This window comes from Methylobacterium sp. Leaf125 (genome assembly GCF_001423085.1).
Taxonomy (GTDB): Bacteria; Pseudomonadota; Alphaproteobacteria; order Rhizobiales; family Beijerinckiaceae; genus Methylobacterium.
On sequence record NZ_LMNU01000046.1, the window covers coordinates 1 to 53,143 of the forward strand.

General features: G+C 69.5%; 62 protein-coding genes and 1 tRNA gene (1 of these 63 cut by a window edge). 32 read left to right on the plus strand and 31 right to left on the minus strand.

What is annotated here, in order from left to right:
• The first annotated feature begins 172 nt into the window (after nucleotides 1-172).
• The gene (locus tag ASF58_RS25395) at nucleotides 173-382 is read left to right on the plus strand and encodes a hypothetical protein (RefSeq protein ID WP_082513221.1); all 210 of its coding nucleotides are present in this window, start codon (nucleotides 173-175) and stop codon (nucleotides 380-382) included.
• Nucleotides 383-487: 105 nt separating this feature from the next.
• Here ASF58_RS25395 and ASF58_RS21105 read toward each other — a convergent pair.
• Together ASF58_RS21105 and ASF58_RS21110 are read right to left on the minus strand one after the other, a co-directional pair.
• Nucleotides 488-563: transfer RNA gene (locus tag ASF58_RS21105), tRNA-Lys, on the minus strand.
• Nucleotides 564-666: 103 nt separating this feature from the next.
• Nucleotides 667-2,244, minus strand: a complete 1,578-nt coding sequence (locus ASF58_RS21110; protein ID WP_055957183.1) for a 2-isopropylmalate synthase — start codon at nucleotides 2,242-2,244, stop codon at nucleotides 667-669.
• A gap of 569 nt (nucleotides 2,245-2,813) precedes the next feature.
• Between ASF58_RS21110 and ASF58_RS21115 the strand changes: the two genes are divergently transcribed.
• Together ASF58_RS21115 and ASF58_RS21120 are read left to right on the plus strand one after the other, a co-directional pair.
• The gene (locus ASF58_RS21115; RefSeq protein WP_244477447.1) at nucleotides 2,814-3,290 is read left to right on the plus strand and encodes an SRPBCC family protein; all 477 of its coding nucleotides are present in this window, start codon (nucleotides 2,814-2,816) and stop codon (nucleotides 3,288-3,290) included.
• 176 nt (nucleotides 3,291-3,466) lie between these two features.
• Nucleotides 3,467-3,796, plus strand: coding sequence for a hypothetical protein (locus tag ASF58_RS21120; RefSeq protein WP_055957187.1), 330 nt, complete (start codon nucleotides 3,467-3,469; stop codon nucleotides 3,794-3,796).
• Here the strand turns inward: ASF58_RS21120 and ASF58_RS21125 are convergent.
• The 3 genes from ASF58_RS21125 to pdxY are packed head-to-tail and all read right to left on the minus strand — an operon-like array spanning nucleotide 3,793 to nucleotide 6,289.
• Nucleotides 3,793-4,503 carry a hypothetical protein gene (locus tag ASF58_RS21125; RefSeq protein WP_055957189.1) on the minus strand — a complete coding sequence of 237 codons (711 nt, stop codon included), beginning with the start codon at nucleotides 4,501-4,503 and terminating at the stop codon, nucleotides 3,793-3,795. The genes ASF58_RS21120 and ASF58_RS21125 overlap by 4 nt on opposite strands.
• Nucleotides 4,496-5,392 (minus strand): PhzF family phenazine biosynthesis protein, encoded by an 897-nt coding sequence (locus tag ASF58_RS21130; protein ID WP_055957191.1) that lies wholly within the window; start codon nucleotides 5,390-5,392, stop codon nucleotides 4,496-4,498. The genes ASF58_RS21125 and ASF58_RS21130 overlap by 8 nt, the downstream gene beginning before the upstream one ends.
• 48 nt (nucleotides 5,393-5,440) lie before the next feature.
• A complete protein-coding gene (gene pdxY, locus ASF58_RS21135) occupies nucleotides 5,441-6,289 on the minus strand; it encodes a pyridoxal kinase PdxY (protein ID WP_055957193.1) in 849 nt (282 codons plus the stop codon).
• Nucleotides 6,290-6,439: 150 nt separating this feature from the next.
• Here pdxY and ASF58_RS21140 point away from each other — a divergent pair, with 150 nt between their 5' ends.
• Nucleotides 6,440-6,961: a DedA family protein gene (locus ASF58_RS21140; RefSeq protein ID WP_055957194.1), complete on the plus strand. Its 522-nt coding sequence runs from the start codon at nucleotides 6,440-6,442 to the stop codon at nucleotides 6,959-6,961.
• A 6-nt stretch (nucleotides 6,962-6,967) separates the two neighbouring features.
• Nucleotides 6,968-7,753 (plus strand): cobalamin-binding protein, encoded by a 786-nt coding sequence (locus tag ASF58_RS21145; protein WP_055957196.1) that lies wholly within the window; start codon nucleotides 6,968-6,970, stop codon nucleotides 7,751-7,753.
• A 31-nt stretch (nucleotides 7,754-7,784) separates the two neighbouring features.
• Here ASF58_RS21145 and ASF58_RS21150 read toward each other — a convergent pair whose 3' ends face one another.
• Nucleotides 7,785-8,171 carry a hypothetical protein gene (locus ASF58_RS21150; protein ID WP_244477434.1) on the minus strand — a complete coding sequence of 129 codons (387 nt, stop codon included), beginning with the start codon at nucleotides 8,169-8,171 and terminating at the stop codon, nucleotides 7,785-7,787.
• A 199-nt stretch (nucleotides 8,172-8,370) separates the two neighbouring features.
• On the opposite strand from ASF58_RS21150, the gene ASF58_RS21155 reads away from it, so the two are divergent.
• Nucleotides 8,371-8,856, plus strand: a complete 486-nt coding sequence (locus ASF58_RS21155) for an MmcB family DNA repair protein (RefSeq protein WP_055957198.1) — start codon at nucleotides 8,371-8,373, stop codon at nucleotides 8,854-8,856.
• Nucleotides 8,857-8,934: 78 nt separating this feature from the next.
• On the plus strand, nucleotides 8,935-10,269 hold the full coding sequence (locus tag ASF58_RS21160) for an adenylate/guanylate cyclase domain-containing protein (protein WP_055957200.1): 1,335 nt from the start codon (nucleotides 8,935-8,937) through the stop codon (nucleotides 10,267-10,269).
• A gap of 10 nt (nucleotides 10,270-10,279) precedes the next feature.
• Here ASF58_RS21160 and ASF58_RS21165 read toward each other — a convergent pair whose 3' ends face one another.
• From ASF58_RS21165 to ASF58_RS21185, 5 genes are all read right to left on the minus strand, one after another.
• Entirely contained in the window at nucleotides 10,280-10,468 is a 189-nt protein-coding gene (locus ASF58_RS21165; protein WP_055957201.1) for a hypothetical protein, read from the minus strand.
• A gap of 116 nt (nucleotides 10,469-10,584) precedes the next feature.
• Entirely contained in the window at nucleotides 10,585-10,842 is a 258-nt protein-coding gene (locus ASF58_RS21170; RefSeq protein ID WP_162242090.1) for a hypothetical protein, read from the minus strand.
• Nucleotides 10,843-10,911: 69 nt separating this feature from the next.
• Nucleotides 10,912-12,390: a protein adenylyltransferase SelO gene (locus tag ASF58_RS21175; protein WP_055957204.1), complete on the minus strand. Its 1,479-nt coding sequence runs from the start codon at nucleotides 12,388-12,390 to the stop codon at nucleotides 10,912-10,914.
• Between the two features lie 139 nt (nucleotides 12,391-12,529).
• On the minus strand, nucleotides 12,530-12,958 hold the full coding sequence (locus ASF58_RS27310; protein ID WP_055957206.1) for a hypothetical protein: 429 nt from the start codon (nucleotides 12,956-12,958) through the stop codon (nucleotides 12,530-12,532).
• A gap of 54 nt (nucleotides 12,959-13,012) precedes the next feature.
• Entirely contained in the window at nucleotides 13,013-14,134 is a 1,122-nt protein-coding gene (locus ASF58_RS21185) for a phosphatase PAP2 family protein (protein ID WP_244477435.1), read from the minus strand.
• Nucleotides 14,135-14,270: 136 nt separating this feature from the next.
• Here ASF58_RS21185 and ASF58_RS21190 point away from each other — a divergent pair, with 136 nt between their 5' ends.
• The 3 genes from ASF58_RS21190 (at nucleotide 14,271) to ASF58_RS21200 (ending at nucleotide 16,798) form a co-directional block, all read left to right on the plus strand.
• Nucleotides 14,271-14,852 carry a transcriptional regulator gene (locus ASF58_RS21190; RefSeq protein ID WP_244477436.1) on the plus strand — a complete coding sequence of 194 codons (582 nt, stop codon included), beginning with the start codon at nucleotides 14,271-14,273 and terminating at the stop codon, nucleotides 14,850-14,852.
• Nucleotides 14,853-15,516: 664 nt separating this feature from the next.
• The gene (locus ASF58_RS21195) at nucleotides 15,517-15,915 is read left to right on the plus strand and encodes a hypothetical protein (RefSeq protein WP_055957211.1); all 399 of its coding nucleotides are present in this window, start codon (nucleotides 15,517-15,519) and stop codon (nucleotides 15,913-15,915) included.
• The gene (locus tag ASF58_RS21200; protein ID WP_055957213.1) at nucleotides 15,899-16,798 is read left to right on the plus strand and encodes a sigma-70 family RNA polymerase sigma factor; all 900 of its coding nucleotides are present in this window, start codon (nucleotides 15,899-15,901) and stop codon (nucleotides 16,796-16,798) included. Before ASF58_RS21195 ends, ASF58_RS21200 begins: the two co-directional genes overlap by 17 nt.
• 3 nt (nucleotides 16,799-16,801) lie before the next feature.
• Here the strand turns inward: ASF58_RS21200 and ASF58_RS21205 are convergent, their stop codons facing one another.
• Entirely contained in the window at nucleotides 16,802-17,242 is a 441-nt protein-coding gene (locus ASF58_RS21205; RefSeq protein WP_055957216.1) for a hypothetical protein, read from the minus strand.
• Nucleotides 17,243-17,254: 12 nt separating this feature from the next.
• Entirely contained in the window at nucleotides 17,255-18,013 is a 759-nt protein-coding gene (locus ASF58_RS21210; protein ID WP_055957218.1) for an SDR family oxidoreductase, read from the minus strand.
• A gap of 267 nt (nucleotides 18,014-18,280) precedes the next feature.
• Between ASF58_RS21210 and ASF58_RS21215 the strand changes: the two genes are divergently transcribed.
• A complete protein-coding gene (locus tag ASF58_RS21215; protein ID WP_244477437.1) occupies nucleotides 18,281-20,653 on the plus strand; it encodes an ATP-binding protein in 2,373 nt (790 codons plus the stop codon).
• Between the two features lie 233 nt (nucleotides 20,654-20,886).
• Here ASF58_RS21215 and ASF58_RS21220 read toward each other — a convergent pair whose 3' ends face one another.
• The 3 genes from ASF58_RS21220 to hmpA form a co-directional block, all read right to left on the minus strand.
• Complete coding sequence (locus ASF58_RS21220; protein ID WP_055957219.1) at nucleotides 20,887-21,813, minus strand: MBL fold metallo-hydrolase; 927 nt, start codon at nucleotides 21,811-21,813, stop codon at nucleotides 20,887-20,889.
• 250 nt (nucleotides 21,814-22,063) lie between these two features.
• Entirely contained in the window at nucleotides 22,064-22,486 is a 423-nt protein-coding gene (locus ASF58_RS26295) for a YbfB/YjiJ family MFS transporter (RefSeq protein WP_156375833.1), read from the minus strand.
• Nucleotides 22,487-22,575: 89 nt separating this feature from the next.
• Nucleotides 22,576-23,817: an NO-inducible flavohemoprotein gene (gene hmpA / locus ASF58_RS21225; RefSeq protein ID WP_055957654.1), complete on the minus strand. Its 1,242-nt coding sequence runs from the start codon at nucleotides 23,815-23,817 to the stop codon at nucleotides 22,576-22,578.
• Nucleotides 23,818-23,913: 96 nt separating this feature from the next.
• Here hmpA and ASF58_RS21230 point away from each other — a divergent pair, with 96 nt between their 5' ends.
• On the plus strand, nucleotides 23,914-24,396 hold the full coding sequence (locus ASF58_RS21230; protein ID WP_055957221.1) for an Rrf2 family transcriptional regulator: 483 nt from the start codon (nucleotides 23,914-23,916) through the stop codon (nucleotides 24,394-24,396).
• Between the two features lie 652 nt (nucleotides 24,397-25,048).
• Here ASF58_RS21230 and ASF58_RS21235 read toward each other — a convergent pair.
• From ASF58_RS21235 to ASF58_RS21245, 3 genes are read right to left on the minus strand one after another with little or no spacing between them, the layout of a single operon-like run.
• On the minus strand, nucleotides 25,049-27,517 hold the full coding sequence (locus ASF58_RS21235; protein ID WP_055957223.1) for a branched-chain amino acid ABC transporter ATP-binding protein/permease: 2,469 nt from the start codon (nucleotides 27,515-27,517) through the stop codon (nucleotides 25,049-25,051).
• Between the two features lie 5 nt (nucleotides 27,518-27,522).
• Nucleotides 27,523-28,392 (minus strand): branched-chain amino acid ABC transporter permease, encoded by an 870-nt coding sequence (locus ASF58_RS21240; RefSeq protein ID WP_055957225.1) that lies wholly within the window; start codon nucleotides 28,390-28,392, stop codon nucleotides 27,523-27,525.
• Between the two features lie 13 nt (nucleotides 28,393-28,405).
• Nucleotides 28,406-29,590 carry an ABC transporter substrate-binding protein gene (locus ASF58_RS21245; RefSeq protein ID WP_055957226.1) on the minus strand — a complete coding sequence of 395 codons (1,185 nt, stop codon included), beginning with the start codon at nucleotides 29,588-29,590 and terminating at the stop codon, nucleotides 28,406-28,408.
• Nucleotides 29,591-29,780: 190 nt separating this feature from the next.
• Here ASF58_RS21245 and ASF58_RS21250 point away from each other — a divergent pair, with 190 nt between their 5' ends.
• Together ASF58_RS21250 and ASF58_RS26300 are read left to right on the plus strand one after the other, a co-directional pair.
• On the plus strand, nucleotides 29,781-30,182 hold the full coding sequence (locus ASF58_RS21250; protein ID WP_055957228.1) for a nuclear transport factor 2 family protein: 402 nt from the start codon (nucleotides 29,781-29,783) through the stop codon (nucleotides 30,180-30,182).
• Nucleotides 30,183-30,278: 96 nt separating this feature from the next.
• A complete protein-coding gene (locus ASF58_RS26300) occupies nucleotides 30,279-30,422 on the plus strand; it encodes a hypothetical protein (RefSeq protein WP_156375834.1) in 144 nt (47 codons plus the stop codon).
• A gap of 886 nt (nucleotides 30,423-31,308) precedes the next feature.
• On the opposite strand, the gene ASF58_RS21260 is transcribed toward ASF58_RS26300, so the two are convergent.
• Together ASF58_RS21260 and ASF58_RS21265 are read right to left on the minus strand one after the other, a co-directional pair.
• Nucleotides 31,309-32,022 (minus strand): GntR family transcriptional regulator, encoded by a 714-nt coding sequence (locus tag ASF58_RS21260; RefSeq protein ID WP_055957232.1) that lies wholly within the window; start codon nucleotides 32,020-32,022, stop codon nucleotides 31,309-31,311.
• A 152-nt stretch (nucleotides 32,023-32,174) separates the two neighbouring features.
• A complete protein-coding gene (locus ASF58_RS21265) occupies nucleotides 32,175-33,113 on the minus strand; it encodes a DMT family transporter (protein ID WP_055957234.1) in 939 nt (312 codons plus the stop codon).
• A 143-nt stretch (nucleotides 33,114-33,256) separates the two neighbouring features.
• Between ASF58_RS21265 and ASF58_RS21270 the strand changes: the two genes are divergently transcribed.
• The 6 genes from ASF58_RS21270 (at nucleotide 33,257) to ASF58_RS21295 (ending at nucleotide 35,621) form a co-directional block, all read left to right on the plus strand.
• Nucleotides 33,257-33,745: an Lrp/AsnC family transcriptional regulator gene (locus ASF58_RS21270; RefSeq protein ID WP_055957238.1), complete on the plus strand. Its 489-nt coding sequence runs from the start codon at nucleotides 33,257-33,259 to the stop codon at nucleotides 33,743-33,745.
• Between the two features lie 455 nt (nucleotides 33,746-34,200).
• On the plus strand, nucleotides 34,201-34,530 hold the full coding sequence (locus ASF58_RS21275) for a hypothetical protein (protein ID WP_055957240.1): 330 nt from the start codon (nucleotides 34,201-34,203) through the stop codon (nucleotides 34,528-34,530).
• Between the two features lie 37 nt (nucleotides 34,531-34,567).
• The gene (locus ASF58_RS21280; protein WP_055957242.1) at nucleotides 34,568-34,747 is read left to right on the plus strand and encodes a hypothetical protein; all 180 of its coding nucleotides are present in this window, start codon (nucleotides 34,568-34,570) and stop codon (nucleotides 34,745-34,747) included.
• A gap of 92 nt (nucleotides 34,748-34,839) precedes the next feature.
• The gene (locus ASF58_RS21285) at nucleotides 34,840-35,025 is read left to right on the plus strand and encodes a hypothetical protein (RefSeq protein WP_055957244.1); all 186 of its coding nucleotides are present in this window, start codon (nucleotides 34,840-34,842) and stop codon (nucleotides 35,023-35,025) included.
• A gap of 16 nt (nucleotides 35,026-35,041) precedes the next feature.
• Nucleotides 35,042-35,260 (plus strand): hypothetical protein, encoded by a 219-nt coding sequence (locus ASF58_RS21290; RefSeq protein WP_055957247.1) that lies wholly within the window; start codon nucleotides 35,042-35,044, stop codon nucleotides 35,258-35,260.
• A gap of 40 nt (nucleotides 35,261-35,300) precedes the next feature.
• The gene (locus ASF58_RS21295) at nucleotides 35,301-35,621 is read left to right on the plus strand and encodes a hypothetical protein (protein ID WP_055957250.1); all 321 of its coding nucleotides are present in this window, start codon (nucleotides 35,301-35,303) and stop codon (nucleotides 35,619-35,621) included.
• A 219-nt stretch (nucleotides 35,622-35,840) separates the two neighbouring features.
• On the opposite strand, the gene ASF58_RS21300 is transcribed toward ASF58_RS21295, so the two are convergent.
• Nucleotides 35,841-36,023 carry a hypothetical protein gene (locus ASF58_RS21300; RefSeq protein WP_055957253.1) on the minus strand — a complete coding sequence of 61 codons (183 nt, stop codon included), beginning with the start codon at nucleotides 36,021-36,023 and terminating at the stop codon, nucleotides 35,841-35,843.
• A gap of 223 nt (nucleotides 36,024-36,246) precedes the next feature.
• On the opposite strand from ASF58_RS21300, the gene ASF58_RS21305 reads away from it, so the two are divergent.
• Both ASF58_RS21305 and ASF58_RS21310 read left to right on the plus strand, forming a co-directional pair.
• A complete protein-coding gene (locus tag ASF58_RS21305; protein WP_055957255.1) occupies nucleotides 36,247-36,531 on the plus strand; it encodes a hypothetical protein in 285 nt (94 codons plus the stop codon).
• 153 nt (nucleotides 36,532-36,684) lie between these two features.
• Nucleotides 36,685-37,044 (plus strand): hypothetical protein, encoded by a 360-nt coding sequence (locus ASF58_RS21310; RefSeq protein ID WP_055957258.1) that lies wholly within the window; start codon nucleotides 36,685-36,687, stop codon nucleotides 37,042-37,044.
• Nucleotides 37,045-37,057: 13 nt separating this feature from the next.
• Here ASF58_RS21310 and ASF58_RS21315 read toward each other — a convergent pair whose 3' ends face one another.
• Nucleotides 37,058-37,927, minus strand: coding sequence for an NAD(P)-dependent oxidoreductase (locus ASF58_RS21315; protein WP_055957261.1), 870 nt, complete (start codon nucleotides 37,925-37,927; stop codon nucleotides 37,058-37,060).
• Nucleotides 37,928-37,969: 42 nt separating this feature from the next.
• The gene (locus ASF58_RS21320; protein WP_055957264.1) at nucleotides 37,970-39,001 is read right to left on the minus strand and encodes an alpha/beta fold hydrolase; all 1,032 of its coding nucleotides are present in this window, start codon (nucleotides 38,999-39,001) and stop codon (nucleotides 37,970-37,972) included.
• A 300-nt stretch (nucleotides 39,002-39,301) separates the two neighbouring features.
• Here ASF58_RS21320 and ASF58_RS21325 point away from each other — a divergent pair, with 300 nt between their 5' ends.
• The 3 genes from ASF58_RS21325 (at nucleotide 39,302) to ASF58_RS21335 (ending at nucleotide 42,649) form a co-directional block, all read left to right on the plus strand.
• Entirely contained in the window at nucleotides 39,302-40,630 is a 1,329-nt protein-coding gene (locus tag ASF58_RS21325; RefSeq protein ID WP_055957657.1) for an MFS transporter, read from the plus strand.
• Nucleotides 40,631-40,703: 73 nt separating this feature from the next.
• A complete protein-coding gene (locus ASF58_RS21330; protein WP_055957266.1) occupies nucleotides 40,704-41,516 on the plus strand; it encodes an SDR family oxidoreductase in 813 nt (270 codons plus the stop codon).
• A 92-nt stretch (nucleotides 41,517-41,608) separates the two neighbouring features.
• Nucleotides 41,609-42,649, plus strand: coding sequence for a matrixin family metalloprotease (locus ASF58_RS21335; protein ID WP_055957269.1), 1,041 nt, complete (start codon nucleotides 41,609-41,611; stop codon nucleotides 42,647-42,649).
• Between the two features lie 57 nt (nucleotides 42,650-42,706).
• Here the strand turns inward: ASF58_RS21335 and phoB are convergent, their stop codons facing one another.
• From phoB to pstS, 6 genes are all read right to left on the minus strand, one after another.
• Nucleotides 42,707-43,411 carry a phosphate regulon transcriptional regulator PhoB gene (gene phoB / locus ASF58_RS21340; RefSeq protein ID WP_055957273.1) on the minus strand — a complete coding sequence of 235 codons (705 nt, stop codon included), beginning with the start codon at nucleotides 43,409-43,411 and terminating at the stop codon, nucleotides 42,707-42,709.
• A gap of 29 nt (nucleotides 43,412-43,440) precedes the next feature.
• Nucleotides 43,441-44,166, minus strand: coding sequence for a phosphate signaling complex protein PhoU (gene phoU, locus ASF58_RS21345; RefSeq protein ID WP_055957276.1), 726 nt, complete (start codon nucleotides 44,164-44,166; stop codon nucleotides 43,441-43,443).
• A gap of 86 nt (nucleotides 44,167-44,252) precedes the next feature.
• Nucleotides 44,253-45,071, minus strand: coding sequence for a phosphate ABC transporter ATP-binding protein PstB (gene pstB / locus ASF58_RS21350; protein ID WP_055957279.1), 819 nt, complete (start codon nucleotides 45,069-45,071; stop codon nucleotides 44,253-44,255).
• 52 nt (nucleotides 45,072-45,123) lie between these two features.
• Nucleotides 45,124-46,017, minus strand: coding sequence for a phosphate ABC transporter permease PstA (gene pstA / locus ASF58_RS21355; RefSeq protein ID WP_055957282.1), 894 nt, complete (start codon nucleotides 46,015-46,017; stop codon nucleotides 45,124-45,126).
• Nucleotides 46,018-46,050: 33 nt separating this feature from the next.
• Nucleotides 46,051-47,025: a phosphate ABC transporter permease subunit PstC gene (gene pstC, locus ASF58_RS21360; RefSeq protein ID WP_055957283.1), complete on the minus strand. Its 975-nt coding sequence runs from the start codon at nucleotides 47,023-47,025 to the stop codon at nucleotides 46,051-46,053.
• A gap of 281 nt (nucleotides 47,026-47,306) precedes the next feature.
• Nucleotides 47,307-48,344: a phosphate ABC transporter substrate-binding protein PstS gene (pstS, locus tag ASF58_RS21365; RefSeq protein WP_055957287.1), complete on the minus strand. Its 1,038-nt coding sequence runs from the start codon at nucleotides 48,342-48,344 to the stop codon at nucleotides 47,307-47,309.
• 338 nt (nucleotides 48,345-48,682) lie between these two features.
• Between pstS and ASF58_RS26305 the strand changes: the two genes are divergently transcribed.
• Nucleotides 48,683-49,570 (plus strand): CoA ester lyase, encoded by an 888-nt coding sequence (locus ASF58_RS26305; RefSeq protein WP_055957289.1) that lies wholly within the window; start codon nucleotides 48,683-48,685, stop codon nucleotides 49,568-49,570.
• A complete protein-coding gene (gene dut / locus ASF58_RS26310; RefSeq protein ID WP_055957293.1) occupies nucleotides 49,567-50,058 on the plus strand; it encodes a dUTP diphosphatase in 492 nt (163 codons plus the stop codon). Before ASF58_RS26305 ends, dut begins: the two co-directional genes overlap by 4 nt.
• 10 nt (nucleotides 50,059-50,068) lie before the next feature.
• On the opposite strand, the gene ASF58_RS21380 is transcribed toward dut, so the two are convergent.
• The gene (locus ASF58_RS21380) at nucleotides 50,069-50,275 is read right to left on the minus strand and encodes a DUF3606 domain-containing protein (RefSeq protein ID WP_055957296.1); all 207 of its coding nucleotides are present in this window, start codon (nucleotides 50,273-50,275) and stop codon (nucleotides 50,069-50,071) included.
• 150 nt (nucleotides 50,276-50,425) lie between these two features.
• On the opposite strand from ASF58_RS21380, the gene motA reads away from it, so the two are divergent.
• The 5 genes from motA to ASF58_RS21405 all read left to right on the plus strand — a co-directional run.
• Nucleotides 50,426-51,298, plus strand: a complete 873-nt coding sequence (gene motA / locus ASF58_RS21385; RefSeq protein ID WP_055957299.1) for a flagellar motor stator protein MotA — start codon at nucleotides 50,426-50,428, stop codon at nucleotides 51,296-51,298.
• A 2-nt stretch (nucleotides 51,299-51,300) separates the two neighbouring features.
• On the plus strand, nucleotides 51,301-52,233 hold the full coding sequence (locus ASF58_RS21390) for a FliM/FliN family flagellar motor switch protein (protein ID WP_055957301.1): 933 nt from the start codon (nucleotides 51,301-51,303) through the stop codon (nucleotides 52,231-52,233).
• Nucleotides 52,217-52,516 (plus strand): hypothetical protein, encoded by a 300-nt coding sequence (locus ASF58_RS21395; protein WP_055957304.1) that lies wholly within the window; start codon nucleotides 52,217-52,219, stop codon nucleotides 52,514-52,516. The genes ASF58_RS21390 and ASF58_RS21395 overlap by 17 nt, the downstream gene beginning before the upstream one ends.
• 107 nt (nucleotides 52,517-52,623) lie before the next feature.
• Nucleotides 52,624-53,025: a flagellar motor switch protein FliN gene (gene fliN / locus ASF58_RS21400; protein ID WP_055957308.1), complete on the plus strand. Its 402-nt coding sequence runs from the start codon at nucleotides 52,624-52,626 to the stop codon at nucleotides 53,023-53,025.
• 10 nt (nucleotides 53,026-53,035) lie between these two features.
• Nucleotides 53,036-53,143, plus strand: the beginning of a protein-coding gene (locus ASF58_RS21405) for a flagellar motor switch protein FliG (RefSeq protein ID WP_055957659.1). It continues 930 nt past the right edge of the window; only the first 108 of its 1,038 coding nucleotides appear in the window; its start codon is at nucleotides 53,036-53,038; its stop codon lies off the right edge, out of view.

The following is a 53,143-nucleotide window of genomic DNA, read 5'->3' on the forward strand; positions in this document are numbered from 1 at the left end:
CGCTTGCGCCATCACGCGCAGGCTGCCTAACCTCTCACCCCAGATGGACCAGAGCCTCCGCTCCTGAACACCGCTGAATGTCCCAAATCATCTGACGACGGACAATGGCTAGCATTTTTTATGGCGACATCCTGATCCAGGGCGACGTCGATGCAAAGCGGCCCAGCTGAGCATGAGCAACGTATTTCAATTCCCACCAAGCCGTCAGGCACCAGCTCGGCAGATCCCGCGCGAAGAGTTCGAGCGCTTGGCGGAGCTCGCGTTAGACGTCGTCGACCGAATTGTGGCGATGCTTGATGAGCCGGGCTGCAATGCTGGTGCAGAGGTCGAAAGCCGGGTCGTTCGGCTGAACCGAAACGGCCAGGACCTCGACCGCGGCTAGAACGAAGATCGAGTGACAGGTACACTCGCGCTTCCCATGCGCTTCCCGATACTGTTCGCCGGGAAGCGGCTTATCCGAGATCTGCTGCTAAGTGTCTGAAGTGATTGGTGGGTGCACAAGGGTTCGAACCTTGGACCCGCTGATTAAGAGTCAGCTGCTCTACCAACTGAGCTATGCACCCAACGCCTTGCGGCGATCACTGCGGCCCACCAAGCCCGCTGCGATGAGGGGGCTGATAGCAAACGCCCCGGAGGGTGTCCACCCCCGGGGCGTTATTTTCTCGGCTAAACCGCGGCCGGGCTCTGCGCATGCAGGCGCTCCGCCCAGGCTTCGAGCTTGTTGAGGGCCGAGAGGTAGGCACGCGCCGAGGCGACCAGGGTGTCAGGGTCGGCGCCGCGGGCGGTGACACTGCGCTCGCCGCTCTTCAGACGCACCGAGACCTCGGCCTGGGCGTCCGTGCCCTCGGTGACCGCGTGAACCTGATAGAGCTCGAGGTCGGCCTCGTGGGGCACCAGGGCCTGGATCGCGTTGAACACCGCGTCGACCGGGCCGTTGCCGTCGGCCTCCTCGGTGACGACACGGCCCGCGATGTCGAGCTTCAGAGTCGCCCGCTGTGGGCCGCGGGTGCCTGCGATCACCGACAGCGAGACGAGACGGATTCGATCATGCGCCGTGGCAAGGTTCTCGTCGACCAGCGCCTCGATATCCTCGTCATAGACGTGCTTCTTGCGGTCGGCCAATGCCTTGAAGCGCTCGAACACGTCCTGCATCTGGTTGTCGCTCAGGACGAGGCCGAGCTCGTCCAGTTTAGACCGGAAGGCGGCTCGGCCCGAATGCTTTCCCATGACGAGCGAGGTCTTGGCAACACCGACCGAGGCCGGAGTCATGATCTCGTAGGTCTCTGTGTGCTTGAGCATCCCATCCTGATGAATGCCGCTCTCGTGCGCGAAGGCGTTCCGGCCGACGATCGCCTTGTTGTACTGCACGGGGAAGTTCGTCGCGTGGCTGACGAGCTTCGAGGCGCGGGTGAGCATCGTGGTCTCGATGCCGGTCTCATAGGGCATGACGTCGCCGCGGGTGCGGATCGCCATGACGATCTCCTCGAGAGCGGCGTTGCCAGCGCGCTCACCGATGCCATTGATGGTACACTCGACCTGACGGGCGCCGCCCTCAATACCAGCCAGGGAATTGGCGATGGCGAGGCCGAGATCGTCGTGGCAATGCACCGAGAAGATTGCCCGATCGGCGTTCGGTACCCGGTTCCGGACGTCCTGGAACATCCGGCGGTACTCGTCCGGTGTGGCGTAACCCACGGTATCGGGCAGGTTGATGGTGGTCGCGCCCGAGTGGATCGCCGCTTCGACGCAGCGGCAGAGATAGTCGATCGGCGTGCGGGTGGCGTCCATGGCCGACCATTCCACGTCCTCGACGAGGTCGCGGGCCTGGGACACCGTCTTCAGGATGATCTCCACCACCTCATCCTCGGACTTGCGCATCTGGTGCACGAGATGGATTGGCGACGTCGACACGAAGGTATGGATACGGCCGCGCCTGGCTTGGCGCACCGCCTCACCGGCCCGGACAATGTCCGCCGGAATCGCGCGGGCGAGACCCGCGACGGTGGCGCGCTTGACGCGTCGGGCGATCTCGGAAACCGCCTCGAAATCGCCGTTCGACGCGATAGGGAAGCCCGCCTCGATGATGTCGACGCCCATAGTGTCGAGGAGTTCGGCGACCGCGAGCTTCTCATCGAGGGTCATGGTGGCGCCGGGGCACTGCTCACCGTCGCGCAGGGTGGTGTCGAAGATGAGAACGCGGTCCTTCGCGCGGGCTTCGGGTGCCGGTGTCGAGGAGGTCGTCATGTTGGATGTCCTGTCGGGGCGCGGTCAAGAATCGAGGACGCGGCGCCGAGAAATCGAGGGAGGCCGGGCAAGCGCCAGAGTGCCGGTGCCGACCTTCGCGAACTGCGCTCCCCTGAGAGCCCAGGCGCACGCGCCCTGACGGCCCTCAGGGGCGGATAAGAAGGAGCAGGGCGGTGAGAGACGCGCGCGACCGGGCGACCGCGAAGGCGGCGTTGGTCGTGCTGCACGTGGAGCCGGCGCTGGCCAAGGCTCGTCTCTCCCGAGGGGCAAGGGCGTGCCGTGGCGGCTCGCGAACCTTTGTGAAGGTGGTTTACCTAGCCGCTGGCGGCTGGCTTGACAAGGTTTGGCGCCCTACGCGCAGCGGATCTCCCGTCGAGGGCTATCCCGGCCGATGGGAACGCCGCACAGATTCTCCACACCCAGTTGTTCGAATTCGCAGGTGTTTGCGTCGGACGCATTGTCCTGAGCTCCACCCCGCCTAGCTTCGAAGGCGGATCGAATACGATCCGGCGGCAGAATCAGTCCGTCCACGCAAGAATAAATCTGGAAGGAAACCCACCATGTCACGGATGCTGTCGCGCACCCTGGGCCTGCCCGCTCTAGCCCTACTCGCCGGAACGGCGCCGGTGCTGGCGCTCGATGCCGCCAAAACCATCGACGTCGCCGCGCCACCGGCCAAGGTCTGGACGACGATCGGCGATTTTTGCGGCATCGGTCAGTGGCATCCTGCCATCGAGAAGTGCGTGCTGTCGCAGGACGGGGGCAAGACTCTGCGGACCCTGAGTCTGAAGGGCGGCGGCACCATCGTCGAGTCGCAGACCAAGCGCGACGACAAGGCCATGAGTTACACCTACGCCATCGTTTCCGGGCCCCTGCCGGTGAGCGACTATTCTTCGACCCTCTCGGTGATGCCGAAGGGTTCGGGCTCGACCGTGAATTGGACCGGCAGCTTCAAGGCGAAGGGCGCTCCGGATGCGGTGGCGATCGATGCGGTCTCCGGCATCTACGATTCCGGCCTGAAGGCCATCGCCGACAAGTCCAAGTGAGCGGCTCCAGGTGAGCGGCTGGTAGAAAAGTCCAACCCGAGGGCGGCTCACCGGGGTCGCCCTCTCATTCCGGGTTGTCCGGCCCCGGACCCGATTGACCGGCCGGAGCGCACGGCGCAAAACCGCCCCGGATCAAGCTGTGCCGTGTCCCGGCATGGTTACTGTCAGGAGCCGCCGTGTCCCGGGTCAGCCTCGCCGTCGCCGTCCTTCTCTCCGCCGCCCTGCTCGGCGCCTGTAAGCCGACCACCTCCATGTCGCCTGCGGCCGCCGTCGCCCCGGCCCCCGTGGTCGCAGCGCCCCTGCCCCAAGGCACTGGCTGCAGCCCGTCCATCGCCCGCACCCAGGCGGTGGTCGACAGCGACGTCGCGACCGGCAACCTCAATCCACCCGTGGGCGAGCGCTTCAGCGCCGACCTGCGCCACGCCGCCGATGCTTGCGCAGGCGGACGCGAACGCGAAGCCCTCAACCTTCTCGGGGCCGCCAAGGCGCGCTACGGCTACCGCTAGTCCGCCGCGAAGGCACGCGCCAGATAAGCCCGCACGAAGCCGGGCATCCGGGCAGCATCGAGATCATCCGGCCCGCGCGCGATGGCGAAGCCGGCGAGTTCCGGCGCGGCCTCGCTTCGCCGATGGCCTTCCATCCGGCCATGCAGCGCCTTGGCTGTCTCGGCGAAGCGTACGGGGCGCAGGAACGCACGCTGGCTTTGGCCCGAGACCAGGACCCATTCCTCCGGCGCGTCGGCCGGTAGGACGAGGCCTGTCTCCTCCAGGAACTCCCGCCCAGCGCTTCCGGCGAGGTCGACGCGGCTGCCATCACGGATGTCCGTGTGATCCGGGGTCCCGCAGGCAAAATAGATCTGACCGGCATTGGCGGTGTGTCCGCCCATGATGCCGAGGAGGGCCGCACCGTCAGAACTCCACGGCACCACCGCTGCGAAGGCATTGGTCACCGCCGGATCCGGGGAGCCCGCGTGGCGGAAGGCGAGGAACTGGGAATACGCGACCTCGAACAGGTCGATCACGCAGACCGATCCGTCGATGCGGCAGTCGCGGGCAAGGAGCACCCGTCCGTCGAACAGATCCGGTCGCTCGGCGCGCCGCCGGGCCCAGGTCTCGGCGATCGTCTCGGCATGGTCGCGGGCCCAGGCCCACTCGGAGGGTACCAACCGGGCCTCGATGTGCCTGAGCGGCGTCAGCGTGAAACCGTCAGACAAGCAGGGTGCCCTCGCTCACGAGGACTGCCGCCCCGCTGATCTCTACGGAGCGCAGGGCACCGGCGTCGATAACGAGTTGGACCCCGATCGTGCTCGGCCGGCCCATGGCGACGCCCTGGCGTAGGACGATGTCGTGCTCACCGTCGCCCAGAGGCTCGAACTGCATCATCACTCCGGCGAAAGCCGCCGCAGCCGAGCCGGTGGCTGGATCTTCCGGCACGCCGATATGGGGCGCGAACATTCGGGCCTGATAGCGGTGGCCGACCTCCTCGGCGTCGAGGGTATAGCAGTAAAGCGCGGCCGGGGGCCCGAGGTCACCGAGGGCGGCCGCCACCATCCTGGCCCGGTCGAGAGCCGCTTGGCTGGCGAGCGGCACGAACAGGAACGCAGGGCCGGCCCGGTGCCGGCTCGGGACATGGCGGGCGAAGCCGATCTCGCCCGGCTCCAGGCCCAGGGCGGCGGCGACCAGGCTCGTCTCGGGCCCCTCCCCCAGATACTCCGGAAGGACCGGCATCTTGAAGCGCCCGGTGCCGCGCCCGTCCCCGGGTTCAACCACGCAGGCCAGGGTTCCGAGGGAAGCCTCGAGACCGAAGGCCATCGCATCGGCAAGCCCCGCTCGCTGGTCGCGCAAGGCGAGAAGGATGGCGGTGCCGAGGGTGGGATGCCCGGCGAAGGGCAATTCGGACGTGGGCGTGAAGATGCGCATCCGGGCGCGGTGCCGGGACGCCTCGGGCGGAAGCACGAACACCGTCTCGGACAGGTTGAACTCGGCGGCCAGGGCCTGCATGGCAGCCGTGTCGAGGCCTTCGGCATCGAGGACGACGGCGAGGGGATTTCCCGTCAGCGCCGTGTCGGTGAACACGTCGAGGGTCACGAAGCGGCGTGGCATGGTTGGTTCTCCGGACTCTGCGAAGGATGAGCTTGAAGAGCGTTCACCTTAGACGGTGTCCACTGGGAACGTCTCGGTCGGCGTGACGAACTCGTCCTGCGCCGCCACCGTGAGGATCTCGCGGGAGCCAGCTTCAGCCGTGCGGCGCAGGAGGCCGTAAACCGAGGCCCCGGCCATGCCCAGGGCCAGCGCGGCCGAGCGCGTCCGGGCATAGTGCACCAGGAACAGGGCCGCGATGGCGTCGCCCGCACCGTTCACGTCGAGGTGCAGGCGCGGCGTGCGCAGGCGCCAGAAGTGACCGCCCTCCCCCGCCAGGAGATCTATGGCGTCGTCCGGCGTGTCGTCGGTGATCAGCGAGGTGACGAGGACGACCCGGGGCCCCAGCGCATGAACCGAGGCCAACGCGCGCTTGGCCTCCGCGAGGGTGCCGGTCGGCAGACCCGAGAGGTGGTTCAGTTCGAACTGGTTCGGCGTGACGATGTCGGCCGCCGGCACCGCTTGCACACGCATGAATTCGGGGATGCCGGGGCGCACGTAGATGCCGCGGTCGGTGTCGCCCATCACGGGGTCGCAGGCGTAGAGCGCCTGCGGGTTCAGCGCCTGCACCGAGGCCACGGCCCGCACGATGGCGGTACCGATGTCGGCCGAGCCCATGTAGCCCGAGAGCACCCCATCGCAGGTCCCGAGCACGCCGCGCTCGGCAATGCCGGCGACGAGATCCTCGATCGCCGGGCCGTCGAACACCCGGCCGCGCCAGGCGCCATAGCCGGTGTGGTTGGAGAACTGCACCGTATGGATCGGCCAGACCTCGACGCCGAGGCGCTGCATCGGAAACACCGCCGAGGCGTTGCCCACGTGGCCGAACGCGACGTGGGACTGAATCGAGAGGATGTTCATTCCGGAATCTCCCGAAATCCCGCGGCCGAGGAGTTGTGGGGCCAGCCCTTAACCTGGTTTTCCCTCTCGACGCACCCCCGCCGGCGCCCCCGCGCTTGCCCCGATCCGCGCCCTCGGTCACAGGAAAGCGCCGAACCTCAAGCGAGCCCCATGGACTTCGATTCAATCCGCACCAGCACCCTCGCCTTCGTGGAGGCAAACCAGGGTTGGACGCCGCTGATCGTCGGCGTGCTCGCGTTTTGCGAGTCCCTGGCCTTCCTGTCGCTGCTGGTGCCCGCCACCTTTCTGCTCCTCGGCATCGGGGCTCTGATGGGCTCGGTCGGCATCCCGTTCTGGCCGGTGATGCTCGCGGGCGCCCTCGGGGCGGCGCTCGGCGATTGGGCCTCCTATGAGTTCGGGCACTACTACAAGGAGGGAGCCAAGCAGATGTGGCCGATGCGGCGCTATCCCGCCATCGTCGCCCGCGCCGAGGAATTCTGCCGCAAGTGGGGGGCAGGCGGCATTCTGATCGGGCGCTTCATCGGTCCTGCCCGGGCCGTGGTGCCGCTGATTGCGGGTGTGTTCGGGGTGAAGCGCCTGCCGTTCCAGATCGCCAACGTGACCTCGGCCCTGGCCTGGGCCTTCCTCATGCTGGCGCCGGGGGCCGGGCTCCTCGGTTACCTGAAGGGCTGAGGCGCGGTGCGCCGGTTCCCGCCTGAGCGCATCGTCTGCCTCACGGAGGAAACCGTCGAGACGCTGTACCTCCTCGGCCAGGAGGACCGCATCGTCGGAGTCTCGGGCTACGCGGTGCGCCCCGCCCGGGTCCGGCGAGAGAAGCCTCGGGTCTCGGCCTTCACCAGTGCCGACCTGCCCAAGATCCTAGCCCTCGCTCCCGACCTCGTCCTGGCCTTCTCCGATCTGCAGGCCGAGATCGTGGCCGATCTTGCTCGGGCCGGCATCGCCGTGCACCTGTTCAACCAGCGCGATTTGGCCGGCTGCCTGGCGATGATCCGGACCGTCGGCGCCTTGACCGACGTGCCGGCCGAGGCCGAAGCACTGGCGATACGGCTGGCCGCCCGGATCGCGGCCGCCGCTGGGGAGAGCGCCGGGCGGCCGCGGCCGCGCGTCTATTTCGAAGAGTGGGACGCCCCGATGATCTCCGGCATCGGCTGGGTCTCGGACCTCATCACAGCAGCGGGCGGCGACGACGTCTTCCCCGAACTCAGCCGGCAGGCGGCGGCTCGGGACCGGATCGTGACCTCGGAGGCGGTGATCGCAGCGCGACCCGATGTGATCCTCGCCTCCTGGTGCGGCAAGCGCGTGAACCGCGACCACATCCGCGCCCGCCCGGGATGGGACGCGATTCCGGCGGTGGCCGCCGGACGCATTCACGAGATCAAGTCGCCGCTGATCCTCCAGCCCGGCCCCGCCGCCCTGACGGACGGTTTCGACGCGCTCCGCGCCGCCCTGCGGGACATGGCCTGAGCGGAGTCATACGGTCGGCAACGGGTCGGCCTCACGCGGGCGCGCGCTTGGAGCCCGTCCCGACGGGGCCGCGAGCCAGGCTCGGCGTCGGACGATAAGATGGCGCAGGCGGGCCGCCCGCTTTTCCCCGGCGCTCGCATCCGTCGCCGCAGGCGATGTCCGGACAATCAGCGGAACCTCCGTCGACCAGGCTCACCCGGGCGAGGACAAGGCGAACGAGCACCACCACCGCCAGGACGACGAAGGGCCAGGCCAAGCCCAGCCCGACCAGCACGGCGATGCCAAGCTTGAGCACCAGGGAGCCCGCGCGCTTGACCAGGGATATAAGGGTCGCACCGGCGCCCATGCTACCGCGCGCCGCCCTCAGGACGCGCCTCCGGGCAGGCAGCGAATCCAGGCGCGCGAGTTCACGCGTCACGCACTCCGTCTGCGCGTCCCGGTCCGGATCTTCGTTCTTCAGCAGGTCACCTCCCCCCGATCGACCGCGATGGGTGCCATGATCCGAGCCGGTGCTCCCCCGAAGCGGGGCAAAGGGGTCGCAGGTGACAAGCCGCGCCGGGGCTGATTTCCTGCGAACAGTCCCAATTCGGGACGTCGTTCCGATGCATCAGAGCCGTATGTCAGCAGCCCTCGCGTCCGTGATTCTTCCGCCCGACCGGCGACAGTCGGCCACCGCACTCCAAGTCCAGCGCGGCGTCCGGCGCCTGTTCGCCGAACTCGGTCACGTCACCATTCCGGAGTTTTCCCTGGCAAACGGTCGTCGCGCCGACGTCATCGCACTGTGCCCGGCCGGGCGTCTGACGATCGTGGAGATCAAATCCAGCGTCGCCGACTTCCGGGCCGACCGGAAATGGCCGGATTACCGGGACTACTGTGATCGCTTCTACTTCGCGATTCCCGAGACGCTCTCCACCACCCTGACCCCGGAGGACACCGGCCTCATCGTTGCCGATGCATTCGGCGCCGCGATCCTGCGCGACCCGGCGGACCATCCCTTGAGCGGTCCCCGGCGCAAGGCCGTGACCCTGCGCTTCGCCCACAGCGCCGCGCGCCTGCTGCACGCGCTGGCCGATCCCGGTGCCATCCGCGAAGGCGCCCTCTGAGCCACGGCGAATCGCCGCCGATGCGCGGGTGGCCTAGCGTGGTAAGGAACCACGCGCCACTCATCGATTGCCAACCGCATGCGCCTGCCCTCGCGTCGCCGTCCACACGACGGTGATCCCGCTATCCTGAGACGGCTTCAGGCCGCTTCGGGCCGTCGGTCCCTGCTGCTCTACCTCATCATCGTCCTGGTGCTCGTGGCCACCGCCCAGGGCTACGACGGCTCGGCCCATTCCACCCATCACTGGATCGGCCTCGGGGTCTACGCGGTCTTCTCCCTCGGCCTCGGGATCGCCGACTGGCGCGCCTCGCAGCGGGAGGGTGGAGCGGTGCCCGGGACGGAGTGGCTGGCCTGGACCGCGACCCTGCTGAACGCCGGCGTAGCGCTGTTCCTGATCGTCGAGCACATCCTGCTCGGCGCGGTGGAAACCGAGGAGACCGCCACCGCGGTGAGCCGCCTGCCGGCCTTCCTTCTCCTGCTCCAGACCGGCCTCAGCATGCGGGTCTGGCACACCGCGGCGTTCTCGGGGCTGATCAGCCTCGCCTGGGGCGGCACCATTCTCCTCGCCTATCTCGCTCCCGAGAGTGCCCTCCTCGGCCCGCACGTGACCCTGGAGGAGGAGGTGCCGGGCCTCCTGACCTTCCTGGCCGCGAGTCTCGTGGTGATCGACGGGGTGCGCCGGCTGCAGATGGCGGTGACCACCGCTTTATGGATGGAGCAGGAGCGGACGAGCCTCGCGCGCTTCGTGCCGCGCCGCGTGGCGGGGGAGCTTGCCCAGCGCGGCGGCGGCGTCGGGGCGGTTCAGTCCCGCCATGCCTGCCTGTTCGGACTCGATCTGCGCGGCTTCTCGGCCTTCTCGCGGGATCAGGCTCAGGAGGAGGTGGTCCGCGCCCTCCTCGACGTCCGTGCCCTGACCCACGTGGCGGTGAGCGAGCATGGCGGCATCGTCGACAAGTATGTCGGCGACGGCATCCTGGCGCAGTTCATCGTTGGGCGCCCGGAGTCCCAGGCCGAGGCGGTGATGGCCTGCGCTCGGACCATCGTGGCCCGTCTCGCGGTTCTGAACGCGGAGCGCCACCGGGAGGATCGGCCGGAGTTGCGCATCACCATGGCGCTGCATGCCGGGGAGGTTCTGGTCGGGGTCTTCGACGATGGCCACCGGGCCGAGTTCACGGTGCTGGGCCCGGCGATGAACCGGCTCGCGCGGATCGAGGCCCGGGCCAAGGCCGCCGACCTGACCCTGTCGGCCTCGGACGAGGTGATCCGCCTCCTCGGTCCGACCACCCGGGCATCGCTCCGGCTCTCCGGCATGCCCCCGTCGGAGTGCCGGGACACCCGCGACATGCGGCTGTTCGCGGTGGACTGGACCGACGGCACCGCAGCGGCGCAACCCCCGGTCGCCTCCGTGGCGTGAGCCGAGACGTTCAGCGCGAGAACGAGCCGAAGCCCTCGAACCCGACGCGCTGGTTCGCTGCCTCGTCGGCCTTGGGCCTCTCGATGAGGGCAGGTTCGATTTGAGGCGCCGAAGGCTCCGGCCGAGTGGTGCGGGGCGGCGGACGGTCGTCCGGTACGGAGGGCCAGATCGGACGGTCCGGCTTCAGTGTCTGGGTCATCGGGACACTCCTGGCATGCGCTCGCGCGCACCTATGAAATACAATATACCAGAAATGCCGCAAGCCTCTCCGCGTTCCCTCCACACCGGGGAAAGCGATACCCAAGCCGGACCCGCTCAGCCCTCGGCCTTGTCCGTCTGCCCGGTCTTCACACCGCCCATCGGGTCCGTCTCGTCTTCGTCCTGCGCCGCGTCACCGGTTCGCCCCTGGGGGGTGAGGCGCGGCGCGTCGATGGCACCCGCCTCGGCGGCCTCGGTGCCGGGCCGGTCCATGGGTTCGCCGGGCGCGTTCTTGACCTGCCCGGTGACGGTGTCCCGCGGTCCGGTGGCGAGGCCGCCCGTGGAATCGGCTCCGGCGGTGGGGTCTTTGGGCATCCGACGTGTCTCCGTCATGGGCGGGGTGTGGTCCCTCGGAGAACACCGCCCGCCCGGAGCCGGTTCGGTTCAGGTGCCGCAGAACGTTCGCAGCACGCGCTCGTGCGGCTGGGGCGGCTCGGCATAGGCCGCGAAGGCGGGCTGGTCATCGTAGGGGCGGGCCAGCACCGTCACGAGTTCGTGGAACGGCGCGAAGTCGTCGCGCGCGATCGCCGCCTCGATCACCGCCTCGACCCGGTGGTTGCGCGGAATGAAGGCGGGGTTGACCCGGTCCATCGCCGCCCGGCGCGCGGCCGGGTCCCTCGGCTCGGCGGCGAGACGTGCGCGCCAGCGGGTCGCCCAGGCATCGTATACGGTGGAGTCGTCGAACAGGTCGCGCATCGGACCATCGCCCTCGGGGCCGAGAACCGCCGCGCCGAGGCGCCGGAAGGTCAGGGTGAAGTCGGCGGTCCCGGCCTGCATCGCCTCGAGCAGGGTGCGGCCGAGCTCGCGGTCCTCGTCCCGTTCGGTCGCGAGGCCGAGCTTGGCCCGCAGGCCGCCGTAATAGGCCGCCTCGAATCGGGGGCCGAAGGCGCCGAGGAGGTCCTGCGCCACGGCGATGCCGTCCTCGGTCTCGGGCGCCAGCAGCGGGAGGAGCGCCTCGGCGAAGCGGGTCAGGTTCCAGTGCAGGATGCCCGGCTGGTTGCCGTAGGCGTAGCGGCCATTCTCGTCGATGGCGCTGAACACGGCGGAGGGGTCGTAGGCGTCGAGGAAGGCACAGGGTCCGAAGTCGATGGTCTCGCCGGAGACGGCACAGTTGTCGGTGTTCATCACGCCGTGGATGAAGCCGACGAGGAGCCAGCGCGCGACGAGGTCGGCCTGGCGCTCCACCACCCGGGTCAGCAGCGCGCCGTAGGGATTCGGGGCCTCCGCCAGCTCCGGGTAGTGCCGGCCGATGACGTGGTCGGCGAGCGCCCGCACGCCGTCGACGTCGCCCCGCATGGCGAAGTACTGGAAGGTGCCGACGCGGATGTGGCTGGTGGCGACCCGGGTCAGGACACCGCCGGGCAGGACCGTCTCGCGCATCACGGAATCCCCGGTGAGCACGGCCGCCAGGGCCCGGGTGCTGGGGATGCCCAGGGCCGTCATGGCCTCGCTGACCACGTACTCGCGCAGCACCGGCCCGAGGGCGGCGCGGCCGTCGCCGCGGCGGGAGAACGGCGTCGGGCCCGAGCCCTTGAGCTGGATGTCGCGTCGTAGACCGTCGCGCCCGACGACCTCGCCGAGCAGGATCGCCCGGCCATCCCCGAGCTGTGGGACGCGGTTGCCGAACTGGTGGCCGGCATAGGCCATGGCCAGGGGCTCGGCGCCCTCCGGGACCCGGTTGCCGGCCAGGACCGCGACGCCCTCCGGGCTCTCGAGCCAGGCGACGTCGATCCCGAGCTCCGCGGCCAGGTCGTGGTTGACCCGGATCAGACGCGGCGCCGCCACGGGGGTGGGGTTCACTGGAGCGAAGAAGTGCTCCGGCAGGCGGGCATAGGTGTTGGCGAAGGGAATGGCGGCTGTCATCGAGGGCTTGGGTCCCGTGTGCGGCGCGGCGGGCGGCTCTCGCCACGAGGTGGGGCGCCGCGGCCGTCAAGGCAAATCATGCCAGTCCTGATGTCACGCCCGACAGCACGGGGTGCCGTCCCGTCGGAGCGCGACGGCCTCAGCGGTCGGCGTGCCGTCCCCGGGTCGGGTGATGGCGGGCCGCGCGGTGGCGCCGGGAGGGCACGCCCTCGACCGCGTCGTCGGGCGCGAAGCCGGCGCCGCGCAATCCGGACCGCCGGCCGGGCGCCTGTCCGGTCCCCTGCCCGATCCCCTGCCCAGTCCCTTGCACGTCGTCGTAGGGGCCGCGCCCGGTGCGGGCCCGGTAGGCCGCGCCGGCGAAATCGCCCGGGGTCGGGGGCGTGCCCGGCTGGGAGAAGCTGGTCTCCGGGCGATAGGCCGGGCCCCAGCCGATCGCGTCGTCGCCGGCCGGGTCCTTGCCGGGAAAGCCGGTGACGTAGCCGGTGCTCTGGGCCGCGGCCGGCAGCGGCAGGGCCGAGGCCGCGGCGCAGGCCAGGGCCGCCGCGATGGCGAGGCTGGAAGGACGCATGTCGATCCTCTCGGAGGGATGGAATCGGGCGCGCCGCATCACGGCCGCGCGTGTTCACCCCGGATAACGCGACCCGTGCGGGGCGGGTTCGGGCCGGAGGGTCGGCGCGCGCGAGCGGCGCCCACGCAGGACGGCGCGCCCGCCGATGACCGTGACCGAGAGCACGAAGCCGGCGAGGAGGTCGGGCAGGTAGTGCCCGCCGGCCCCGAGGGTCGCCACGACGATGACGGCGTTGAGGGCGATCGCCAGGGGGCCGACGACCGGGATCGGCGCCAGCGCCCAGGCGGTCAGCACCGCGAGGCAGACGTGGAAGGAGGGAAAGGTCACGAGGCCGCGGATGTCCTCCAGGGCCAGGGTGCGCAGGGTGCCGGCGCGCAGGTGCTCGAGGGCGTCGAGGTGCCAGAGGGCGCCCAGGGTCTCGATGGAGCCGTCCGGCACGGTGGCGAGACCGTAATGCACGAAGGGGCCGGCCGCCGGCACCAGGGCGGCGATGAGCACGACTGCGAGGAGCAGCACTGCGAACAGGCGCACATAGGCCCAGAGCCGGGCGATCCGGAGGGTGGCGCTGAGCGCGATCACCGTGAGCCCGACCTGCGGCCCGCTGGTGTGGTAGGCGAGCGCCAGCCACCAGGCGAGGCGCGGATGCGCCTGCAGGGCAGCGAGGTAGGCGGGCCAGTCGAAGCCGAGCGCGGCCTCCGCCCGCGCCAGCCGCGCATCGGCCAGCGGCAGGGCCCAGGTGGCGGTGAGATAGTGCAGCACCGCGATGGGCACGGTCACGGCGATGAGGCTGGCGCTCGCCAGCGCCATGGCCCGCAGCTTGGGCTCGGAGAGGATGGGGCCGAACAGGATCGCGAGCGCCAGCAGCGCCGCCACCATGGCCGCCGCCACGCCGAAGCCGAACGGCGCCAGGGCGATCCCCACCCGGCGCAGCCACACCGCGTCGAGGAGGGCGACCGCCAGGGCGAGGCCCCACAGCGCCGGATGCGGCGCGGCCAGGGCGGCCGAGCGTCGGCGGATCTGCGCGAGGGGTTCTGCGAGCGAAGGTCGTGTGCGGGAAGATCGTGTGCGGGAAAATCCGGGGGAAGATCTGGGGGAAGATCTGAGAAGGGAAGCGGCCTCGGCGGGCCCGCGGCGCGTCCCGCGCGCGGGCATCGAAATCGGAGTTGCGTCGCTCACCCGGAATCCTTCGTGGTTCGTCGAAGCCGGAACTCGGCTCTGCGCCGGTTTGTTGCCGGGCGGCGTCCCTTTTCCCCACCCCGTTCCGGTTCCGAGCCGCGATGGTCCCCCCGATGGTCTCCCCGATGGTCCTGCCTTGAGCCGCATCGCCTTCCTGGATTTCGAGGCGTCCTCGCTGGCCAAGACCAGCTACCCGATCGAGGTCGCCTGGGTGTTTCCCGACGGCGCGTCGGAGAGCTACCTCATTCGCCCGGCCCCGGGCTGGACCGACTGGGCGCCCGAGGCCGAGGCGGTGCACGGGCTCGCGCGGGAGCGGGTCGTGCGGGAGGGCGTCGCCCATGACTGGGTGGCGCTGCACATGCTCACGGCCCTGCGCGACGTCACGCTCTACGCCTCGGCGCCCTCCTGGGACGGGCAGTGGCTGAGCCGGCTCCTGCGCGCCGCCGGCCTGCCGCGCCACGCCCTCCGGCTGAAGGCCACGGCGGAGGCGCAGCGCCGCGTGATCCTGGACGTCCTCGCGGCCGGCGGCGTGGCGCCGACCCCGCGCGACGCCCTGGCGGGCAAGCTCCTGGCGACCCTGCGCCTGGAGGCCCGCGACGACCGGGCGGCCGAGCACCGCGCCCTCTCGGACGCCCAGCGCGAATGCCGGCGCTGGGCCCGCGCCCGGAGCCGCGCCGAGGCGCTGCTGCGCGAGGAGCGCGCCGGCGCGGTGGGGTGAGTCGTCCGAAGACGGAGGCCGACCGAGCCCCAGGCCTTCGCGGGCGCGTGCCCTGCCCGGGCCGAGGGCGCTCCCCGCCGCGCCCGTACGGCGTCCGAAGACGGATCCAACCGGCTGGCAGGCGTCGGTCCGCTGGGGAGACCCACGGGCCGAAGGCCATGGCTCTGCTTGATTTGGTGGGTGATCGCCGAGGCCGAGGGCGAGATGGGCCGCTTCGCGACGGCGTGTCCCGACCGCGACTGGTCGGCGCCAGGACCCTGACCCGAGGATCGAGCCCGCATCCGGTGACCGTGCGGACGGCCGCGGAGGGTACGGAGCGAACCCTGGCCTTTCACTCCGGACTAGACACTCTCTTTCTCACCCGCCTCGGTCGCAGGCGGATTAACCGCTCTCGACCCGACGATGCCGTTGATGCCCACACGTGGGCATCTCGAAAGCGGTCGTTCATCGATGGATATCGTCACAGTGTCCTAGGGTTCCGTGTCATGGCTTGATCGAGTGCTAGTAGCGACGCTCGGCCATCGGGTCAGGCAGCTCGTGTTCAGTGAGATGAGCCGTGCAAGACCGACGTTCCGAAGGGAGCCCTGCGGAAACTCGCATCCCATGTCACATCGGACGACAGCGCATCGTCACTCGCGTGAACCAATCACGTGGAGATCGCTCGATGACCAAAGCCATTCCGGTACTCGCCGGCATCCTCGGCGCAGGACTGGCCGGGAACGGCGTCTTCATGCTCGTCGCGCCCGAGGCATGGTATTTCACCGTGCCGGGCGTGACGACGACCGGGCCCTTCAATCAGCACTTCCTGCGCGATATCGGCCTGATCTTCGTGCTGATCGGGTCGGGGTTCGCGTACGGCGCGGCCCGACCGGGACCGCGTTCGCTGCTCTGGAGCATGGGTGCGATCTGGCTCTCGGGCCACGCGCTTTTCCACTTCTGGGAGGTTGCGGTGGGCATCTGCGGGCCGGAGGTTCTACCCCGAGACTTCCCCGCTGTGACACTTCCTGCGCTTATTGCTGTCGCCCTCAGCGTCTGGTCGTTCCGCCATGCCGACCATCGATGATCCGACCCGCGTCTTCGAGCAGGAGCGGGCGCGGCTCGTCCGGCTCGCCTACCGCATGCTCGGGTCCCTGGGCGAAGCCGAGGACGTCGTACAGGACGCTTGGCTGCGCTGGCGGCACGTCGACCATGCCGAGGTCGCCTCAGCCGGTGCCTTCCTATCGCGGACGGTGACGCGGCTCTGCCTGGACGTGATGAAGTCCGCTCGGGTACGGCGTGAGACCTATTTTGGCACATGGCTACCCGAGCCCGTCGCCCTGGTCCCGGACGAAGCCCCCGGCGATGACCTCACGCTCACGCTGATGCTCGCCCTGGAGAGGCTTTCGCCGCTGGAGCGGGCCGCGTTCCTCCTGCACGACGTCTTCGCGGTCCCACTCGCCGAGATCGCGACCACGCTCCAGCGTGAACCACCGGCAGTCCGTCAGCTCGCCGCGAGGGCTAGGAAACACGTGCAGTCCGCCCGCCCGCGCTTCCCCGTCGAGCGGGAGGAGGGGGCGCGCATCGCCAAGGCCTTCTTCGAGGCGTCGGCGACCGGCGACGTCGCGGCGCTGCGCAGCATGCTCGCCGATTCCGTCGTTGTGCACTCCGACGGAGGCGGAAAGGTGCTCGCCTTCCCGAGGCCGATCATCGGCATCGACAAGGTCACGCGCATGTTCGAGGGGATCGCGCGCAAATCGTGGATCCAGCATGCCCAGAAGCTGCAGGACCTTTGGATCGATGGCCTGCCGGGCTACTTCAGCCTGGAGCCGGGCGGGATGCTCCAGACCGTCGCCCTGGATATCCAGGGCGGATTGATCGTCGGCATCTACTTCACCCGTAACCCGGACAAGCTCCAGCGAATGGCAAGGTCGTTCGGAGGGGCGGTGGAAACGCCGACGCCTCACTGAGCCTCACCGGCGGGCTATCGCCAGCTCCCTGCGACAGACCGTCGAGAACGCGCAGAGCGGGTCGAGGTGGCTGGCGTGCCGAATGTCCGCGAAGGAGGCGAGATCCTTGTTCGGGGCGAAGTAGGTCTCACCGATGAGCCGCATGACGCGCTCGGCCTCCTCCAGCGTCTCCGGCTCTCCGAAGAGCCGGATCTTGTTCACGATGGCATAGAGGTTCACCAGCTTGGCCGGGTCGTCGAGGTCGTGCCGGAAAGCGTCGCCGAACAAGGTCGACGCCTCCCGGATGAACTCGCCGTAGAGCGCTTCCCGTCGCGCTCGGTCCTGCACCAGGAGCGTCGCACGCTCCTGGCTGTGTTGCGTCAGCCAAGTGGTCGCGAAGGAGGCCATCGCGCCGATGGCCGACCCGGCCAGCGCCGACAGCGCCGGGATGTAGGTAGCATCCATCGGCGGGAGGCCTCAGGCCACGCGCTTTGGCTGTGCCGCCAGCCAGTCGTCGTAGCGCCGCTGCGAGAGCCACGCGTCACCGGTGGGCGTCAGCCAGGGGCCTTCGAGGACCACCCCGAAATACGGTGCGGTGTCGTCGGTGACAACCTCACGCGTTTCGCCAAGGCCGTCGAAGTGACGCTTCACCAGATCGACCATCGGCAGGCGCTCCGGGCCGGCGATCTCGACCATGCCGTTTCGCGGTGGCGCCAGCGCGGCCTCCGCGACTTTCGCCGCAACGTCGGCCGACGCGATCGGCTGGATCGACGCGGACGTCACGCGCGCGACGCCGTCGACGATTGCGGCTCCCGCGATCGCGGCGACGAACTCGAAGAACTGCGTGGCGCGGACTAGGGTCCACGGCACGCCCGCCGAGGCGATCAACTCCTCCTGAGCGAGCTTGGCGCGGAAATAGCCGCTGTCGAGCAGGAGCTCGGTGCCGACCACCGAGAGCGCGACGTGGTGGGAGACGCCGGCATCCTTCTCGGCCGCGGCGAGGTTCCGTCCGGCGCGGACGAAGAAGTCCATGGCCGCGTCGTCGGCGAACGATGGCGAGTTGGCGACGTCGACCACGACGCTGGCGCCCTTCAATGCTTCCGCGAGCCCCTCGCCCGTCACGGCGTTGACGCCGGTGTTCGGCGAGGCCGCGAGGACCTCGTGGCCGGCGGCCTTCAGGGTGGTGACGACCTGCGAGCCGATCAGCCCCGTACCGCCGATGACGACGATTTTCATGTGATGCTCCGTCCTGTGTCCGGTCCCGGTGGGGACGTTCGAAACCAAGACGAAAGCGGTCCCACCCGTTGTGACATTGGCTCTGCGAAATTTGTCCGGTCGCGAGCCAGCCGCTCCGGCGGTCATACAAAACCTCCGGTCATGTCACGTGCGCACCTGCTTCCTCGTCATGCAGGGAGCATCGCGAGGAACGACGATCATGGCGCCCGACATCGAGAGGCTGACAAGAGACATATCCCATGTGCCCCCTGGGCGAGGAACGAACGGTTGACGCCGCCCCGTCCGCTCAGATGGCAGTTCCTGACCCTCTTCGTCGGCCTGCTGATCCCGACCCTGCTGTTCGTCGGAGTCCTGCTCTGGCGCTTCGCCGCGTCCGAACGCACGCGGGTCGAACAGGACGTGCAGACCAGAGCCCACGGCTTGTCCGTGGCGTTCGACCGCGAGATCCATGGCGTCCTCACGACGCTCCAGGCGCTCGCGACCTCGCCGAGCCTGGCGACCCACGACCTTCCGGCCTTCTACGCCCAGATGCAGGAGATCAGTCGCCTGCAGGGAATCAACATCAACCTTCGGCATATCGATGGGACCGCTGCGTTGACGACCCGGGCGCCGTTCGGAACCGCCGCACCCGCGCCCCCGGCCCTTGCGGAGATCGACAGGGAGGTTCTGCGCACCGGCGTCGCAGTGGTCAGCAACGTCTTCGTGACCTCCGTGACCCAAAAGCCGGTTTTTCAGATCGTCAGCGCCCCTGTCCGTATCGGCGAAACGCCGACTTATCTCCTCGCCGCGAGCCTCGATCTCGGTTACCTCGTGGCGACGACGCGCCGCGAGGATCTCCCGTCCGGTTGGATCGGGTCCCTGGTGGATCGAAACGGGATCGTCGCTGTCCGGACCGAGCGGCAAGAAGACTTCGTCGGCAAGCTGACTTCAACCGACTTCCGCTCTCATGCGATCGATGATGCCGGACGATATTATGGCCGCAACAGGGTCGGCGAGGATGTCCTGGTGGGCTATGGCCGGTCCAAGCTGACCGGTTGGACCGCGGCGGTCGTGGTGGATAAGAAGCTCGCCGAGGCACCGCTGCAGCGTTCGATCACGATCCTCGTCGGGTTAGGTCTCGTGCTTGGATCGCTCATCGTGGGCATCGCATTGGGGGTCGGTCGACGGGTTGAGCGTGCGATGCGTCGCCTCGGCGAAGGCGCCGCGGCGATCGGCCGAGGGGAGCCGGTCGGCGCCATCGCCACCCCTATCAGGGAGGTGAACCTGATCGGTGCGGCGCTTGCGACGGCGGCGCTTCAGTTGCAGGCGCGGACACGCGAGCGCGAGGTCGCGGAGATGGCTTTACGCGACCTCAACGTGGCGCTGGAAGACCGTGTCGCCGCGCGCACGCAAGAACTCGACGATGCGAACCGCGCGCTCATCGGCGAGATGCAGAGCCGCGAGACGGCCGAGGCTCATCTGCGGCAGTTGCAGAAGATGGAGGCCGTCGGCCAGCTCACCGGCGGCATTGCGCACGACTTCAACAACATGCTCGCCATCGTGATCGGCAGCCTCAATCTGATCCGAAAACGCCTGGCGCGCGGCGAGAGCGACATCGAGCGCTTCATCGATGTCGCCACGGATGGTGCGAACCGCGCGGCCTCGCTGACCCAACGGCTGCTGGCTTTCTCGCGCCAACAGCCGCTCGCGCCGGAGCCCATCGATGCCAACAAGCTCGTATCCGGGATGTCCGAGATCCTGCGCCGAACGCTCGGCGGCGATATCAAATTGGAGACCGTGCTCGCTGGCGGCCTGTGGCGCACCCATGCCGACGTGAGCCAATTGGAGAACGCCATCCTCAACCTGGCCGTCAACGCGCGGGACGCCATGCCGGAGACCGATAACTGCAGCGGTCGCCTGACCATCGAGACGGCCAACGCCCACCTCGACGAGGCCTATGCCAGGACCGTGGAGATTTCACCCGGTCAGTACGTCCTGGTTGCCGTGACCGACTCCGGAACCGGCATGTCGCCGGAGGTCCTGGCCAAGGTGTTCGATCCGTTCTTCACCACCAAGCCGGTGGGGAAGGGAACAGGGTTAGGCCTGTCGCAGGTCTACGGTTTCGTGCGGCAATCGAAGGGACACGCACGGATCTATTCGGAGCCCGGGCAGGGCACGAGCGTGAAGCTCTATCTGCCGCGCTTCTATGGCGAGGGCGAAGTTGCCGGATCGCCTCGGGATGTTCGGCTCACGGCTGTCCTGCCCCTCGGATGCCGACGCGAGATCGTCCTCGTGGTCGAGGACGAGGAGGCCCTGCGCCTTCTCAGCGTCGAGACATTGCGCGAACTCGGCTACAGCGTGCGCCATGCCAAGAGCGGTGTCGCCGCATTGCGTATTCTGGACGCCCAGCCCGACATCGCGTTGTTGTTCACCGACATCGTCATGCCCGACATGAACGGACGTCGACTGGCCGAGGAGGCGATCCGGCGGCGTCCGGAACTCAAGGTGCTCTACACGACGGGGTTCACGCGCAATGCCGTGGTGCATAATGGCGTGCTCGATCCCGGCACGCATTTCCTGCCGAAACCCTTCACCCTGCAGCAACTGGCGAACAAGGTCCGCAGCGTGCTCGATCATGCATCGGAACCGCTCGACGCGTGATCGATGGCGGACCGGGTCGACCGGCATCGTCGTAGTCCCGTCACTCCAGGCACGACGATCATCATCGAACGGTTCGCTGCGGCGCCTCCCGCATCACGTGTGGGAAGTCCCTTCGGTGCGGATCGCGGAAACGTCATCCCCGAACTTAGATCGGGGATGACGGCTTTCCCGTCGGCGATTCTGGGGGACCTTCTCCAGCGACGCCGCCGCCTTGGCTCTTGCCCGACGCGTGGTCAGTAATCCCAGAACACCGGCACCCAGCGGAAGGCGTCGCCATCGACCGCGACCCTGCCGACGGACGGGAACGGCAGGTGCGTGGCCACCAACTGTTCCCTGGTCCCGGCCAATTCCCGGAGAAGACGGATCCGAACGCGAGCTGCCTCCTCGGGGTCGTGCTCGAAACCGTTGTGCCAGTCGGGCTGGTCGAAACCCACGGGAAAGATGGCGTCGCCGGCGAACGTGAGGCGCTCGCCGCCGGATGCCAGCCGGACCACGCTGTGCCCGGGGGTGTGGCCCCCGGTGCGATGGACGACCACCCCCGGCGCGACCTCATGCGCATCTTCGAAGGTTCGCAGATGGCTGCGATACGCCTCCGAGAACCGTTTAGCCGTGGATCGCAGCGCATCCGGGAAGCCCGTCGGCATGGAGGTGCGGGAGAAATCGGGTGCTTCCCAGAACGCGACCTCGGCGGCCGCCACGTGGATCCGCAGGTCGGGCCGCAACCGTTCCTTCACCCCGTCGATGAGCAGCCCGCCGATATGGTCCATGTGCATGTGCGTCAGCACCACGTCGGTCACGGACGCCAGATCGATGCCGCCCGCTTCCAGTCGTTTGACCAGCTGGCCGGCTCGCGGCAGAGCCAGGTTCGGGTCCAGCCCGAGCCCGGCATCGATGAGGATTGTCTGCTCGCCACTCCGAACCAGGACGGCATTCAGCGGCCAGTCGAATGCGTCCGGCGCCAAGAACATGTCGTCCAACCATGCCGCCCGAACCGCCGGGTCGGCATTGTGAGCGAGCATGGCAGTCGGAAGAGGCAATACCCCGTCGCTGACGACCAGCACGTCGATCTCGCCGATGCGCACCGCGTATCGTGACGGCACCAATTCCTCCGAACTTGGACGCGCTCGGCAAGAATCTCTCGTATCGGTTTGGCCGGTCATTGAAGTGCTCATGATTACCCCTTGATCGGGACGCGCGGACATCCGGCTCACCAGGATTAGAAACGCGCGCCTACACACAGAGACGAGAGCAGGTGTGTGAATGTGACATGTGCGGTCAGGGATCGAGGCCCACGCCCGTGGATGATCCACATGTCGAAAAGCCCTCAAGAGCACGGTCTCCTTATCCACCCCTCTCGGTCATGCGTGGACGGACGGGGCCCGACTCAACCTGGCCTTAGAATTTTTCCGATCATGACGCGAAAGCTCGACGACCGCGAAGACTCACCCGACAGTGTTTTGCCCACGTGGCGAGGTAAGAAACAGCCTCTAAGGCTTCCGTCTTGCCTCGCAGTGCCTGAATGCTGCGGTAGCTGACCGACGCCGCGATCTGATGTGGTTTCTTGCCGTCGGCGGCGAGCGCCAGGGCACGCACGACCCTGGCCCGAGCGCGCCGTTGCCCGAAGCTGAGGCCTGTCTCTCGGCGAAACTCTCGCGTCAGGGTCCGGCGGCTGAGACCTTTCTGCTCGGCCCATGCGTCCAGACTACCGTCGCGTATCATCAAAGGCATCAACGGCGTAAAGGCCAAACGACCGATGCCCATTGCGACGGCAAGGGCGATGACCAGCCAAGCGGACCGGTCGAGCACCGGGGATGAAGCCGATTGGGTGCTCATGGACTTCTCAACCAATGGACCTCTCCGGATTTCGGCGAGGTCCCTTAAGATGTCGCGGACAGCCCGTATTTTGGGTGGCGCGGCGGTGCTCAGGCCGCTTGTCTCGGCGCCTCGACCAGTTCATCGGCCGGCCCGAAGAACTCGAAGCGGATCCGCTCGATTGGGATACCTAGACGGCCAAGCCCGTTCACAAGCGCGGCCAGGAAGGGTTTGGGGCCGCACAGGTAGTAGGTCGCCTGCTCCCGCGGGGTGTTCGCCGCCAGCCACTCCGCAGTGACCAGGCCCGTCTCAGCAATCTGCCGGTCGCTAGCACCCTGCTCTTCCAGATGCGCATAAAAGAACCGGGAATGCAGATTCTCGTGGCCGTTCGTCAGGGCCCGCGCATGTGCGCCCATGGCGTGAACCCGTCCGTTCAGGGCACCGTGGACAAACCAGGTCGGACGCTCCGGCGAAGTGGCGGAGATCGTCTCCAGCATGCTGATCATGGGAGTCAGCCCGACGCCGCCGCTGACCAAAACCACAGGTTCGTTCGTGCTTCGATCGAGGAAGAATTCCCCGGCCGGCGGGGCAACCCTGACCAAGGTGCCCGGTCCGGCATGGTCATGCAACCAGTTCGAGACGACGCCGGCCGGCACGCCCGGCGAGGCCTCCCGCTTCACGGTGATGCGATAGGCGCGGTCGTTCGGGGCGCAGGAGATGGAGTAGTTGCGCTTGAGCGCCCCCCGGTCGGGGAGGTCGAACTGAAAGCCAAGATACTGTCCCGGTTCATGACGCAGGACCGGCTTCCCGTCGGACGGGACCAGCACGAAGGAGCGGATTGTCTCGCTCTCCTGGGTGACGCTCTCGACGACGAACCCGCGCCAGCCGTTCCAGCCGCCGGGCTTCGTGGCGAGGTCGCGATAGATCGTGGCCTCGCGTCCGATCAGCAGTTCGGCAAGGAACCAGTATGCCTCCCCCCATGCGGCGCGGATCTCGGGCGTAGCGGCGTCGCCGAGCACGTCCTGGATCGCGCCGAGCAGGGCCTCCGCCACATGGGGGTAGTGCTCGGGCAGGATGTTCAGGGCGACGTGTTTCTGGGCGATCCGCTCGACGGCGCCCGCGAGGACACCGAGATTGTCGATGTTGCGGGCGTAGGCGAGCACCGCCTGCGCAAGCGCCTTGGGCTGCGATCCGGTCTCGCCATGGTGGGACTGATTGAAGAGAGCGCGCATCTCGGCATCGACGAACAGCCGCTCGTACATGCGCTGGGTGATGGTGAGCCCGTGCCCCTCCAGGGCGGGTACGGTGGCCTTGATCAGGGCGATGGTGGCTGGTGCGAGAGGGGTCGGCATCTGCATCTCCCATAAGATTCATTGTCGATGAACCTTATGGCCTGCAGATTGTAAAGGTGCAACGAATATGTACCTTAGGCTCTCATAGGAGCTGCCATGCGCCTGACGCGCTACACCGATTACGCCCTCCGAACTCTGATCTACGTCGGCTTGCATGAGCCACGGCAAAGCTCGATTGCCGAGATCGCGCGGGCCTACGGCATCTCAGAGAGCCACCTCACGAAGGTGGTGCACCAACTCGGACGCCTAGGGTTCATACGCACCACCCGGGGTCGAGGTGGTGGGCTACAGCTCGCCAAGCTTCCCGCGGAAATCGTCGTAGGCACCGTTGTGCGACAGACAGAGGAAGATCTTGCGCTAGTCGAGTGTTTCGCCGGCGGGGCCTGCGTGATCACGGCTCCATGTCGCCTTCGGCGTGCGCTCGGTGAAGCCTTGGCGGCGTTTCTCGCGGTTCTTGACCGCTATACCCTGGCCGATCTGCTGGGTGGAAATGACGGGATCGAGATTGCCGCCCTGCTTGGTCTGCCTTCCCCAATGAAAGAGGTGGCGCCACATCTTTCCCCTCCTACGAAGATATGAGTGGCGTGATCTGAGTCTTATGTTTTGAAAGCAAAAGTGGCGTTCGTGCTAGGGACGCTTCACGGTTCGTCTTTGTCCTTGGTGGGATTGCAATGAGGTTTAATATGCATCCCGGCACCATACAGATGATTTAGCACCCTACAGAGGCGCAACTGAGCGGTGAAAGCCTGTGTCTCTCGTCGGACCTAGACAGTGCGCTACCTGGGCCGAAAGCGTCCGGGCCATCGCCGGATCTGCTGGCGCTTTTCTGTTTTACTTGGGTACCCATGGTTTTGAAACTAATAGGCTCGCGGGAAGGGCATGTATCGTTCAGCTGGAAGACATCGAAGCGGTCGACTGATCCGAAGACACGTCTGTCGAGCGTCTTCACGCCTTGAACCGTCGCGCTTCGAGATTCAATCAAACGTCCGCTTCAGCGAATTGCCTCCCGAAAGCGGACAGACAAAAATCCACCCAACTTGGTCGTAGCGCGTCGTCCATCAAGCTGCCGAGACGCGGACCGTCAGAGGGGGTGCAAAGGGCCGAAATCCGCCCCCCGATGATTGAACCGGATTGAATCCCGACCCTACGGCGCTGGCTCGAATGTCGTCGCGCGCCAGCGCGCGGGCAGCGCCTCCGCAATGCGCCGACGCCGGCCCGGCCGTCGGCCCCGTCAGGCAGCTCCCAGATAGGCGGCCTCCAGGCCGGCATCGGCGCTGAGTTCGGCGGCGGTGCCGGCGGTGACGACGCGGCCCTGCTCCAGCACGTAGCCGCGATCGGCCACCGTCAGGGCCAGGGCCGCCATCTGGTCGACGATCAGGATGGTGACGCCCTGGTCGCGCAGGTCCGCCACCACGGCGTAGAGGGCGTTGATCATCGCCGGCGCCAGGCCGAGGGAGGGCTCGTCGAGGAGGAGGATGCGCGGCTGCGCCATCATCCCGCGGGCGATCGCCAGCATCTGCTGCTCGCCGCCCGAGAGCAGGCCCGCCCGGCTCGTCGCCCGGTCGCGCAGGCGGGGGAAGCGGGTGAGCAGCGCCTCGATCTCGGCCGGGTCGATGGGCGTCGTGCGGCCATGGGCCCCGAGGCGGATGTTCTCGATCACGGTCAGCTCGGGAAAGACCTGCCGGCCCTCGGGCACCAGGGCGAGGCCGAGGCGGGCGATCGTGTGGGCGGGCAGTTGCGCGATGGCCCGGTCCTCCAGCACGATCCCGCCCGAGACCGGCCGGAGCAGGCCGGCGAGCGCCCGCAGGGTCGTCGACTTGCCGGCGCCGTTGGCGCCCAGCAGCGCCACGGTCTCGCCGGGGCGGACCTCGATGGCGACGCGGTCGAGGACCGGGGCGGCGCCGTAGCCGGCCGTAAGGCCCTGGGTCGAGAGCACCGCGTCGGCCGGCGGCTTCCAGGCGGTGGCGCGGGGCCGGGCCGGCGTGTCGGCCCCGCCCAGATAGGCGCGGATCACCGCCGGGTCGTGGCGGATCGCGGCCGGGGTCCCGTGGGCGATCGGCCGCCCGGCATCCATGACCAGGATCGCGTCCGAGACTCCCATCACCAGGGGCATGTCGTGCTCGACCAGCACCACGGCGATGCCCTGCCCGGCGATCCGGCGCAGGAGGCCGCCCAGCGCGTCGGTGTCGGCCCGGGTCAGGCCGGCGGCGGGCTCGTCCAGGAGGAGGATGCGCGGCCGGCCGGCCAGGGCCCGGGCGATCTCCACGAGGCGGCGGTCGACATGGGGCAGCTCCGCGGCCGGCCGGTCGAGGTCGCCCGCGTAGCCGACGAAGTCCAGCAGGGCCGCGGCGGCGGCGCGGTCCTGCGCGCCGGAGCGGCGCCAGAGGCGGCCCGGCTCGAACGCCAGGGCGACGTTGTCGAGGACGCCGAGCGAGCCGAACAGGCGCGTGGTCTGGTAGGTGCGGGCGATGCCGGCCCGGGCGATGGCGTGGGCCGGGGCCCCGGCGAGGTCCCGCTCCCCCAGGCGGATCGCCCCGGCCTGCGGCCGGTAGAAGCCCGAGATCATGTTGAGCACGGTGGTCTTGCCGGCGCCGTTGGGGCCGATCAGGCTCGTCACCGCCCCGGCCTCCGCCCGGACCGAGACGCCCTCGGCCGCACGGATGCCGCCGAAGCGGATGCCGATGCCCTCGACCACCAGGGCCTGCGCCCCGCGCTGCCCGATGAGCCGGGCGAAATCCATCGCCGGCGGCAGGGCGCCGGTCCGCGGCCGCGGCAGCAGCCGCGCCGCGCTGCCGACGATCCCCGCGGGCACCAGCCAGAGCACCACCAGGGTGGCGAGGCCGAAGAACAGCAGGCGGTACTCGGCGAGCCCCGCCAGGGTCTCGGGCAGCAGCACGGTGACGAGGGCGCCGAACAGCGGCCCCAGCACGGTGCCGGCGCCGCCGACCACCACGGAGAGCACGAACAGGATCGACTGCGAGAACGGGAACGAGCTCGGGGCGATGAACAGCATCAGGGGCGGCAGCACCGCCCCGGCGAGGCCCGTCAGCGCCGCCGAGATCGCGAAGGCCAGGATCTTCACCCGCACCGGGTCGAAGCCGAGGGAGGCGGCCGCCACGTCGGCGTCGCGCACCGCCCGCATCGCCCGGCCGAGGCGGCTGCGGGCGAGGCGGTGGAAGCCGAAGAGGCTCAGGCCCGCGGCGAGGACGGCGAGGAACGCCAGCTCGCGCTCGGCGAAGGGCACGCCGAACAGGCTCGGCCCGGTTGTGACCACGAGGCCGTTCTGGCCGCCGGTGAGCGACCCGCCCTCGATCAGGGCATGCTCGATGATGAAGCCGAAGGCGATCGTGACCATCGCCAGGTAGGGGCCCTTCACCCGCATGGCCGGCACCGCGAGCCCCGCCCCGACCAGGCCCGAGAGCAGGCCGGCCGCCGGCAGGGCGAGCCAGAAGCTCAGGCCGGCCCCGGTGAGGATCGCGCTCGCATAGGCGCCGACGGCGTAGAAGCCCGCATGCCCGAAGGAGATCAGCCCGGTGAGGCCGAGGAGGACGTTGAGCCCGGTCCCGGCGACGGTGGTCAGGGCCACCAGGGCGATGACGAAGTGGCTGTAGCCGCCGGTCAGCCCCACCAGGGCGAGGCCCGCCAGGGTCAGGGCCAGGATGGCGAGCGGCATCGCGGCCGGGGCGCGCAGGCGGTGCATCGGGCTCAGACCTTGTTGATGGCGGCGCGGCCGAGGAGCCCGTCGGGGCGCAGGGCCAGGGCGAGGATGATCACCGAGAACACCACCAGCTGGGTGTAGGTGGAGCCGAGGGTCGCGGTGACCCCGGCCTCGACGAGGCCGTAGAGCAGGCCCGCCAGCACCACGCCGGTGGCCGAGCCGATGCCGCCCAGGATCGCCACCGCGAAGGCCTTGATCCCGAACAGCGCGCCCATCTCGGCCGAGACCGAGAACAGCGGCGCGATGAGGAGTCCGGCGGCCCCGGCGAGGAGGGCCGAGAGCGCGAAGGCGCAGGCCACCGTGCGCCGGACGTCGATGCCCATCAGCCGCGCGGCGTCGGCGTTCTGCGCCACCGCCAGCAGCACCCGTCCGAGATCGGTGCGGCGGAACAGGGTCTGGATCGCCACCGCCACCGAGAGCCCGACCACGGGAATGAGGAGCTGGAGCGGGTAGATGCCGGTGCCGAAGATCTCCACCGGCGTCACGGCCAGCGACGAGGGCAGGCTGCGCGGCTCCTTGCCGAAGGTGAACAGCATCGCGTTGTCGAGGACGATGCCGCCCGCCACGGTGGCGAGCAGCCAGGCCTCCGAGCCCTTCTCGACGAAGGGCCGCACCAGCAGCCGCTCCACCGTGACGCCGAGGACCGCGCAGCCGAGCAGCGCCCCGAGGATCGCGGCCGGCATCGGCCAGCCGAGGGTCACCCCCAGGGTGTAGCCCAGCACCGCCCCGAGGGTGACGGCGCTGCCCTGCGCGAAGTTCACCGTGCCCGAGACCGCGTAGGTGATGTGGAAGCCGAGCGCCACGAGCCCGTACATGCTGCCGAGGCCGAGGCCGGTGATGAGCGTTCCCGTGAGCATCGGCCCCGTTCCCTCAGTTCGTGACGGCGACGATCTCGCCGTTCCGGAAGCGGGTGAAGACGTAGTCCTGCGGACCGAGGGCGTCGTGCTGGCCCGGCGCGAAGGGCTTGTCGTAGGTCTTGATCAGGCCCGGATAGGTCGCGACCTTGTAGAAGCCGTCCCGCACCTCCGGTCCCTTGGTCGAGCCGGCGGCCTTGATCGCCAGGGCGAGCAGGTGGGTGGCGTCGTAGGCGTTGGCGATGCCCACCGCCGGGGTGACGTCGGCCATCGACTGGATCGCCGGATACTTCGCCTTGAGCGCGTCGAGGACCGCGAGGGCCTTCGGGCTGGTGTTGCCCGCGAAGGTGAAGGTCTGGATGAAGTGGACTTTCGCCGCGCTCGGCCCGGCGAGCTCGTCGAAGCGGCCGCCGGCCGGGCCCCAGTGCGAGACCACCGGCACGCTCCAGCCCATCCGGTCGAGGGACTTCACCACCTGGGCGGAGGGCCCGACATTGCCGACGAGGAACAGGGTGTCGGCGCCGGCCTCCCGCAGGCGGGTGAGCTGGGGCACCATGTCGAGGTCGGCGGCCTCGTACTTCTCGATGCCGGCGGCCGGCAGGTTGGCGGCCTTCAGCGCCGCGGTGAGGCCCTGCTGGTTCGACTCGCCCCAGGCGTTGTTGACGAGGATCATCCCGGGCTTCTTCGCCCCGTGGGTCTTCACCGCGTAGGTGACCAGGGCCTCGTCCACCAGGGCGTCCACGGCCGAGACCCGGAAGGCGTAGTTGTCGGCCGCGCCGTTGCGGGTGATGCCGGTGCCGGCGGCCCAGGGGCCGAGGAACGGCACCTTCATCTGGTTGGCGATGGGCACCAGCGCCATCGAGACCGGCGTGTCGAGGCCGCCGACCAGCGCCACCACGCCGACCCGCTGGATCAGCTCGCGGGCGGCCAGCACGCCCTTCGACGGATTGGCCTCGTCGTCCCGCGCCACCAGCTCCAGGGGCCGCCCGAGCACGCCGCCCCCGGCGTTGATCTCGTCGATGGCCAAGCCGATGCCGCGGGAGATCGCCTCGCCGGATTTCGCCGACTGCCCGCTCAGGGCCGTGACGAGGCCGATCCGGATCGGCTCCGCGGCCCGGGCCGTGCCGGAGACGGAGAGCCCGAGAGCAAGGCACGCCCCCAGGGCGAGGCGGCGGGTCAGGGGCGTCGATCGGCTGGGCATGGGGTTTCTCCGGCGGATGCTTCGCCGGCCACTCCGCAACCCCCATGCCAGCCGTCTTGGCCTTGAATTTGCTCAGGGATTTCTGCGCAACGCCGCCGCGTGCCTGCCCAAGCGCCAAAGTGCATACACTTGTTGCATGCACTTTGGCGGCGTTTGCGGCAGGGAGGGGCGTGTCCCCGGAGAGCCGATCATGACCGACACCACAGCCCGCGACGCGGCCAACGTCACCGCCTACCTCGAAGCCTCGATGGTGCCCGACCCCGAGCGGGCGGCGACCTACATGGCGCCGGGCATCACCATCGTGTTCACGGGCGGGCGCAACTTCGCGCATCCGCGCGAGGTCACGGCCTTCAATGCCGGGCGCTACGCCTGGGTGAAGAAGCGGATGGAGCGCCTCGACGTGGTGCCGGGCGACGGCGTCACCACGGTCTACAGCCTCGGCACGCTCTACGGCGCCTGGCCGGACGGGACGCCGTTCGAGGGCAACCGCTACGTCGACCGCTTCACGGTGCGGGACGGCCTGATCGTCACCATGGAGGTCTGGAACGACAGCGCCGAGCGCCTCCTCAGCCAGCACGGCCTGAACACCTGATCCGGGCCGCACCCGATCGCAGCGGTCCGGCCTTATGGAGCAAATGTACCAAAAAGCACCTTAGGTAAAGGCCTACGTATCGCCTATGATGGCAAAATGGACGATCAAAGCCTCATCAACGGACTCCTCGCCAAGCGCGAGGAGCTGAGCCGAGAGAACGCCGATCTGCGCGAGCGCATGGCGATCCTCTCCAACAACATTGAGGCCCTGGACAGGGTTCTAAGCGGCGTGCGGGTTTAGGGGAGAGCTAGAGGGCTCTACGCCCCGCGCAGCCCGTATCGTGCTGTTCTACCGCCACGAGCTACGGGAGTACCTCTTGGCCGAGCTACGCAAGGCAGGGGAGCCCCTGACGGCCCGTCAGTTGGCGCTGCTCGTCTGCCAGACAGAGGGGAAGGATGGACGGGACCGGCGCTTACTGGCCGATGTCACGCGCCGCGTCGGCTGCGCACTCAGGAAGATGCGCGCGAGCCGGATAGTGGAGGGGGAGCGGACGCAGGCAGGGCAGGTGTGGATGACGAGAGCGGAGTGACTGGCCGCGAACTACTCCATCACCCCACTGACTGCATTAGGCCGGCTTGGGCTCAAGCGTAAGCTTCTGGTTCAGCAGCTCAAAGATACTAATCAGTGAATTTATGCTTCTTAAGGTCCAAACGCACAGCGCCAGCCCCAGGCAATTTGACTATGACATGCCCATCGCCCTGCACAGGGCGAGACGTTGACTTCGCTGCCATATCGGCCCCTTCGGCCCTCCGGCCGATCCGTGAACTAAAAAAGGGCGATCGAAGCTTGGCCATGCTTACAGGCTGCCAAGGTGTGGTTTACGCGCCGTGAACGCGGATACCGCCTTCAATCCCCAGAGAGCGGCGCCCCCGATACGCACAGGCGTCACTCCACATTCTGTGGATAACACTTCTTTAAGTGGCGTCCAATATCGCACGAGACAGGCCACTCAAACAAAAATAATTTGCCATCGTTAGATCTGATGTTAATCGCGCAGACGATGGCATTTGGTGCATTTGCTCCATAAGGCCGCAGCGGTCCCCGGATCAGCAAGCCCGCGTGGCCCTTGAACGAAGCCCCCATCCGCCATCCCGACGGGATCCGGCGGATGGGGCACGAGGGCCCGTCAGCCGCCCACGGGCTCGATATAGGGGGCGAGCAGGCGGCCGAGGTCGCGCTCGCGCGGCGGGGCGGCGACGATCCGCGCCCGCTCGGCCACCGCGTCGAGGTGGTGGTCCATCAGCGCCACGGCCCGGGCGGGCTCGCCGGCGATCAGGGCGGCGACGAGGGCACGGTGCTCGCTGACCCCGCACTCGGCGGAATGCGGTCGGCTGTAGAGCGAGAGCACCAGAGCGCAGCGGTAGCCGAGCTCGGCCACGTAGCGCTCCAGCACCGGGCTGCCGGTCATCTGGGCGAGCAGCAGATGGAACTCGGTGGCGAGCCGGATCGAGGCGCCGTCCGCCCCGCCCTGGGCCGCCTCCTCCTGGCCGATATGCGCGTGGAGCGCGGCCTGCTGGTCGGGCGTCAGCCGTCCGACCAGGCGGGCGACCACGAGGCGCTCCAGGCTGATGCGGACGTCGAAGGTGTCGCGGGCCTCCGCCCAGCTCGGGGTCGCCACCACGGCGATGCGGTTGCGCCGCAATTCCACCAGCCCCTCCCCCGCCAGCTGCCCGAGGGCCTGGCGCGCGATGGTGCGGCTGACGCCGAAGCGCTCCCCGAGGGCGTCCTCGGGCAGGCGGTCGCCGGGCATGATCGCCCGCTCGACGATCGCCCGGCGCAGGGACCGGCAGATCGAGCCCACCCGGTCCCGGCTCTCCACCCGCGTCTCGTCGTCCTGCATGTCGCTTCGATCCGTCCCGTGCCCGTTGCGGCTGCGGAAGCAGGAGTGGGACCAGATCGGTTCCCGCATCTCCGGCCGACGATGCGCAAAAGATGTGCCCGTACCGCGAGGGAGTGGCCCGATCCGGAGGGAACGTGCCCGACCGATCCCGGTCAGGCGCGGCGCGCATCCTGCGCCGCGGTGACCAGGGCGGCGGCGAGGCAGCCGAGGCCGACCAGCAGGGCGGGACCGAGGCGCTCGCCCAGGAGCAGGGCGGAGGACAGCAGCCCCACCGCCGGGACCCCGAGGGTGGCGTTCGCCATGGTGAAGCTGTCGATGCGCCGGCCGACCGTCGTGAAGATCACGAAACACAGCGACGTCGCCACGGGGCCGATGAAGACCAAGAGCCCGACGAGGCGCGGCGACCACGCGACCGCGAGCGGCCCCTCGACCGCGAAGGCCGCGACGGCCAGGGGGACCGCGGCCAGCAGCATCTGCCAGGGCGCGAGGTCCAGGGGATGCGCGCGCCAGCGGTGATGCCGGACATGCAGGATGACGCCGGCCCAGCAGAGCGCGCAGACCAGCAGCAGGCTGTTGCCCAGGAGCACGTCGGGATCGGTCCAGTCCATGCCCATGGGCGAGCACACCACGGCGACGCCCACGAGACCGAACAGGATCGCGACGCCCTGCCGGCGCGACGGGCGCGCGCGCAGGACCAGGCAGGCGCCGAGCAGGACCCAGACCGGTGTGGTGTAGGCCAGCAGCGCCGCCCGGCCCGCATCGGTGTGGCGCATCGCGATCAGGCCCAGCGCCGTGAAGGCCATCATCTGCAGGAACCCGACGCTGGCGAGCACCGGCCAGTCGGCCCGGGGCGGCCAGCGCAGGCGGCCCTTGAGGGCGAGAAACCCGAACAGGACCGCGCCGGCGCTGGAGAAGCGCAGGGTCGCGAGCCAGAGGGGCAGAGCGGCGTCGAGGCAGAGCTTCATCGCCGGCCAGCTCAGGCCCCAGAGCAGGACCATCAGGCCGAGCCAGACCCCCGTCGGCACCGCGAGGCGGGGGCGGGCGGGCGCCATGGGCGGCGAGGCCAGCAGCGGGGCGTAGGAATCGACCATGACGGGGGTCCGCAGACAGAGCGCGGACGAGCCCGCGGCCCCGGATGTTTATGACCGAACAGCCGGTATTTTCGTCTTGGTTTTCCGGTTAGAGCGGGAAGATCGGACAGACATGCCGCTCTCCTCTGGTTCGGGGACAGATTATGCCGCCAAGGTCGATCACGCTGGACGACGCGTCCCTGCGCATCCTCGAACGCCTGCAGCGCGACAGCGAGATCAGCGTCGCCGAGCTGGCCCAGGAGGTCGGGCTCTCGACCTCGCCCTGCTGGCGCCGGATCAACGACCTGAAGGCCAGCGGGATCATCCAGCGCTCCGTGGCGGTGGCCGATCCGATCGCCCTCGGGCTGGCGGTCAACGTCTTCGTCCACGTCACGCTGGAGAAACAGACCCAGAATGCGCTGAAGGCCTTCGACGACGCGGTGCGACACCGTCCCGAGGTGATGGAGTGCTACCTGATGAGCGGCGAGGCCGACTACATGCTGCGCGTGGTGGTGGAGGATCTGGGCCAGTTCCAGAAGCTCGTGCTCGATTACCTCACCCGCATCCCCGGCGTCGCGAGCATCCGCTCCAGCTTCGCCCTGGGACAGGTGAAGTACACGACCGCCCTGCCCCTCGGCCACCTCCGGCGCTGAGGAGAGCTCCGTCTTCGGGAACGCGACGCCGTCGCGGCGGACATCCGACGGGTCTTCGCGGACGGGGCCCGGGTGACGCGGGCGAAACAAAGCGATCCCGCCGGGGTTGTCCCCTCAGAACCACCCCGTGAGACCGAGGGTGTGCGACCGGGCGTTCGAGCCGCCGTCGCGCGGCGCCACGTCGGCACCGATGCGGACGGGGCCGCCGGGCACACGGGTCTCGCACGACCCGGCCCAGGCCAGTCACGGAGGGAGCTTGGCGATGACGGAAGGCCCGAAGCCCCCCTCGCGACACGCCGGCAAACCTGAAACCCGGCTCCGGCGCGACCCGCACGGTCACCGGCGGCCGTCCTCTCCCGTGATCGTTTCCGTCCTGTGATCCTAGCCGTCCTATGATCCCTTCCGTCCTGTGATCCTGGGATCCTGTTGTCCTGTCCTTTCTTCGGAGACCCGCGATGAACGACACCCGCAAGCCGTCGGACGCCCCCTCCCGACCGAACCTGCGCGACTTCGACCCCTATACCGACCGCAACGGCCAGGACCTGGGCCAGGACGACCCCCGGGATATCGGCCTGCCGGACCGCCTGCAGCACACGCTGCAATCGGACCCGGGCGGGCAGGCGGAAGCCGCGCGGATCGCCTCCGACTTCCCGCGCCTCGATGCGGTCTCGGGGGGATCGATCGCCAGCGTCGAGGAGGTCGAGGCGGCGACCCCGCCCGAGAACCTGCGCCGGATCTCGGACCCGAGCCCGACCCGGAAGGATGACACGCCCGGGAAGGCCTGAACCGGACGGCGACCCCTCGCACAGGCAGGAGCGTACCATGGAGCGTGACACGAACGCGCCGAGTTCGGAGAAACCGGACTCGACCGGCCCCAATTCACGACCGCGCGACACCACCATCGCCCAGACCGGCGAAGGTATTCCCGATGACAGCGGCCGTCCGGTCGAGATCGACGACAAGGAAGCGCAGCGTATCGAGGAGAAAATTCGGACGCTGTAGCCTGCCAGCGTCAAAGTTTGACCGACCCGGAACAGATGTGATCCGGCGAGATTGTTTGTTGACCCATCCGACATCACTGACAGGAGCCCGGCATGACGGCGAAGGCACCGCCCGTTCCCCCCGCCAACCAGTCCCACAAGGGCCCCGGCAGCACGCCGGAGGCGCCCCTCGCCACGGGCCCGAAGGGCTCGGGCCAGACCCAGAACCCCGACAAGGTCGGTCAGGCGGGCAATTCCAAGGTGAACACCACCAACCAGGGCTACCAACAGGATCGCTGATGAGCCAGGATCGCTGATGAGCACCGCGAAGAAGACGCCCGCGGCCGACCGTCACCACGGCGGCCCCGGCTCCAGCCACCAGGACGCGTCGAAGCCGCAGGCGGTGGACCACGACGGCCCGGCGCCGGGCAGCCCCACCAGCGACACCCGCTCGCACGTCTCCGGCGGCGGGGGCGAGCGCGACCGCCAGCACGCCCACGGTGCGGCGGGCAAGTCCGCCGACCGCTCGCACTGAGACGGATTCCCTTCGGAGACACAGCCAAGGAGACGCCAGGATGGCGAACGCCGATCGACACAAGATGGGCTCGGCCGCCCAGGGCAAGGGCACGGGCAGCGGCGCGATGACGGACCTGCCGGACGGGATCCTGGAAGAGAACATGGTCCTGAGCAATCGCGACAAGTCCCGGCACAACGACGCGCGCGGGCTCGACAGCAAGATGGTCCAGACCGAGCAGTACCAGGACCACGTCGCCAACCGCGAGGTTCCGGCCGACGCGATCGAGTCGGATCCGGCCGGGAACACCACTGGGCTCGCCAGCAGCAAGACCGACCTGTCGGGTGCCCAGAGCAGCCTTGCCAGCCCGGAAAAGTCCTAGCCGGGCAAGCCCGCCCTGGCTGGACCGGGGCGACCGTGAACCCGGTCGATGAGGTCGGCAGCCTCGTCGTCCCCGCCCGCCGGGGCGCCGGGGCGACGGTCGGCCTCACGGGCCCACTCCAGTGACGGCCCAAGCGGGCGCGGCGCGGTCCGAACCGGATCACGCGGCGCCCGCTCACGCGTGGCGTCGAGCCTCTGTCCGGCGCCGTCGCGGCGCCTCCTAGCCGCCCCCGATGCCGCTGGTGATCTTGCCGGTGCCCCGGCAGTCCGGGCAGGGCTCGGCGTCCAGGGTTCCGGTTCCCTGGCAGCGGCGGCAGAGGTTCTCGCCGGTCCCCGGGGTGCCGGGCGTCGCCTCGTCACCGGGCTTCGTGTCACCGGGCGTGGTGGGCTCGTCCTGGGCCATGGCTCGCTCCTGCGATGTCGAGAATGCTCGCGTCTTGGAAAATTCTTGGAAAATGCTTGCTTCTGGGAAGAAGTCCGTCCGTCGACGACTGTTCCCCACAAGCATTTGAAAAGCGCTTTGGCGAACGTACGGATCAGTACGAAGGTCTTCACCGAGGCATTTACTTCGGAACGGGGCGCATCAGGCCGGGTTGCCGTTGCAGATCCCAGCCACGGAGAGAGTGATGAAGTTCTTGACGCCCCTGATCGCGTCCGCCTGCCTCGTATCGACCCTGGCCCTGCCGGCCGCGGCGCAGACCGGGCTGGCGCCGGAGCGCGGCCCCGGCGGCCGCGGCGTCATCGTCGAAGGTCAGTCCAACACCACCGGCAACGACCCGGACGTGGTGATCGCCCGCGGCGCGAACGGGGCCGACACGATCGCCACGGACTCGGCCGCGGGCGGCAACGCCAACCTGCCCGAGCGGGCGATCCCGAACGGGAGCGCCGGCGGCGGGGGCGGCGGGCGCTGAGCGAAGACCCACCCGACTCTTCCCGAAGCGGGGCCCCGGACACGGTCCGGGGCCCCGAAGCGTCGAGCGGTCCTGCGTCAGAGCGGGCGGCGAACGGGCGACGCCATGGCGCGTTGCTCCCCCACAGGTACGCCCCCGACACGGAGCCCCCCCATGACCTTACGATCCGAAACACCCCCGACCCCGGGCAACCTCGCGGTCGAGACGCCGCCCGAGTCCGAGCGGCCCACCACCGCCATGCTGAAGGCCGACATCGACAGCGGCCGGACCGGGGACAAGGTCGCCCATTACGACCCCGGCCTGTCGCAGCTCGGCACCGACGACGAGGCGGCCGGCAATGCCCCCACGCCGGACCGCGTGGCGCTCGCCCGGAAGACCGAGGCCGCGCCGCCCAAGGCCCGGGAGGCCGCCAGGCCGGAGAACGGCAGCGGCTGGATCATGCCGCTGTTCATCGGCCTCGCCGCTTTGGTGCCAGTGGTGGTCGGCGTGTCGCTGTTCGTCTTCAACCGCTGAGGCGGCCTTCGTCTCAGGCGGTCCGGCCCCGCCGGCGGGCGACCTCCGCCAGGGCGGCGAGGTCCTTCTCGGCGTCGCCGTGCCCCATCGCCTCGATGAGGTTGTCGCGCAGCACGCTGGCGAAGGGCATCGGCACCCCGGCCGCGCCCGCGGCCGAGAGGGCGAGGCCCACATCCTTGGCGCCGAGCTTGAGGTTGAAGCCCGGCGGCTCGTAGCGCCGTGCCGCGATGAGCGCGCCGTAGTTCTTGTAGACCGGCGAGGCGAACAGGGTGTTCGTCAGCAGGTCGAGCAGGTCCGCCCCCGTCACGCCGTGGCCCTCGGCCAGGGCCGCCGCCTCGCCCATCGCCTCGATCGCCGCGATCAGCATGAAGTTGCCCGCGAGCTTGACCGCATTGGCGCGGTGCGGCTCGGGTCCGAAGCCCCAGGTCCGGGCGCCCATGGCGGCGAGGAGCGGTTCGGCCCGGTCGATGGCCCCCGGGTCGCCCGCCGCCACGATGTTCAGGGCTCCGGCCTCGGCGACGTCCGGACGGCCGAAGACCGGAGCGGCGATGTAGGGCACGCCGGCACGGGCGTGGATGGCGGCGAGATCCTGCGCCAGGGCCACCGAGATCGTGCTCATCGAGAGATGCAGGCCCGGGCGGGCGGCGCCGTCGAGGAGGCCGCCTTCCACGATCACCGCGCGCAGGGCCGCGTCGTCCGCCAGCATGGTGATGGCCGCATCCCCGGCGAAGGCCTCGGCGGCCTGCGCCACCGGCGTCACGCCGGCGAGCCCCTCGGCCGCGCCCGGCGAGCGGTTCCAGACCCGGACCCTGTGCCCGGCCCGGACCAGGCTCGCCGCCATGCCGCGGCCCATCCGGCCGAGGCCGATCACGCCGACATCCATGCTCACACTCATGTCGTCTCTCCCGTCGCGTTGGCCCGGCGCTCAGTGACCGTCGAGGAATTCGAGCGTCAGGGTGTTGAACTGGTCCGTCGCCTCCATGTGGACGAGGTGCCCGATCCCCGGGAGCACCACGGCGCGGCCGCTGGGCATCTGGCCGGCCAGCGTCCGCGCGTGCTCGGCATTGTGCCCCATGCCGGCCCGGAGGGCTTCCGGCGCGAAGGGCTTGCCGGGCGCGTTGTGGTCGTTCTCGCCCATGATGAAGAGGGTCGGGACCTGGATCAGCGGGATCTCGTGCACCACCGGCTGCCCCCAGATCGCCTGGTAGGAATTGACGAAGGACTGCAGCCAGCGCGGATACTCGCCCGAGCCCTTCACCCGCTCGCGCAGCGACACGAAGGGCTCGACGGCGGAGGCCGGCAGCGAGAGGGCGTAGTTCGTCATCAGCTGGCGCCGGTAGGACTCCGCCGTGGCATCGCCCTCCAGGCGCAGCAGGGTGGCGTCGGAGACCGGCGGCACCGTGAAGCGGTAATCCTCCAGGCCGATCGGCGCTTCGAGGACGAGGCTGTTGACCCGGGTGGGGGCATTGCGCACGAGGCGCACCGCCAGCATCCCGCCCATGGAATGGGCCACCACGTCGACCCGCGCCAGCCCGAGGGAGTCGAGCAGCGCCACGGTGTCGGCCGACATGGCGTCGAAGGTGTAGGGTCCCACGGGCTTGGCCGACTTGCCGAAGCCGAGCTGGTCCGGGGCCAGCACCCGATAGCCCGTGCGGGTCAGCGCCTGGATCACCGGCTGCCAGTAGCTCGAGGGGAAATTGCGCCCGTGCAGCAGCAGGACGGTCCGGCCGTTGGCCTGGCCCTGCGCGGGCACGTCCATGTAGGCCAGGCGCTGGCGCTCGCCGTCGCGCATCCGCTCGAGGTAGAACACCGGATACGGGTAGGCGAAGCCCTCCAGGGCGATACCCAGGGGCGCCGTCTCGTTGGACGTCGGCTGCGCCGTGGCGGGCGCCACGGACAGCTGGGCGGCCAGCAGCAGGGCGGAGAGCAGGGCGGAGAGTTTGAGGAGCGCGTCCATGTGGGGTCCCGGCAACGGCGCGCAGTCTTACGCACCGGGCTGACATAGCGCAGGTTCCGCCCCGGCGTCGCTCGCTCCCCGTGACAAAGGACACGCCGCGTTTCCCCGGCCCTTGCGATTTCCGGCGCAGCGTCCCAGGGCTCGGCCATGACCACCGACGCTCCCGGCCAGGATCCGCGCGGCCGACATTCCCGCCCGGACGAAGCCCCAATCCAGGGCCGAGACCCATCCGGAAGCCGGGAGCTCCCGAACAAGACGGCGCCCGAGCCCGGGACGGACGGCATTCCGGTGCGCGAGCGCATGCTGGCGCTCCTGGCCATCGGCCTCGCCATGACCATGGCGGTGCTCGACGGGGCCATCGTCAACGTCGCCCTGCCGGTGATGGCCAAGGACCTCGGAATCGAGCCCTCCGCGGCGATCTTCGTGACGAACAGCTTCCAGATCGCCGTGACGGCCGCCCTGCTGCCCCTGGCCGCCCTGGGCGACATCGTGGGCTATCGCCGGATCTATCTCGCCGGCCTCGCCGTGTTCACGGCCGCCTCCGTCGCCTGCGCCTTCGCGCCCAGCTTCGAGGCGCTGGTGGCCGCACGGATCGCGCAGGGGCTCGGGGCCGCCGGCATCATGAGCGTGAACACCGCCCTGGTGCGCTTCATCTACCCGCAGCGGATGATCGGGCGCGGCGTCGGCAACATCGCCCTGGTGGTGGCGATGGCCTCCGCCGCCGGTCCGACGGTGGCGGCCGCCATCCTGTCGGTGGCGAGCTGGCCGTGGCTGTTCCTCGTCAACCTGCCGGTGGGGCTGATCGCCCTGACGGTGGGTGCCCGCACCCTGCCGGTGACGCCGCGGAACGGCGGGCGCTTCGACATCCGCAGCGCCCTCCTGAACGCCGTGACCTTCGGGCTGCTCATCATCGGGGTCGACGGACTCGGCGACCCGGCGACCCGGGGCGTGGCGCTGGCCGAGATCGGGGCGGCCCTGGCGATCGGCGCGGTCTTCGTCTGGACCCAGACCCGGCTGGCGCGCCCGCTCCTGCCCGTCGATCTCCTGCGGATCCCCGCCTTCGCCCTGTCGATGGCGAGCTCCGTCGCCTCCTTCGCGGCCCAGATGATGGCCTACGTCGCCCTGCCCTTCTACTTCCAGGACGTGCTGCACCTCTCCGAGACGCAGACCGGCTTCCTGATGACGCCCTGGCCCCTGGCCATCGCCCTGATGGCCCCGATCTCGGGGCGCCTCGCCGACCGCTACGCCCCGGGGCTGCTCGGCGGCCTCGGCCTCGCCCTGATGGCCACCGGCCTGACGGCGACCGCCCTGCTCCCCGCGGGCGCGTCGCATCCCGACATCGCCTGGCGCCTGACCCTGTGCGGCCTCGGCTTCGGGTTGTTCCAGTCGCCCAACAACAAGGTCATCATCACCAGCGCCCCACGGGACCGGAGCGGCGGGGCGAGCGGGATGCAATCCACCGCCCGGCTCACCGGGCAATCCTTCGGCGCGGCCCTGGTGGCGGTGATCTTCGGCCTGCACCAGGGCGGCCCGCCGGCGGGACCGGTGAGCGCGACCTTGTGGTGCGCCGTCGCGCTGGCGAGCCTCGGGGCGGTGACCAGCGTGCTACGGCGCCAGCCCGGCGCCTGACGCATCCGCCGCGATCGCACCAGGACCCGTCCTGCGCGTTGACCCGGGCAGAGCCTCTCCCAAGGACGATCCCATGAACCTCGACCTGTCCGGCAAGCGCGCCCTCGTCAGCGGCTCCACCAGCGGCATCGGCTACGCCATCGCCAAGGCGCTGGGCGAGCTCGGGGCCAACGTGGCGATCAACGGGCGGACGCAGGAGCGGGTGCACGACGCCGTCGAGCGCCTCAAGCGCGAGACCGGCCATGCCGGCTTCATCGGGGCACCCGGCGACGTCGCCAACCCGGACGGGGCGGCCCGGGTGGTCTCCGGCCTGCCGGACATCGACATCCTGGTGAACAACACCGGCATCTTCGAGCCGAAGCCCTTCTTCGAGATCCCGGACGAGGACTGGCACCGGTTCTTCGACACCAACGTGATGAGCGGCGTGCGCCTCGCCCGGGCCTACACCCCCGGCATGGTCCAGCGCGGCTGGGGCCGGGTGGTCTTCATCTCCAGCGAATCCGGCGTGAACATCCCGGTGGAGATGGTGCATTACGGAATGACCAAGACCGCCCAGCTCGCGGTCGCGCGGGGGCTCGCCGAGACGGTGTCGGGCAGCGGCGTCACCGTGAACAGCGTGCTGCCGGGGCCGACCCTGTCGGAGGGCGTCGCCGAGTTCATGAAGAGCATGGCCCAGGGGCAGGACGGCGGAGCCGGGGGCGAGGTCGACCTCGAGGCCGCCGGAAGGGCCTTCGTGGCCGAGCACCGCCCGACCTCGCTGATCGGTCGTCTCGCCACCGTCGAGGAGGTGGCCAGCATGGTCGCCTACCTCTGCAGCCCGGCCGCCAGCGCCACCAGCGGCGCGGCCCTCCGGGTCGATGGCGGCGTGGTGCGCAGCATCGTCTGAGGACGCGCCGCCCGGTCGCGCGGCGGCGGGTGCGGTAAGGATTTCGCAACCTCTGCCGCCGACCCTGGCCCGAAGAGACGGGAGGGCAGGCAATGGGGGATTATGCGCTGGAAGGTCCGCGCTGGGGCACGGGCGCGGCGGGCACGAGCGGCGGCACCGTCACCTGGGCCGTCGACGGCACGATTCCCACCAGCTTCGTGAGCCTTCTCCAGGCCGCCTTCGCCACCTGGGCGGCGGCCGCCAACATCGCGTTCCAGCAGGTGGCCACGACGGCCAGCGCCCAGATCGACGTCACCCTCGGGGGGATCGACGGGCTCGGCAACACCCTGGGCTATGCCCATTATACCTATAGCGGCCAGCGCATGCAGTCGGTGGAGATCACCTTCGACAGCGGCGAGGGCTGGCACGCCGTCTCCGGCGGGCGGGTGGTCAGCACCCAGAACGTCGATCTCTCCCTGGTGGCGCTGCACGAGATCGGCCACGCGCTCGGCCTCGATCACTACAACACCAAGCCCGAGGTGATGAACGCCGTCCTCAACACCAGCATCAAGACCCTGGCGGCCGGCGACCTCGCCGGAATCCAGGCCCTGTACGGCGCGCCGAGCGCCCCGGTGATGGCCGCGGCCGCACCGTCGAGCCCGGTCGCCGCCTCCACCGCCCCGGCGGTCACGGCGGTGTACCGGTTCTACGACACTCATACGGGGGACCACTTCTACACGACGAGCACCGCCGAGAAGGCGCAGATCCAGCAGACGCTGCCGTGGTTCAACTACGAGGGCACCGCCTGGGCGGCCCCGGCCAAGGGCGCCGACACGGTGGACGTGTTCCGGTTCTTCGACACGGTCTCCAACGCCCACTTCTTCACGACGAGCGTGTCCGAGCGGGACCAGGTCCTGAAGACCGCGCCGAGCTACAAGTACGAGGGCGTGGCCTTCGAGGCCTACGCCGATGCCAGCGCCCCCGGCGGCCTGACCCTGGAGCGCTTCTACAACACCCAGACCGGCCAGCATCACTTCGCCGGCAGCGCCGAGGAGGCCAACGGCATCAATCACGGCGTCGCCGGTCCGGGCTGGGTCGACGAGGGCAAGGCCTTCACGGTCCACCTGCCCACCGACACGATGCTGTTCGCCTGAGCGGCGGGGCCGGCCGCTCGGCCCGGCGACTTGGCTCAGCCCAGCGACTCGGCCCGGCTACTCGGCTTCCGTCTCGAACATCTCGTCGAAGGAATAGCCCGAGCCGCGCACGGTGCGGATCGGGTCGCTCTGACGCGGGCGGTTCAGGGCCTTGCGCAGGCGCCCGACATGGACGTCGACGGTGCGCTCGTCGATGTAGACGTCGTGGCCCCAGACGCCGTCGAGGAGCTGCTCGCGGGAGAACACCCGGCCGGGGCTCTGCATCAGGAACTCGAGGAGCTTGAACTCGGTCGGCCCGAGATGGATCTCGCGGCCCTCCCGGCGGATGCGGTGGCTGACCCGGTCGAGCTCGATGTCGCCGGCCACCAGCAGGTTGGCGACGTGGGCGGGCTTGGCCCGGCGCAGCAGGGCGCGGACCCGGGCGAGGAGCTCGGGCACCGAGAACGGCTTGACGATGTAGTCGTCGGCGCCGGTTCCCAGGCCGCGGATGCGGTCGCCCTCCTCGCCCCGCGCCGTCAGCATGATCACCGGCAGCCGCTCGGTCTCGCGCCGGGCGCGGATGCGGCGGCAGAGCTCGATCCCCGACAGGGCGGGCAGCATCCAGTCGAGCAGGACGAGGTCGGGCACCTGCTCCTGCAGGCGCAGGTCCGCCTCGTCGCCGCGGGCGGCCGAGTCGACGATGAACCCCTCGGCCTCGAGGTTGTAGCGGAGAAGAAGGGTCAGGGCCTCCTCGTCCTCGACGATCAGGATACGCGTACTCATCGTGCGCTTTCGATCAGACCGGCACGGGGTCAGGCCGCGCCGGGCATGTCCACGGTGGCGTAGTTGGAGGCGTCGTTCTTCGGGCGCTCGCGCTCGGCCAGCAGGTTCTCGCCGGTGACGAGGTAGTGGATCGTCTCGGCGATGTTGGTGGTGTGGTCGCCGATGCGCTCGATGTTCTTGGCCACGAACAGGAGGTGCGTGCAGAACGAGATGTTGCGCGGATCCTCCATCATGTAGGTCAGGAGTTCGCGGAACAGGGAATTGTAGAGGGCGTCGATGGCGTCGTCGCGCTCCCAGACGCCGAGGGCCGCCTTGATGTCGCGGCTGGCATAGGCGTCGAGGACGTCCTTGAGCTGTTCCTGCACCAGGTCGCTCATGTGCTGGACGCCGATGACGATCTTCTGCGGCTGGATCTGGTCGGCGATCGCCACGACGCGCTTGGCGACGTTCTTGGCGAGGTCGCCGATGCGCTCGAGATCGTTCGAGACCCGGATCGCCGTCACGGTCTCGCGCAGGTCGATGGCCAGGGGCTGGCGCCGGGCGATGAGCAGGATCGCCCGCTCCTCGATCTCGCGCTGCAGGGTGTCGAGGCGGGTGTCGGCGGCGATCACCGCCTGGGCCAGGGGCGCGTCGCGGCGCACCAGGGCCTCGCCGGCCTCGGTCATCATCTTCTCGGCGATGCCGCCCATCTCGGAGATCGAGCGGCGCAGGTCCTCAAGGTCCGTATCGTAGGATTTGACGATGTGGTCGGGCATGGGTCTCGCTCCTCGATCGGGCCCGCCTGTCCGGTGCCCGCCCTGGCGGTGATGTGGGGCGCGGGCCGATCCCGGCCGGCGGAGGATCAGCCGAAGCGGCCGGTGATGTAGTCCTGCGTCTGGCGCTTCTCCGGATTCATGAAGATGCGCGTCGTCGGGCCGAATTCCACCAGCTCGCCGAGATACATGAAGGCGGTGAACTGCGAGATGCGCGCCGCCTGCTGCATGTTGTGCGTGACGATGACGATGGTGAATTCCGAGCGCAGCTGCTCGATCAGCTCCTCGATGCGGCCGGTGGAGATCGGGTCGAGGGCCGAGGTCGGCTCGTCGAACAGGATCACCTCGGGGCGCTGGGCCACCGTGCGGGCGATGCAGAGGCGCTGCTGCTGGCCGCCCGAGAGGCCCATGCCGGACTGCTTCAGCTTGTCCTTCACCTCGTCCCAGAGGGCGGCCTTGCGCAGGGATTCCTCGACGCGCACGTCGAGATCGGCCTTGGGCAGCTTCTCGTAGAGGCGCAGGCCGAAGGCGACGTTGTCGTAGATCGACATCGGGAACGGGGTCGGCTTCTGGAACACCATGCCGATGCGCGAGCGCAGCTCGTTGAGGTCGACCTTGGAATCCAGCACGTTCTGGCCGTCGAGGAGGATCTCCCCTTCCGCGCGCTGGTCCGGATAGAGGCTGTAGATCCGGTTGAAGGTGCGCAGCAGGGTGGACTTGCCGCAGCCCGACGGGCCGATCAGCGCCGTGACCTGGCGGTCGTGGAAGTTGAGGTTGACCGACTTCAGGCCGTGGAAGCTGCCGTAGTAGAAGTTCAGGTCCTTGACCGCGATGCGGACCGGTGAGGACTCGTCGGCCTTGTGGCGTCCGGTGAGCTGCGCGGACGTGATCCCGGGGGCGGCGTTCATCGGTTCAAGATCCTATCGGTCGAAGGAGCGGAGACGGGCGGCGCGCGGGTGGTCAGCGCGACCGCTCGGTCTTGATGACGAAGCGGGCCACGATCGAGAGGGCGAGGATCGTGACGGTGATCAGGAGGGCGCCGGCCCAGGCGAGCTGCTGCCAGTTCGCATAGGGCGAGAGGGCGAACTGGTAGATCATCACGGGCAGATTCGGCACGCCGCCCATCAGGTTGGGGGCGAACCAGCTGTTGTTGTTGAGCGCGGTGAAGAGCAGCGGCGCGGTCTCGCCGGCGATGCGGGCCAGCGCCAGGATGATGCCCGTGACGATGCCGGCGCTGGCGCCGCGCCAGGTGATGCTCTTGATGACGATCGACGGCGGGGCGCCCAGGGCCGCGCCGGCCTCGCGCAGGGTCGAGGGCACAAGGCGCAGCATGTCCTCGGTGGTGCGCACGATCACCGGCGTCGCGATGATGGCCAGGGCCACCGCGCCGGCCCAGCCCGAGTAGGAGCCCATCGGGCGCACCATCAGCGTGTAGACGAACAGGCCGATGAGGATCGACGGCGCCGAGAGCAGGATGTCGTTGAGGAAGCGGATGACGTCGGCGACCTTCGAGTTGCGGCCGTACTCGGCCAGGAACGTCCCCGCCATCACGCCCACGGGCGTCGCCACCAGGATGGCCAGGAGGGTCATCACCAGGCTGCCGAGGATCGCGTTGGCGATGCCGCCGCCCTCGGAGCCGGGCCCCGGCGTCGGGGCGGTGAAGAGGGTCGGCGAGAAGCCCTGGATGCCCTCGATCACCAGCATGAACAGGATCGAGCCGAGCACGACGATGCCCACCAGCGTGGCGATCGTGCTCGCCAGGATCAGCGCCCGGTCGGCGATCCGGCGACCGGAACGGACCCGGCTGACGCGGGCCGGGGCGGCGGTGGTGGCGAGGGGGTTCGCGGCGTCCATGATGCGGCTCCTGACGTCTCGGTGAGGCTGGCCTCAGGCGACCTTCGCGCGGCGGGTGAGGAGGCGCGCGATGATCAGGACGAAGAAGGTGATGACGAAGAGGATGCAGCCGAGCGCCATCAGGGAGTTCAGCTGCAGGCCGTCGGCCTCGTTGAACTCGTTGGCGATGCGCGAGGCGATGGTGGAGCCCGGGTCGAAGACCGAGCCCGAGAGGCGGTTGGCGTTGCCGATCACGAAGGTCACCGCCATGGTCTCGCCGAGGGCCCGGCCGAGGCCCAGCATGATGGCGCCGATGATGGAGACCGAGGCCTGGGGCACCAGCACGTGGCGCACCACCTCCCAGGTGGTGCAGCCGATGCCGTAGGCGCTCTCCCGCAGCACGGTCGGGATCTGATCGAGCATGTCGCGGGTGATCGAGGCCACGAAGGGCACGATCATGATGGCCAGGATGATGCCGGCGGTGAGGATGCCGACGCCCGAGGGGACGCGGGCATAGAACAGGGTGCCGACGATCGGCATGCCCTCGACCAGGTTCGACACCGGCACCTGCACGAAGCGGGCGAAGAGCGGGGCGAACACGAACAGGCCCCACATGCCGTAGATGATGCTCGGCACCGAGGCGAGGAGCTCGATGGTCATCGAGACAGGCTTGCGGGCCCAGCCGGGGCAGAGCTGCGTCAGGTAGATGGCGATGCCCAGCGAGAGCGGTACGCCGATCAGCAGGGCGAGGACGGCCGAGGCCAGGGTCCCGACGATGGCCACGAGGCCGCCGTACTGCTCCTGCCCGATGTTCCAGACGGTGGAGGTGATGAAGCCGAAGCCGAATTGCTGGAAGGCCGGCCAAGCGCCGTACGCGATGGAGGCCAGGATGCCGGCGAGGACCAGGAGCACCAGGAACGCCGCGCCGTAGGAGGCCGCGCGGAACAGGCTGTCGCCGAGGCCGCCGGGCGTCTTGCGGGCCGAGGCGCGGTCCCGCGTCAGGGCGATCTGGTCAGTCAAGGCGGCCATCCGAATGTCTTCTCTTCACCGGGCGGCGTCCTACCCTGCGCCGGTCGCCGGCGCGAGAGGGGATCACCGGTTCGTTGCCAGGGGGTGGCGAAACGGAGGGGGTGGCGAAAGGGGGTGGCGAAGGGGGAGCCCGGCATCGCGACGCCGGGTCCGTCGGTCGCTGTCACGGGGGGCGGTGGCTCGCCCCCCTGGCCCCGCGGGCGGAGCGCCCGCGGGGTTCGGCCTCACCCGTCGAGGACGGGCTTACAGGGTGAGGACGGGCTTACCTGTTGAAGACAGGCTTACATATTGAAGACGGGCTTGCCGTCCTTGCCCTTGATCTCCTTCCACGCGTCGTGGATCTGGCTGACGACGTTGTCGGGCAGCGGCACGTAGTCGAGGTCGGTGGCGAGCTTGTCGCCGTTCTTGTAGGCCCAGTCGAAGAACTTCAGCACTTCGGCGGTGCGGGCCGCGTCGGCCGGGTCCTTGTGGACCAGGATGAAGGTGGCGGCGGTGATCGGCCAGGCGCCCTCACCGCCCTCGTTGGTCAGCGAGATGCCGAAGCCGGGGGCGGCTTTCCAGTCGGCGCTGGCGGCCGCGGCCTGGAAGGCCTTGTCGTCGGGCTGCGGGAACTTGCCGGCCTTGTTCTGGATCAGGGCGTAGCTCAGCTTGTTCTGCTTGGCGTAGGCCGACTCGACGTAGCCGATGGCGTTCGGGACCTGCTTGACGGTGGCGGTGACGCCCTCGTTGCCCTTGCCGCCCTGCCCCACCGGCCAGCTGATCGTAGTGGCCGCGCCGTAGTCCTTCTTCCAGGGCTCGGAGACCTGGGAGAGGTAAGTGGTGAAGATGTTGGTCGTGCCCGAGGCATCCGAACGGTAGACCGGGGTGATGTTGGCGTCGGGGAGCTTCAGCCCCTCGTTCAGCTTGGCGATCTTGGCGTCCGACCACTTGGCGATCTTGCCGGCATAGATCTCGGCGATGACCTCGCCGGTGAGCTTCAGCTTGCCGGGCTCGATGCCCGGGATGTTCACCACGGTGACCACGCCGCCCATGACGGTCGGGAACTGGACGAGGCCGTCCTTGTCCAGGGCGGGGCCCTTCAGCGGCGCGTCGGTGGCGCCGAAATCGACGGTCTTGGCCTGGATCTGCTTGATGCCGCCGCCCGAGCCGATGGACTGGTAGTTCAGTCCGAGGCCGCTCTCCTTGCGGTAGGCCTCGGCCCACTTGGAGTAGATCGGGAATGGGAAGGTGGCGCCGGCGCCGGTGATCTCGGCCGCCTGCGCGGGGGCGAGGGTGGCGAGGCCGAGGCCCACGAGGGCGGCGAGGGTCGTAAACTTCATCTGTGGTCTCCTCGAGGAGCGCGCATCGGCCTGCGGGCGGTGCCCTGGAGCCGTTGTGCACCGCGCCATACGGTCGGTTGGACCAAGGCGGTATGACGATTGCACGACAGTTCGATGACAAAGCCCGGGACGCGGGCGGGACGGCGGCGGCCTGCGCGGTTTTCCGGGGATGACGGGCCGGCGACCGGCCGCCGTCGCCGCCTTGAATCGGGGTTCGCCGGGGGCTATCGCCGGGGCCGCGGGCGAGTCGCTGCCGGTCGAGGCCTCGATCGGGACGGCGCGCCGCCGGGTGCGGACGTGCGGCGCCCGATCCCCGACCGTGCCTCAAGGGATGCCCCATGACCGAGATCCGCCCGCGCCGCAGCGTCCTGGCCATGCCGGGGTCGAATCCGCGCCTCCTCGTGAAGGCGCGCACGCTCCCCACCGACGTGGTGATGATCGACCTCGAGGATGGGGTGGCACCCGAGACCCGCGCCGCGACGCGCGAGGCCGTGGCCCGCGCCGTGTCCGAGGGCGGCTTCGGGCCGCGCGAGGTCGTGGTGCGGATCAACGCCCTCGACACGCCGTACGGCGAGGACGACCTCGCCGCCATCGCGCCGGCCGGGCCGGACGCGATCGTGGTGCCGAAGGTGACGGGGGCGGATGCCCTGGTGGCCGTGGGCTCGCGCCTGCGCCGCCTCGGCGCCCCGGACCGGACCCGGACCTGGGCGATGATCGAGAGCCCGATGGCGATCCTGCACCTCGCCGACATCGCCAGCTCGGCCCGGGACGTCGACACCCGGCTCGCCTGCCTCATGGTGGGGCCGAACGATCTCGCCAAGGCCAGCCGGCTGCGCCTCGGCGTGCCGGGCCGCCCGGCCCTGCTGCCCTGGCTGATGAGCGTGATCGCCGCCGGGCGCGCCTACGAGATCGACGTGATCGACGGCATCTACAACGACTTTCGCGATGCGGAAGGCTTCGCAGCCGAGTGCGCGCAGGGCCGCGATTGCGGCTTCGACGGCAAGATGCTGATCCATCCCGACCAGATCGCCCCGGCCAACGCCGCCTTCGGCCCCGACGCGGCCGAGATCGCCTGGGCCCGGCGCATCCTCGCCGCCTTCGCCGAGCCGGAGAACCGCACCCGCGGCGTCATCGGCCTCGACGGCAAGATGGTGGAGCGCCTGCACGCCGCGGAGGCGACGCGGACCGTGGCCCTGGCCGACGCCATCGCGGCCCGGACGGCGTGAGCGCGGCCCTCGCCGTCGAGATCCGCCTCCTCGACGGCCGCCTCTCCGGCTGGGGCTTCCCGCGCTGGGGCTCGGCGGCCGCCGCGGGCCTCGACCTGCATGCCTGCCTCGAAACCGAGCTCGAGCTGGCGCCCCAGGGCCCGCCGGCCCTGATCCCGGCGGGCTTCAGCCTGGCGATCCGCGACCCGGGCTGGTGCGGACTGGTCTTCCCGCGCTCCGGGCTCGGCCATCGCGAGGGCCTCGTCCTCGGCAACGGCACCGGCGTGATCGACGCCGATTACGAGGGGCCGCTGATGATCTCGGCCTGGAACCGCAATCCCGGCGGGGCCGGCCTGCGCATCGCGCCCGGCGACCGCATCGCCCAGCTCGTCTTCACCCGCGTGACCCGGCCGACGCTGACGATTCGCGAGGGCGCCGATGACGCGGCGCCGCCCGGGGAAGCCGGCAGCCGCGGCACCGGCGGCTTCGGCTCCACCGGGCGCCGCTGAGGCCTGCGCCTCACACGATGCCGCTGCCCTCAAAGGGCCAGGGTCGGCCGAGCCGGGCGGCGACCTTCTCGGGCGCGTGGCCGACCGCGGCCACGGCGGCCTCGACCTCCTCGCGCGGCACCTCGAAGCGGCGGGCCCAGTAGGCCAGGGTCCAGGGCTCCGAGACGTTGACGGTGGCGGGCTCGTGGTCGTTGTCGGGGGTCGCGCTGCTGCTCATGGCGTGTCTCGCTGCGGTGTCGGGTCCCTCCCTAACGCGCGGCCCGGCCGACGGTGCGTTTTCCCGCGCATCATCCATCCAGCCCCGCGCAAGCCATCCTGCGTAGGTCGGCGGCATCGGATTCCACATCCCCATCGGAGGCTTTGAGCCTTGGGCGTTCTGATCGGCCTCGTCATCGCAATCGGCTGCATGCTCGGCGGCTTCGTCGCCATGGGCGGCCACCTCGTCGTGCTCTGGCAGCCCTGGGAGTTCGTCATCATCGGCGGCATGGGCGCCGGCACCTTCGTCATGGCCAACCCGATGAAGACGGTGGTCGACACGGGCAAGGCCAGCCTCGACGCCCTCACCGGCAAGGTGCCCAAGCGCAAGGACTACCTCGCCCTCCTGGGCCTGCTGCACGCCCTGATCCGCGAGCTGAAGACCAAGCCCCGCAACGAGGTCGAGCCGCATCTCGACGACCCGGCCAATTCGGAGATCTTCAAGGCCTACCCGGACGTGGCCAAGAACGCCGACCTCGTGCTGTTCATCTGCGACTATGCCCGCCTGATCCTGATCGGCAATGCCCGCGCCCACGAGATCGAGGCGCTGATGGACGAGGAGATCAGCGGCTACCGCAAGGACCGCCTCAAGCCCTACGGCGCCGTGACCACGGTGGCCGAGGCGATGCCGGCGCTGGGCATCGTGGCGGCGGTGCTCGGCATCGTGAAGGCGATGGGCGCCCTGGACCAGTCGCCGCAGATCCTCGGCGGCCTCATCGGCGCCGCACTCGTGGGGACATTCTTCGGCGTGTTCATGTCCTACGGCGTGCTCGCCCCGTTCGCGATCAAGATCAAGACCATCCGCGAGAAGCAGAACCACGTCTACATCATCGTGAAGCAGAGCCTGATCGCCTACATGAGCGGAGCGGTGCCGCAGATCGCCGTCGAGCACGGACGCAAGGGCATCTCGCTCGGCGACCGTCCGACCATCGACGAGGTCGAGAACACCACCGTCACCGGCGGCGCGCAGCGGGAGGCCGCCTGAGCATGGACGGCCCCACCGGGAACGCCGCCGACATCCGCGCCCGCCTGATCGAGGCCGGGGGTCTGTCCCTCGACCGGATGCCGATGCTGAACGTGGTGTTCGACCGGCTCACCTCGGGCTGCTCGGACAACCTCAAGCCCCTCGTCGCCTCGCCGGTCTACTTCACCTTCAACGGCTTCGCGAGCGGCCGCTTCGGCGAGATGCTCGACGCCTACGAGAACAACGCGGTGGCGGGCATCTTCCACGCCCCCGAATGGGACAGCCACATCCTGGTCGGCCTCGACCGGGACTTCCTCTTCACCATGGTGGAGGCCCTGTTCGGCAGCGACGGGGGCGAGCCGCCGGTGGAGGACGAGCGCGCCTTCTCCAGCCTCGAGATCCGGCTGGCGCAGACCATCCTCGAACAGGTCGGCCGCGCGCTCGAATCGTCGTTCTCCCTGGTCTCCGCGACGCCGTTCCGCCTGGAGCGGACCGAGACCCGGATGGAATTCGCCGTGATCGGCGGACGCAACAACAAGGCGGTGGAGGCCAAGTTCACGATCCAGGCGCTCAACCGCGGCGGCGAGATGTTCCTCATCCTGCCCCAGTCGGTGATCAACCCGATGCGGCCGGCCCTATCCAAGGTGCTCACCGGCGACACGGCCGCCCGCGACCCGAAATGGACGCAGCAGATCGCCGCCGAGGTCCAGAAGGCGGAGGTCACCCTGCGGGCGGTGCTCGAGGAGCGCCTGCTGACGCTGGGCGAGATCGCCGACCTCAAGGTCGGCCAGATCATCGGCCTCGACGCCACGCCGTCGACGCGGGTGAAGCTCGAGGGCAACGACCGCCCGCTGTTCTGGTGCCACATGGGCCAGGCCCAGGGCTCCTACGTGCTGCGGGTCGACGAGGCCATCGCACAGGACAAGGAAGGCACACCCGATGACACCGTGGGTTGACACCATTCTGCTCGTGGCCCTGGTGGCGACGAGTGCCTGCGTGGTGCCGATGTACCTCAAGCTGAAGCGCCTCGACCGGACCCAGGCCGAGTACGGCCGCATCCTGACGCAGTCGGGCCAAGCCCTGGCCCAGGCGGGCGATGCGGTCCGCAACTTCAGCACCGAGGGACGCGAGATCCTGGAGGCCCTCGACCAGCGCATCGGCGAGGCGCGCCAGACCCTCGCCGAGCTGGAGGCCAGCCGACGCGATCTTGCGGCCACACGCGCCACCCAACTCGGCTGAGGCCGGCCGATCGGCTTGCGCCCCGGCCGACTTTCCCCGATCCTTTCCCTTCCGCTGCCAGACGACTCTTCCCCTGACGTTCGATTGCAGCCCCTGACGAGCGGACGATGAGCAACAGCCCCTTCGACGATGCGGACCTCGCGTCCACCGGCACCGCCCCGGTCTTTCCGACCGTTTCGCCGACCGTCTCACCCGGCGTCGCCTCCGCGGGGCCGGAGGCGGGCGACGCGCGGATCGGCGATGGCCGCAACCTCGATTCGATCCTGCGCATCCCGGTGCTGATCCAGGTGGTCCTCGGCTCGGCGACGATGCCGGTGGCCAACCTGATGAAGCTCGGGCGCGGCGCCATCGTGCCCCTCGACCACCGGGTCGGCGAGCCCGTGGACGTCACCGTCAACGGCCGCGTCGTGGCCCGGGGCGAGATCGTCGTGGTCGAGGAGGACAATTCCCGCTTTGGGGTCTCCCTGACCGAGATCGTCGGCCCGGCCGATGCCGGCCAGAACGGCTGAGGACGAACCCGTGGCGAGCGTGCCGATCCCCCACCGGACGCAGGGCGTCCTCCGGCACCTCAACCCCGTGGACGAGGTCGCGGCCCTGCTGCTCGCCATGGGCAAGCCGGCGGCCGGA

Coding starts and splice junctions, on each gene's coding strand:
- ASF58_RS25395 (WP_082513221.1), top strand. CDS start 173: ATGAGCAACGTATTTCAATTCCCACCAAGCCGTCAGGCACCAGCTCGG.
- ASF58_RS21110 (WP_055957183.1), bottom strand. CDS start 2,244: ATGACGACCTCCTCGACACCGGCACCCGAAGCCCGCGCGAAGGACCGC.
- ASF58_RS21115 (WP_244477447.1), top strand. CDS start 2,814: ATGCTGTCGCGCACCCTGGGCCTGCCCGCTCTAGCCCTACTCGCCGGA.
- ASF58_RS21130 (WP_055957191.1), bottom strand. CDS start 5,392: ATGCCACGCCGCTTCGTGACCCTCGACGTGTTCACCGACACGGCGCTG.
- pdxY (WP_055957193.1), bottom strand. CDS start 6,289: ATGAACATCCTCTCGATTCAGTCCCACGTCGCGTTCGGCCACGTGGGC.
- ASF58_RS21140 (WP_055957194.1), top strand. CDS start 6,440: ATGGACTTCGATTCAATCCGCACCAGCACCCTCGCCTTCGTGGAGGCA.
- ASF58_RS21155 (WP_055957198.1), top strand. CDS start 8,371: ATGTCAGCAGCCCTCGCGTCCGTGATTCTTCCGCCCGACCGGCGACAG.
- ASF58_RS21160 (WP_055957200.1), top strand. CDS start 8,935: ATGCGCCTGCCCTCGCGTCGCCGTCCACACGACGGTGATCCCGCTATC.
- ASF58_RS21165 (WP_055957201.1), bottom strand. CDS start 10,468: ATGACCCAGACACTGAAGCCGGACCGTCCGATCTGGCCCTCCGTACCG.
- ASF58_RS21170 (WP_162242090.1), bottom strand. CDS start 10,842: ATGCCCAAAGACCCCACCGCCGGAGCCGATTCCACGGGCGGCCTCGCC.
- ASF58_RS21175 (WP_055957204.1), bottom strand. CDS start 12,390: ATGACAGCCGCCATTCCCTTCGCCAACACCTATGCCCGCCTGCCGGAG.
- ASF58_RS27310 (WP_055957206.1), bottom strand. CDS start 12,958: ATGCGTCCTTCCAGCCTCGCCATCGCGGCGGCCCTGGCCTGCGCCGCG.
- ASF58_RS21195 (WP_055957211.1), top strand. CDS start 15,517: ATGACCAAAGCCATTCCGGTACTCGCCGGCATCCTCGGCGCAGGACTG.
- ASF58_RS21200 (WP_055957213.1), top strand. CDS start 15,899: ATGCCGACCATCGATGATCCGACCCGCGTCTTCGAGCAGGAGCGGGCG.
- ASF58_RS21205 (WP_055957216.1), bottom strand. CDS start 17,242: ATGGATGCTACCTACATCCCGGCGCTGTCGGCGCTGGCCGGGTCGGCC.
- ASF58_RS21210 (WP_055957218.1), bottom strand. CDS start 18,013: ATGAAAATCGTCGTCATCGGCGGTACGGGGCTGATCGGCTCGCAGGTC.
- ASF58_RS21220 (WP_055957219.1), bottom strand. CDS start 21,813: ATGACCGGCCAAACCGATACGAGAGATTCTTGCCGAGCGCGTCCAAGT.
- ASF58_RS26295 (WP_156375833.1), bottom strand. CDS start 22,486: ATGAGCACCCAATCGGCTTCATCCCCGGTGCTCGACCGGTCCGCTTGG.
- hmpA (WP_055957654.1), bottom strand. CDS start 23,817: ATGCCGACCCCTCTCGCACCAGCCACCATCGCCCTGATCAAGGCCACC.
- ASF58_RS21230 (WP_055957221.1), top strand. CDS start 23,914: ATGCGCCTGACGCGCTACACCGATTACGCCCTCCGAACTCTGATCTAC.
- ASF58_RS21235 (WP_055957223.1), bottom strand. CDS start 27,517: ATGCACCGCCTGCGCGCCCCGGCCGCGATGCCGCTCGCCATCCTGGCC.
- ASF58_RS21240 (WP_055957225.1), bottom strand. CDS start 28,392: ATGCTCACGGGAACGCTCATCACCGGCCTCGGCCTCGGCAGCATGTAC.
- ASF58_RS21245 (WP_055957226.1), bottom strand. CDS start 29,590: ATGCCCAGCCGATCGACGCCCCTGACCCGCCGCCTCGCCCTGGGGGCG.
- ASF58_RS21250 (WP_055957228.1), top strand. CDS start 29,781: ATGACCGACACCACAGCCCGCGACGCGGCCAACGTCACCGCCTACCTC.
- ASF58_RS26300 (WP_156375834.1), top strand. CDS start 30,279: ATGGACGATCAAAGCCTCATCAACGGACTCCTCGCCAAGCGCGAGGAG.
- ASF58_RS21260 (WP_055957232.1), bottom strand. CDS start 32,022: ATGCAGGACGACGAGACGCGGGTGGAGAGCCGGGACCGGGTGGGCTCG.
- ASF58_RS21265 (WP_055957234.1), bottom strand. CDS start 33,113: ATGGTCGATTCCTACGCCCCGCTGCTGGCCTCGCCGCCCATGGCGCCC.
- ASF58_RS21270 (WP_055957238.1), top strand. CDS start 33,257: ATGCCGCCAAGGTCGATCACGCTGGACGACGCGTCCCTGCGCATCCTC.
- ASF58_RS21275 (WP_055957240.1), top strand. CDS start 34,201: ATGAACGACACCCGCAAGCCGTCGGACGCCCCCTCCCGACCGAACCTG.
- ASF58_RS21280 (WP_055957242.1), top strand. CDS start 34,568: ATGGAGCGTGACACGAACGCGCCGAGTTCGGAGAAACCGGACTCGACC.
- ASF58_RS21285 (WP_055957244.1), top strand. CDS start 34,840: ATGACGGCGAAGGCACCGCCCGTTCCCCCCGCCAACCAGTCCCACAAG.
- ASF58_RS21290 (WP_055957247.1), top strand. CDS start 35,042: ATGAGCACCGCGAAGAAGACGCCCGCGGCCGACCGTCACCACGGCGGC.
- ASF58_RS21295 (WP_055957250.1), top strand. CDS start 35,301: ATGGCGAACGCCGATCGACACAAGATGGGCTCGGCCGCCCAGGGCAAG.
- ASF58_RS21300 (WP_055957253.1), bottom strand. CDS start 36,023: ATGGCCCAGGACGAGCCCACCACGCCCGGTGACACGAAGCCCGGTGAC.
- ASF58_RS21305 (WP_055957255.1), top strand. CDS start 36,247: ATGAAGTTCTTGACGCCCCTGATCGCGTCCGCCTGCCTCGTATCGACC.
- ASF58_RS21310 (WP_055957258.1), top strand. CDS start 36,685: ATGACCTTACGATCCGAAACACCCCCGACCCCGGGCAACCTCGCGGTC.
- ASF58_RS21315 (WP_055957261.1), bottom strand. CDS start 37,927: ATGGATGTCGGCGTGATCGGCCTCGGCCGGATGGGCCGCGGCATGGCG.
- ASF58_RS21320 (WP_055957264.1), bottom strand. CDS start 39,001: ATGGACGCGCTCCTCAAACTCTCCGCCCTGCTCTCCGCCCTGCTGCTG.
- ASF58_RS21325 (WP_055957657.1), top strand. CDS start 39,302: ATGCTGGCGCTCCTGGCCATCGGCCTCGCCATGACCATGGCGGTGCTC.
- ASF58_RS21330 (WP_055957266.1), top strand. CDS start 40,704: ATGAACCTCGACCTGTCCGGCAAGCGCGCCCTCGTCAGCGGCTCCACC.
- ASF58_RS21335 (WP_055957269.1), top strand. CDS start 41,609: ATGGGGGATTATGCGCTGGAAGGTCCGCGCTGGGGCACGGGCGCGGCG.
- phoB (WP_055957273.1), bottom strand. CDS start 43,411: ATGAGTACGCGTATCCTGATCGTCGAGGACGAGGAGGCCCTGACCCTT.
- phoU (WP_055957276.1), bottom strand. CDS start 44,166: ATGCCCGACCACATCGTCAAATCCTACGATACGGACCTTGAGGACCTG.
- pstB (WP_055957279.1), bottom strand. CDS start 45,071: ATGAACGCCGCCCCCGGGATCACGTCCGCGCAGCTCACCGGACGCCAC.
- pstA (WP_055957282.1), bottom strand. CDS start 46,017: ATGGACGCCGCGAACCCCCTCGCCACCACCGCCGCCCCGGCCCGCGTC.
- pstC (WP_055957283.1), bottom strand. CDS start 47,025: ATGGCCGCCTTGACTGACCAGATCGCCCTGACGCGGGACCGCGCCTCG.
- pstS (WP_055957287.1), bottom strand. CDS start 48,344: ATGAAGTTTACGACCCTCGCCGCCCTCGTGGGCCTCGGCCTCGCCACC.
- ASF58_RS26305 (WP_055957289.1), top strand. CDS start 48,683: ATGACCGAGATCCGCCCGCGCCGCAGCGTCCTGGCCATGCCGGGGTCG.
- ASF58_RS21380 (WP_055957296.1), bottom strand. CDS start 50,275: ATGAGCAGCAGCGCGACCCCCGACAACGACCACGAGCCCGCCACCGTC.
- ASF58_RS21390 (WP_055957301.1), top strand. CDS start 51,301: ATGGACGGCCCCACCGGGAACGCCGCCGACATCCGCGCCCGCCTGATC.
- ASF58_RS21395 (WP_055957304.1), top strand. CDS start 52,217: ATGACACCGTGGGTTGACACCATTCTGCTCGTGGCCCTGGTGGCGACG.
- fliN (WP_055957308.1), top strand. CDS start 52,624: ATGAGCAACAGCCCCTTCGACGATGCGGACCTCGCGTCCACCGGCACC.